General features: G+C 31.6%; 47 protein-coding genes, 9 tRNA genes and 1 riboswitch (2 of these 57 cut by a window edge). Of the genes, 31 read left to right on the top strand and 25 right to left on the bottom strand.

Features of this window, described 5'->3' with window-relative positions; all coding sequences use genetic code 11:
* Positions 1 to 252, top strand: the final stretch of a protein-coding gene (locus B3792_RS04345; protein WP_221854161.1) for a tetratricopeptide repeat protein. The gene continues 945 nt to the left of window position 1, outside the view; only the last 252 of its 1197 coding nucleotides appear in the window; its start codon lies beyond the left edge, outside the window; the stop codon is at positions 250 to 252.
* An 82-nt stretch (positions 253 to 334) separates the two neighbouring features.
* Here B3792_RS04345 and surE read toward each other — a convergent pair whose 3' ends face one another.
* A complete protein-coding gene (surE, locus tag B3792_RS04340) occupies positions 335 to 1102 on the bottom strand; it encodes a 5'/3'-nucleotidase SurE (RefSeq protein ID WP_219033704.1) in 768 nt (255 codons plus the stop codon).
* A 193-nt stretch (positions 1103 to 1295) separates the two neighbouring features.
* Here surE and B3792_RS04335 point away from each other — a divergent pair, with 193 nt between their 5' ends.
* Together B3792_RS04335 and B3792_RS04330 are read left to right on the top strand one after the other, a co-directional pair.
* The gene (locus B3792_RS04335; RefSeq protein WP_291068975.1) at positions 1296 to 3368 is read left to right on the top strand and encodes a carboxy terminal-processing peptidase; all 2073 of its coding nucleotides are present in this window, start codon (positions 1296 to 1298) and stop codon (positions 3366 to 3368) included.
* Entirely contained in the window at positions 3368 to 4480 is a 1113-nt protein-coding gene (locus tag B3792_RS04330; RefSeq protein WP_291068973.1) for an ABC transporter permease, read from the top strand. Before B3792_RS04335 ends, B3792_RS04330 begins: the two co-directional genes overlap by 1 nt.
* A 470-nt stretch (positions 4481 to 4950) precedes the next feature.
* On the opposite strand, the gene B3792_RS04325 is transcribed toward B3792_RS04330, so the two are convergent.
* The 4 genes from B3792_RS04325 to B3792_RS04310 all read right to left on the bottom strand — a co-directional run bounded on the left by B3792_RS04325 (position 4951) and on the right by B3792_RS04310 (position 8175).
* Complete coding sequence (locus B3792_RS04325; protein ID WP_291068971.1) at positions 4951 to 5364, bottom strand: GxxExxY protein; 414 nt, start codon at positions 5362 to 5364, stop codon at positions 4951 to 4953.
* A 180-nt stretch (positions 5365 to 5544) separates the two neighbouring features.
* A complete protein-coding gene (locus B3792_RS04320; protein ID WP_291068969.1) occupies positions 5545 to 5928 on the bottom strand; it encodes an HU family DNA-binding protein in 384 nt (127 codons plus the stop codon).
* Positions 5929 to 6073: 145 nt separating this feature from the next.
* Entirely contained in the window at positions 6074 to 7342 is a 1269-nt protein-coding gene (locus B3792_RS04315; protein ID WP_291068966.1) for a serine hydrolase domain-containing protein, read from the bottom strand.
* 89 nt (positions 7343 to 7431) lie between these two features.
* The gene (locus B3792_RS04310) at positions 7432 to 8175 is read right to left on the bottom strand and encodes a TrmH family RNA methyltransferase (protein WP_286500195.1); all 744 of its coding nucleotides are present in this window, start codon (positions 8173 to 8175) and stop codon (positions 7432 to 7434) included.
* Between the two features lie 4 nt (positions 8176 to 8179).
* On the opposite strand from B3792_RS04310, the gene B3792_RS04305 reads away from it, so the two are divergent.
* The 8 genes from B3792_RS04305 (at position 8180) to B3792_RS04270 (ending at position 14607) form a co-directional block, all read left to right on the top strand.
* On the top strand, positions 8180 to 10783 hold the full coding sequence (locus tag B3792_RS04305) for a BamA/TamA family outer membrane protein (protein ID WP_291068964.1): 2604 nt from the start codon (positions 8180 to 8182) through the stop codon (positions 10781 to 10783).
* Positions 10784 to 10820: 37 nt separating this feature from the next.
* Positions 10821 to 11888, top strand: coding sequence for a class II fructose-bisphosphate aldolase (gene fbaA / locus B3792_RS04300; RefSeq protein ID WP_219033712.1), 1068 nt, complete (start codon positions 10821 to 10823; stop codon positions 11886 to 11888).
* Between the two features lie 43 nt (positions 11889 to 11931).
* A complete protein-coding gene (gene accD, locus B3792_RS04295) occupies positions 11932 to 12780 on the top strand; it encodes an acetyl-CoA carboxylase, carboxyltransferase subunit beta (RefSeq protein WP_115001651.1) in 849 nt (282 codons plus the stop codon).
* An 88-nt stretch (positions 12781 to 12868) separates the two neighbouring features.
* Positions 12869 to 12941, top strand: a tRNA-Gly gene (locus tag B3792_RS04290).
* A 35-nt stretch (positions 12942 to 12976) separates the two neighbouring features.
* Positions 12977 to 13060, top strand: a tRNA-Leu gene (locus tag B3792_RS04285).
* A 29-nt stretch (positions 13061 to 13089) separates the two neighbouring features.
* Positions 13090 to 13162 (top strand) — tRNA-Gly (locus B3792_RS04280).
* 24 nt (positions 13163 to 13186) lie between these two features.
* Positions 13187 to 13270 (top strand) — tRNA-Leu (locus B3792_RS04275).
* 89 nt (positions 13271 to 13359) lie between these two features.
* A complete protein-coding gene (locus B3792_RS04270) occupies positions 13360 to 14607 on the top strand; it encodes a YaiO family outer membrane beta-barrel protein (protein WP_291068962.1) in 1248 nt (415 codons plus the stop codon).
* Here B3792_RS04270 and B3792_RS04265 read toward each other — a convergent pair.
* Genes B3792_RS04265 through B3792_RS04250 form a run of 4 tightly spaced genes read right to left on the bottom strand, consistent with a single transcriptional unit; the run spans position 14604 to position 23395 of the window.
* Positions 14604 to 18032 (bottom strand): sulfatase-like hydrolase/transferase, encoded by a 3429-nt coding sequence (locus B3792_RS04265; RefSeq protein ID WP_291068960.1) that lies wholly within the window; start codon positions 18030 to 18032, stop codon positions 14604 to 14606. The two genes, B3792_RS04270 and B3792_RS04265, sit on opposite strands and share 4 nt — an antisense overlap.
* A gap of 2 nt (positions 18033 to 18034) precedes the next feature.
* Positions 18035 to 19099, bottom strand: coding sequence for a HEAT repeat domain-containing protein (locus tag B3792_RS04260; protein WP_291052899.1), 1065 nt, complete (start codon positions 19097 to 19099; stop codon positions 18035 to 18037).
* A gap of 4 nt (positions 19100 to 19103) precedes the next feature.
* The gene (locus B3792_RS04255) at positions 19104 to 19460 is read right to left on the bottom strand and encodes a response regulator transcription factor (RefSeq protein WP_221854151.1); all 357 of its coding nucleotides are present in this window, start codon (positions 19458 to 19460) and stop codon (positions 19104 to 19106) included.
* Between the two features lie 11 nt (positions 19461 to 19471).
* Positions 19472 to 23395, bottom strand: coding sequence for a response regulator (locus tag B3792_RS04250; protein ID WP_291068958.1), 3924 nt, complete (start codon positions 23393 to 23395; stop codon positions 19472 to 19474).
* Between the two features lie 539 nt (positions 23396 to 23934).
* On the opposite strand from B3792_RS04250, the gene B3792_RS04245 reads away from it, so the two are divergent.
* From B3792_RS04245 to cobC, 4 genes are all read left to right on the top strand, one after another.
* The gene (locus B3792_RS04245; RefSeq protein WP_291068956.1) at positions 23935 to 24180 is read left to right on the top strand and encodes a hypothetical protein; all 246 of its coding nucleotides are present in this window, start codon (positions 23935 to 23937) and stop codon (positions 24178 to 24180) included.
* Positions 24181 to 24190: 10 nt separating this feature from the next.
* Positions 24191 to 24311, top strand: a riboswitch (cobalamin riboswitch).
* A gap of 100 nt (positions 24312 to 24411) precedes the next feature.
* The gene (gene cobT, locus B3792_RS04240) at positions 24412 to 25431 is read left to right on the top strand and encodes a nicotinate-nucleotide--dimethylbenzimidazole phosphoribosyltransferase (protein WP_291047138.1); all 1020 of its coding nucleotides are present in this window, start codon (positions 24412 to 24414) and stop codon (positions 25429 to 25431) included.
* On the top strand, positions 25425 to 26201 hold the full coding sequence (locus B3792_RS04235; protein WP_221854148.1) for an adenosylcobinamide-GDP ribazoletransferase: 777 nt from the start codon (positions 25425 to 25427) through the stop codon (positions 26199 to 26201). Before cobT ends, B3792_RS04235 begins: the two co-directional genes overlap by 7 nt.
* Positions 26186 to 26746 carry an alpha-ribazole phosphatase gene (cobC, locus tag B3792_RS04230; protein ID WP_221854147.1) on the top strand — a complete coding sequence of 187 codons (561 nt, stop codon included), beginning with the start codon at positions 26186 to 26188 and terminating at the stop codon, positions 26744 to 26746. Before B3792_RS04235 ends, cobC begins: the two co-directional genes overlap by 16 nt.
* A gap of 1 nt (position 26747) precedes the next feature.
* Here the strand turns inward: cobC and B3792_RS04225 are convergent, their stop codons facing one another.
* Positions 26748 to 27464: a DUF2071 domain-containing protein gene (locus tag B3792_RS04225; RefSeq protein WP_280036699.1), complete on the bottom strand. Its 717-nt coding sequence runs from the start codon at positions 27462 to 27464 to the stop codon at positions 26748 to 26750.
* A 3-nt stretch (positions 27465 to 27467) separates the two neighbouring features.
* Complete coding sequence (locus tag B3792_RS04220) at positions 27468 to 27842, bottom strand: hypothetical protein (protein WP_125350484.1); 375 nt, start codon at positions 27840 to 27842, stop codon at positions 27468 to 27470.
* Between the two features lie 142 nt (positions 27843 to 27984).
* Between B3792_RS04220 and B3792_RS04215 the strand changes: the two genes are divergently transcribed.
* The 3 genes from B3792_RS04215 to B3792_RS04205 all read left to right on the top strand — a co-directional run bounded on the left by B3792_RS04215 (position 27985) and on the right by B3792_RS04205 (position 28272).
* A tRNA-Gly gene (locus tag B3792_RS04215) sits at positions 27985 to 28057 on the top strand.
* A 32-nt stretch (positions 28058 to 28089) separates the two neighbouring features.
* Positions 28090 to 28173, top strand: a tRNA-Leu gene (locus tag B3792_RS04210).
* A gap of 26 nt (positions 28174 to 28199) precedes the next feature.
* Positions 28200 to 28272 (top strand) — tRNA-Gly (locus tag B3792_RS04205).
* Positions 28273 to 28390: 118 nt separating this feature from the next.
* Here the strand turns inward: B3792_RS04205 and B3792_RS04200 are convergent.
* Positions 28391 to 28702 (bottom strand): DUF3817 domain-containing protein, encoded by a 312-nt coding sequence (locus B3792_RS04200; RefSeq protein ID WP_219033722.1) that lies wholly within the window; start codon positions 28700 to 28702, stop codon positions 28391 to 28393.
* Between the two features lie 138 nt (positions 28703 to 28840).
* On the opposite strand from B3792_RS04200, the gene B3792_RS04195 reads away from it, so the two are divergent.
* The 6 genes from B3792_RS04195 to B3792_RS04170 all read left to right on the top strand — a co-directional run bounded on the left by B3792_RS04195 (position 28841) and on the right by B3792_RS04170 (position 37187).
* Entirely contained in the window at positions 28841 to 30439 is a 1599-nt protein-coding gene (locus B3792_RS04195) for a hypothetical protein (RefSeq protein ID WP_291068954.1), read from the top strand.
* A 234-nt stretch (positions 30440 to 30673) separates the two neighbouring features.
* Complete coding sequence (locus tag B3792_RS04190) at positions 30674 to 31867, top strand: aminopeptidase C (protein ID WP_221854144.1); 1194 nt, start codon at positions 30674 to 30676, stop codon at positions 31865 to 31867.
* Positions 31868 to 31980: 113 nt separating this feature from the next.
* A complete protein-coding gene (locus B3792_RS04185) occupies positions 31981 to 33549 on the top strand; it encodes an NAD(P)/FAD-dependent oxidoreductase (protein ID WP_219033725.1) in 1569 nt (522 codons plus the stop codon).
* A gap of 70 nt (positions 33550 to 33619) precedes the next feature.
* On the top strand, positions 33620 to 33826 hold the full coding sequence (locus B3792_RS04180; protein WP_125349604.1) for a hypothetical protein: 207 nt from the start codon (positions 33620 to 33622) through the stop codon (positions 33824 to 33826).
* Positions 33826 to 34203, top strand: a complete 378-nt coding sequence (gene crcB, locus B3792_RS04175; protein WP_125349605.1) for a fluoride efflux transporter CrcB — start codon at positions 33826 to 33828, stop codon at positions 34201 to 34203. Before B3792_RS04180 ends, crcB begins: the two co-directional genes overlap by 1 nt.
* Before the next feature lie 71 nt (positions 34204 to 34274).
* Positions 34275 to 37187: a M16 family metallopeptidase gene (locus B3792_RS04170; RefSeq protein WP_291047143.1), complete on the top strand. Its 2913-nt coding sequence runs from the start codon at positions 34275 to 34277 to the stop codon at positions 37185 to 37187.
* 84 nt (positions 37188 to 37271) lie between these two features.
* Here the strand turns inward: B3792_RS04170 and B3792_RS04165 are convergent, their stop codons facing one another.
* The 3 genes from B3792_RS04165 to B3792_RS04155 all read right to left on the bottom strand — a co-directional run bounded on the left by B3792_RS04165 (position 37272) and on the right by B3792_RS04155 (position 40098).
* Positions 37272 to 38471 carry a helix-hairpin-helix domain-containing protein gene (locus B3792_RS04165; protein WP_291068952.1) on the bottom strand — a complete coding sequence of 400 codons (1200 nt, stop codon included), beginning with the start codon at positions 38469 to 38471 and terminating at the stop codon, positions 37272 to 37274.
* 133 nt (positions 38472 to 38604) lie between these two features.
* Positions 38605 to 38826, bottom strand: a complete 222-nt coding sequence (locus tag B3792_RS04160) for a PspC family transcriptional regulator (protein ID WP_125349608.1) — start codon at positions 38824 to 38826, stop codon at positions 38605 to 38607.
* The gene (locus B3792_RS04155) at positions 38827 to 40098 is read right to left on the bottom strand and encodes a DUF2851 family protein (RefSeq protein ID WP_125349609.1); all 1272 of its coding nucleotides are present in this window, start codon (positions 40096 to 40098) and stop codon (positions 38827 to 38829) included.
* Positions 40099 to 40203: 105 nt separating this feature from the next.
* On the opposite strand from B3792_RS04155, the gene B3792_RS04150 reads away from it, so the two are divergent.
* From B3792_RS04150 to B3792_RS04135, 4 genes are read left to right on the top strand one after another with little or no spacing between them, the layout of a single operon-like run.
* Entirely contained in the window at positions 40204 to 40833 is a 630-nt protein-coding gene (locus tag B3792_RS04150; protein WP_280062831.1) for a TetR/AcrR family transcriptional regulator, read from the top strand.
* Positions 40823 to 42118 (top strand): TolC family protein, encoded by a 1296-nt coding sequence (locus B3792_RS04145; protein WP_286494765.1) that lies wholly within the window; start codon positions 40823 to 40825, stop codon positions 42116 to 42118. Before B3792_RS04150 ends, B3792_RS04145 begins: the two co-directional genes overlap by 11 nt.
* An 11-nt stretch (positions 42119 to 42129) precedes the next feature.
* A complete protein-coding gene (locus tag B3792_RS04140) occupies positions 42130 to 43323 on the top strand; it encodes an HlyD family secretion protein (RefSeq protein WP_038332984.1) in 1194 nt (397 codons plus the stop codon).
* 21 nt (positions 43324 to 43344) lie between these two features.
* Positions 43345 to 44916, top strand: coding sequence for a DHA2 family efflux MFS transporter permease subunit (locus tag B3792_RS04135; protein ID WP_219033731.1), 1572 nt, complete (start codon positions 43345 to 43347; stop codon positions 44914 to 44916).
* A 74-nt stretch (positions 44917 to 44990) separates the two neighbouring features.
* Here B3792_RS04135 and B3792_RS04130 read toward each other — a convergent pair whose 3' ends face one another.
* On the bottom strand, positions 44991 to 46097 hold the full coding sequence (locus tag B3792_RS04130) for a TlpA disulfide reductase family protein (protein WP_180905119.1): 1107 nt from the start codon (positions 46095 to 46097) through the stop codon (positions 44991 to 44993).
* A gap of 149 nt (positions 46098 to 46246) precedes the next feature.
* Complete coding sequence (locus tag B3792_RS04125; protein WP_291068950.1) at positions 46247 to 46930, bottom strand: DUF6261 family protein; 684 nt, start codon at positions 46928 to 46930, stop codon at positions 46247 to 46249.
* Positions 46931 to 47282: 352 nt separating this feature from the next.
* Between B3792_RS04125 and B3792_RS04120 the strand changes: the two genes are divergently transcribed.
* Positions 47283 to 47762, top strand: coding sequence for a WapI family immunity protein (locus tag B3792_RS04120; protein ID WP_286494768.1), 480 nt, complete (start codon positions 47283 to 47285; stop codon positions 47760 to 47762).
* A gap of 29 nt (positions 47763 to 47791) precedes the next feature.
* The gene (locus B3792_RS04115) at positions 47792 to 48202 is read left to right on the top strand and encodes a hypothetical protein (protein WP_286494769.1); all 411 of its coding nucleotides are present in this window, start codon (positions 47792 to 47794) and stop codon (positions 48200 to 48202) included.
* Positions 48203 to 48251: 49 nt separating this feature from the next.
* On the opposite strand, the gene B3792_RS04110 is transcribed toward B3792_RS04115, so the two are convergent.
* From B3792_RS04110 to B3792_RS04095, 4 genes are all read right to left on the bottom strand, one after another.
* Entirely contained in the window at positions 48252 to 48905 is a 654-nt protein-coding gene (locus B3792_RS04110; RefSeq protein WP_291068948.1) for a phosphoribosylanthranilate isomerase, read from the bottom strand.
* Positions 48906 to 49175: 270 nt separating this feature from the next.
* A complete protein-coding gene (gene prfA, locus B3792_RS04105; RefSeq protein ID WP_115001678.1) occupies positions 49176 to 50267 on the bottom strand; it encodes a peptide chain release factor 1 in 1092 nt (363 codons plus the stop codon).
* Between the two features lie 106 nt (positions 50268 to 50373).
* Positions 50374 to 52560 carry a glutamine synthetase III gene (locus B3792_RS04100; protein WP_291047146.1) on the bottom strand — a complete coding sequence of 729 codons (2187 nt, stop codon included), beginning with the start codon at positions 52558 to 52560 and terminating at the stop codon, positions 50374 to 50376.
* A gap of 262 nt (positions 52561 to 52822) precedes the next feature.
* Positions 52823 to 53236 carry a DUF4293 domain-containing protein gene (locus B3792_RS04095; RefSeq protein WP_038332961.1) on the bottom strand — a complete coding sequence of 138 codons (414 nt, stop codon included), beginning with the start codon at positions 53234 to 53236 and terminating at the stop codon, positions 52823 to 52825.
* 175 nt (positions 53237 to 53411) lie between these two features.
* On the opposite strand from B3792_RS04095, the gene rho reads away from it, so the two are divergent.
* Entirely contained in the window at positions 53412 to 55049 is a 1638-nt protein-coding gene (rho, locus tag B3792_RS04090) for a transcription termination factor Rho (protein ID WP_115001683.1), read from the top strand.
* 123 nt (positions 55050 to 55172) lie between these two features.
* Here rho and B3792_RS04085 read toward each other — a convergent pair.
* The 4 genes from B3792_RS04085 to B3792_RS04070 all read right to left on the bottom strand — a co-directional run.
* A tRNA-Leu gene (locus tag B3792_RS04085) sits at positions 55173 to 55256 on the bottom strand.
* Between the two features lie 24 nt (positions 55257 to 55280).
* Positions 55281 to 55353 (bottom strand) — tRNA-Gly (locus tag B3792_RS04080).
* Between the two features lie 169 nt (positions 55354 to 55522).
* A complete protein-coding gene (locus B3792_RS04075; RefSeq protein WP_115001685.1) occupies positions 55523 to 56002 on the bottom strand; it encodes a DNA-deoxyinosine glycosylase in 480 nt (159 codons plus the stop codon).
* Between the two features lie 74 nt (positions 56003 to 56076).
* Positions 56077 to 57671, bottom strand: the 3' portion of a protein-coding gene (locus B3792_RS04070; RefSeq protein ID WP_180905128.1) for an ABC-F family ATP-binding cassette domain-containing protein. It continues 322 nt past the right edge of the window; 1595 of the gene's 1917 nt are visible here — the last part of the coding sequence; its start codon lies off the right edge, out of view; the stop codon is at positions 56077 to 56079.

The following is a 57671-nucleotide window of genomic DNA, read 5'->3' as shown; positions in this document are numbered from 1 at the left end:
CCAGACAAAGAAATTGTTGAAACAATGAACAACAATTTAGGAACATCTAAAAAAGAGAAAGAAATTTATAATGCAAACGAAGTAAAACGCAAAGCTTTGTTTACAGAAGCAGCTCCTTATCTTGAAAAAATGTACGAAATTCAACCAGAAAATCGTCAAGTTATTCGTAACTTAATTCAAGCTTACAAAACTTTAGGAAACGAACAAAAAGAAAATTTCTATCGTGACGCTGAGAAAAAATTAGTAAAATAATTATTTCAATATTTTAAAAAAAAGGACTTCAATTGAAGTCCTTTTTTTATGCTTTATCATTCTGAATGTAGATTTAACGAACTTAGAACAAATCCCAATTTCTTAAATCTGGTAAAAAATGATGGGCTGTCAAATCATAACGAACTGGTACAACAGAAACATAACCCTCCTCTAAAGCACGTTCGTCTGTATCTTCACCTTTGTCAAGATTTTTAAACTCTCCACTCATCCAATAATACGTTCTTCCACGAGGATCTTCACGTTTATCAAATTTTTCTTCCCATTTTGCATCAGCTTGGCGACAAACTTTTATTCCTTTTATTTCATGTTCTTTCAACTTCGGAATATTAACATTCAACACTACACCTTTTGGTAATTTATGTTTTAAAACTTGATCAATAATTGTTTTAATAAATTCTTCTCCAGCTTTAAAATCAGCATTATAAGCAAAATCACACAACGAAAAACCAATCGCAGGAATCCCTTCTATTCCAGCTTCTACAGCAGCAGACATTGTTCCCGAATAAATCACATTCACCGACGAATTCGATCCGTGATTAATTCCCGAAATACACAAATCTGGTTTACGAGGTAAAATTTGCGAAACAGCCAATTTCACACAATCCACTGGCGTTCCAGAACACGCATACTCTTTTACATCTTCATCAACTTCTATTTCATCACAAAACAATGTCGAATTTATTGTCACCGCATGCCCCATTCCACTTTGCGGACTATCTGGCGCAACAACATAAACTTCTCCAAATCCTTTTGCAATCTCTATCAACGCTCTTATTCCAGGCGCAGTTACTCCATCATCATTTGTAACTAAAATTAGCGGTCTTTCCATATTTTATTCTTACTTTTATTCATCATTTTTACAAATGTAAAAAACTTCCTTCTAATTTCTTTTTTGTTTTATATTTGAAGGAGTCTTAAATTATTAATTTATATAATACCAACGCAATATGTTAATTAAAAAAACGTATGTATTACTATCGTTTTTATCAATGAGTTTGCTTGCTTTTTGCTTTTGCAAACCCATGCTAGACACAGATGAAGAAAGAGAAAAGTTAATCGTAAAAAATACACGAAACACCCTAACTTACCTACATTACAAACCTGCTACTGTAGATGATAAATTTTCGGAAAATGTTTTCAATAAATATTTAGAATACATTGATCCAAGCAAACGTTTTTTATTGCAATCTGATTATGATCTATTCAAAAAAGATTATCACAATTTAGATGATTATTACAAATCAGAAAACTTAGGTTTCTACAATTCTACTGTTGACACAATCTACAAACGTATTGCTGACGCTGAAAAATATTCGATGGATGCCTTGTCAAAACCTTTTGATTTCAATCAAAAAGAGAATTTCAATATCGATTATAAAACATCAAAATTCGCGAAAGATAAAAACGAATCGAAAGATTTATGGCGCAAATATTTGAAATATAACGTGATGTTAGAAATCATTTCAATGCAAGACGAATTAAAAGGTCAAAAGAAAGATACATTAGACAACTCTTCTTCTATAAAACCTGTAAAAGATCCTTTGGCAGATGAGAAAAAGAAAATCACAAAAGATACTCCTTTTGCAGAAGTAGAAAAGATGGCGCGTGAAGAAGTTAAAGACTTGATTTCTGACTATTTTCGTCGTATAAAACAGACAAAACGCGAGAATTATTTTTCTATTTACATGAACTCGTTCACAGAACAATACGATCCGCACACAACATACTTCTCTCCAACAAGTAAAGAGGATTTCGAATTCGAAATGTCTGGACAAATGGAAGGAATTGGAGCCAAAATACAAGACAAAAGAGGTTACGCTACAATTGCTGAATTAATTGTTGGCGGACCAGCTTGGAAGAGCAATAAATTAGAAGTAGGTGACAAGATCATTAAAGTTGCACAAGGGAAAAATGGTGAAGCTAAAAACATCGTTGGGATGATTTTGAGCGATGCTATTCGCCTAATTAAAGGGAAGAAAGGAACAGAAGTTGTCTTGACTATTCAGAAAAAAGACGGTTCTCAACAAACAATCTCTTTGATTCGTGAGGTGATTGAATCGGAGGAAGTGTTTGCTCGCTCATCTGTTATTACGGACGAGAAAGGAGATAAATACGGAATCATCTATTTACCTGAGTTCTACACTCCAATGGGAAAAGAAGGCGGACGTTATCCTTCGGATGATATCAAGAAAGAAATTGATATATTGAAGAAAGAAAACATCAAAGGTCTTGTCTTCGATGTTAGAAACAATGGAGGAGGTTCTCTTGAAGAGGTAGTTAAAATCTCTGGATTATTCATCAATCAAGGACCAATTGTTCAGGTGAGACGTTCGGACGGAATGCTTAAAATTCACGAAGACAAAGATAATTCTATCGCATACGACGGGCCTTTAGTAGTAATGGTTAACGAGCTTTCTGCATCTGCGTCAGAAATTTTTGCAGCAGCAATGCAAGACTATGGTCGCGCTGTTATCGTGGGTTCACCGCAAACCTTTGGTAAAGGTACTGTACAAACAATCTTGCCTTTAGACCGTCAGTCGGGAAGTGATGAATTAGGAGCTATTAAGTTAACAATACAAAAATTTTACCGAGTAAACGGAGGGTCTACACAATTGAAAGGAGTTCAATCGGACATTGCATTAGTTGATCAATTCACTTACGAAGATATCAGCGAAGCTTCTCGTCCAGAAGCCTTGAATTGGGATCAAATCAAACCATTGGTTATTGCAAAATGGCCTTCTGCTTTCGATTTAGCGAAGATTAAAGCGAACAGTAAAACTCGTTTGGCAAATAATGCTCACTTAGCTTTAATGAACGAAAGTTTCAAGTTCATCAAATCAATGGAAGATGTAAAAGAGATTCCTTTGAACTTAGAAGATTACAAAACGTACCGTAAAACTCGCGAAGATAAAATCAAGAAATTTGAAGCTTTAGACAAGTATAAAAACAATTTCAAATTTACAATGAATCAAAACGATTTGGCAACTACAAAAACAGATACTGTTCTAAAAGCTAAACGTAACAATTGGTTCAAAGGAATGCAAAAAGACTTTTATTTAAACGAAGCTGTTAACGTTTTAAGAGACATTAAATAATGGAACAAGAAAACGGTTCATTTTCTCAAATCATATTCAATAAATTAAGAAAGAACACCCTTGGTGTTCTTTCTTTTAGTGTAATAGTATTAGCTGCAATCATTTCTATTTTTGCTTATGTCTTTGCATCCGACAAAACGGAAAATGCAAACAGACAAGACCTAACCATTGCATATTCACCTATAGGTTATCAGCAAAAAACAATCGAAATCCCCTTACCTAATTATTCAGGAAAAACGAATTTTTCTGATTTTATATTCGGGAAAGAGATCGATACCGAACAAATAAGTATTACATCTTACAAAAGAGATGGACAAAGCATTACCTATGTTCCATATATAGGAAACGGACTAAGTGGTGAAGCAATAAAAATAGATTTGTCAACTTGGACAAAGCATAACATCAAAAATCAAGATATAGAGAAAGATTTTATCTACACAAAAACCTATTTACTTGGAACAGATTCTTACGGAAGAGACTTTTATTCAAGGTTAATTATCGGGACAAGAATTTCTTTTCTTATCGGGTTTATCGCTGTTTTCATTTCTTTAATTGTCGGAATCTCCTTGGGCGCTCTTGCAGGTTATTACAAGGGACGAACAGATAACATAATAATGTGGTTGATAAACGTTGTGTGGTCTATCCCAACATTACTATTGGTTATTGCAATTACCTTAGCTATCGGAAAAGGTTTTTGGCAGATATTTATCGCAGTTGGACTAACGATGTGGGTAGAAGTTGCACGTGTAGTTCGTGGACAATTCCTATCGTACAGAGAAAAAGAATTCGTAGAAGCATCAAAAGCTTTAGGATTTTCGGACACAAGAATTATCTTCAACCAAATATTACCTAACGTTGTTGCACCTATTATTGTTATATCTGCTGCCAATTTTGCTTCGGCAATTTTAGTAGAAAGTGGTCTTAGTTTTCTTGGAATTGGCGCACAACCTCCTACTCCGTCTTGGGGAAACATCATCAAAGAACATTATAATCATATTATTTTAGGGAAACAACATTTAGCAATTCTACCGGGATTAGCTATTATGTTATTGGTTCTTGGGTTTAATATCTTTGGGAATGTATTGCGAGATATTATGGATATTAAGCAGTAAGAAACTTATAAAGTTTTATATTTTCTTTTTTTAAATAATTTAAAACACAAGTTATATCTTTATCTATGTCTCTATGTGATTAATATTTTATCTTTTTTAACCACATAGAGACATAGGTTAAATATTGATAAAGATTTGAATAGACTTTTAGTTTTCACAATAACTTTACTTAAGTTAACAACTGAAAGTATATAAACAAATCACAATTAATCAATTTCTATGTTTTTATGTAGTTAAGATTTTACCAAAAGAAAATTTAAAATATTTCTTTTTTATCCACATAGATACATAGGTTTAATTCTTAGAAATATTAGAATGGACTTATAGTTTTCACAGTAACTTTACTTAAGTTAATAACTGAAAGTTTATAAATAAATCACAATTAATCAATTTCTATGTTTCTATGTGGTTAATATTTTACCAAAACAAAATTTAAAACCTATCTGTTTTTACAATATAAATACATCGGTTTAATAATTTGGAAAATGAGTAAAAAACTCATTAACATACGTTTTTTGTCCTTCATTAAATATGTTAAAACAATTGAAGTTGATTAATATTCCTTTTGGACATTTTAGTAGTTTCATATAAGTTAATAATTGAGCTTCATAAGCAGGAACAATATCTTGCACAGCTTTTAACTCAACAACTATACTATTTTCTACATAGAGGTCACAACGAAAATCAAGATCAAGTAGTTTTTCTTTATAGACAACTGGAATCTTCATTTCTGTGAGAAAATTTATTTTCCTATGATTCAACTCTTCTGTTAAGCATTGATGATAAACACTTTCTAATAATCCTCTACCCATTATTTTATAAACTTCTATAGCAGAACCTATTATTTCATAAGTTAATTCATCTAAATATTTTTTAGTTTTCATAGTCTATGTTTCTATGTTGTTAATGATTATTCAATTGAGATATAAATAAACTTTTTATAAAACCTCCTTATCTTTTATATAAAACCTAAGGAGGTTTTAAACAAAACGTCAAGTGATTTTAATGAAAACCACTTGACGTTTTTTATTTACTTCAATTAGAAGTTAGAAAAATTATCTCAACTATTTCTTTTTCTCATACTTTAAAGTAGCTAAAGTATCTCGTAAATCTAGACCAGGTCTAAAAAGTATTTTAGCACTTTTTATAGAAGAAGAATTTACTTTGTTCATTGCATCCATTCCTTCGCTACTTATACTTATTTGAAAAGAACCAAAATCTCCTAAGCGAACAATCTTTCCATCAGACAAATGTTTCGATAACATTTTAGCCAAATCAATCAATGTTGCATATACATCACTCTCACTAATAGATGAGGTTTGCGCAATTTCTTTACTCAAATTTCGAAGTGATACTTCACCATCTGCAATAGAATTTGCGTAGAACTTTTTAGGCCCCGTAGGATCTCCTGGGTAAGCCTTCTGAATAACGTTGTATTTTACAGCCATAATTAAAAGTATTTATAAATTAAGAGTTAATTAACTCTAATTTAATACTTTATATTTAATTAACAAAATAAAACTATTGATTATCAATAAAATACATTATAACACAAAAATAAAAAAGGCTTCCATATATAAGGAAGCCTTGCTATTATCTTGAAACTTTGGTCGAAAGTTTTGCTGTTGTTTTTGGTACAATTGGTTGTTTATGCAACCTCATCGAGTCTTTATTAGGTGCTTTTAACGGATAAGTTCCTGTAAGTCCAGCCAATTTGAATGCACTATATATATTCTTATTCTGCTTGTTTCCTAATGCAATTACCGTAAATTGATTGTTAACATCGTGTACAAAAACGGTGTTATTCCCGTGCCACCAACCATTGTGATACAATAATTTTTTACCATTGTCATATTCTAACAAACGCATTCCAAGCCCATAATTTTTGAAACCTTTCTGCTCGTAACTATATCCTTGGAAAGCTTTTTTCTTAATATTCTTCGGTAAGAAATCATCTGAATACATGGCTACATCTAACTTGTACAAATCTCTTGGCGTTGAGTAAATATTTTTGTCTCCATACGTGCGGTCAAAATCATCCCAAGCCCACTCGTAACCATTGTATTTGTAAGAACGAGTTACTGTATCTTTATCGCGATCATACTCAAAAACAAAGGTGTTATTCATCTCAAGAGGGTCAAAAACCATGTATTTCATTGCTTTCGGATAAGGCATTTTCATAATCTTTTCAATGACAAGAGCAAGAAAAGCAAAGTTAGTATTCGAGTAATAAAACCCTTTGTCTGCGGGACGAATTTGTTTAACGTCAAATTCTCTAAAGATATCTAACACATCTTGATTAGAAATTGGTTTCTCGCGATCCATCATTACCTTCTTGTTATTCCACAAAACGTTGGCATAATTTGGCAAACCACTGCGGTGATTTAGCAAATTACGAACCGTGATATCATCGTAAGGAAAACCTTCTAATATTGTATTTACTTTTTGATCTAATTTGATTTTACCTTTTTCTACAAGCTTAAGAACCGCCATTGAGGTAAAAACTTTCGAGATAGATGCGATGTGAATAGGTGTTTCTGCAGTGATTGGACGCTTATGTCTTTCGTCTGCCATCCCTTGATATTGCTCTAAAAGTACTTGCCCATTCTTCACAACCAACAAACCTCCGCTCACTTTTCCGTCAACCCAAAAGTCTTTGTAATAAGTGTTTAGTTTATTTCTGTAATCATTAAGTTCTGCTTGTGTGTACTTCATTGGCTTGAAATCTGCTTTCCAATCCAACGAAACATAGCGCAAAGCATGCGGATCCTTCTTTCTAAGTTCTTCTTTTTGTTCGTTTTTCTTGCTACAGCTTCCCATAAACAGCATTGCAGAAGCAAGAACAACCGCTACATATTTCATGTGTTTTTTCTTAATCTTATTGTTTGTTTCTACTAAAGTATATATTTATTTGTGGAATAGTTACCCGTTTAGAAACATTAAGTTTTTTTTTATGATTTGTGCGAAAGTTGAGACTTAAACTCGCCTAAGATGACACTTGTTGCAACGGCAACGTTGAGACTTTCGGTAGAACCATTTTTACCAAAGAACGGAATGCTTAGTTTATTTGTCGTTAACCTTTCGATTTCTGGTGAAATTCCATTCGCTTCGTTCCCCATAACCAAGATACCTTCTTGTGGAAGTGTTTGTTCATAAATGGATTCTCCTTCCATAAAAGTCCCGAAAATATTTCCTTTATAGTCAGACAAGTATTTCTCTAAATCGATATAATGAACTTTGACTCTTGTAAAAGATCCCATTGTCGACATCACAACTTTTGGGTTGTACATATCCACAGATTCTTTGGTACACAAAATATCTTCTACACCAAACCAATCAGCCAAGCGGATAATTGTTCCTAAATTACCTGGATCGCGAATATCATCCAAGGCAATGCTCAAACCATTTAACTTGATATCTTCATCATAATTTGGTAATTCACAAAGTGCTAAACCTACATTCGGAGTAGTTAAGAAACTGATTTTTTTCAAATCTTTTTCTTCAATAAAAGTCTTTTTGATATGTGTAGCTTCTGGCCAAAAGTCTTCAATTATAAATAATTCTTTAATATTTATAGAACTTTTTATAACTTCCCCAATATTTTTAACACCTTCTACGACAAACAAATTATATTTTTGTCTATATTTTTTAGAACCAAGAGAAGTTATTATCTTAATAACGTTATTTGATAACATATTTATGCAAAAAAAAATTACAACAAATATAACACTTATCTCTTGTTTAGGATTACTTTTTTATAGCTGTAGTACAACTAAGAAAGTTCCTGAAGGAGAATATTTGTTTGTAAAGAACAAATTTATCTACGATAAAGAGGATCCAGATATTAAGAAGAAAAAAACTATAATCAACAAAGATTTAAGTGATTATGTGAAACAAAAGCCAGCTGGTAAGTTCCTTGGTTTTTTCCCTCTTTGGCAATGGGTTTACAATTGGTCTCCTGCGAAATTTGATGAAACTTTTCAGGAATATTATAGACAAGATGCTTCGGTTCGTAACCAGAAATTATTGGATAGTTTACTAACGAAGAATAACCTAAGCGAATATGTTGGTCACAGTTTATGGAAAGAACGTCTTTATTATAGTCAAGGTGAAGAGCCAGTTTTGTTGGATGAACAACAATCAGAATTTTCGGCAAAGAACTTAAATCGATTATTTCATGATAAAGGTTATTTCGATTCGAAAGTAGCTGTTTCCTATGATAAAGATTCTGTTGCAAAAAAAGCAGAAACAATTTATGATATTAAGTTAGGTGAACCTTCTTATATCGAAACATATGATCAAAAAATAGCTGATCAAAAAATAGAAGAATATCTTAATTCTCCTCTTGGAAAACAAACTGTTTTGCATGCTGGAGATCAATATAATTTTGACAAATTTGAAGAAGAACGTGATCGTATCATCGATTTGTTAAAGAATAGAGGTTACTATGATTTCAATGATTCGGGCGAAGATTTATATTTTGAAGCGGATACATTAAAAAGTAACAAACGCCTTGATGTAACGATGTTTATTGATAAATATATTCAAGATTCTTTGAAAACGGATAGTATTACACCTTTTACGCAATACCGTTTTGGGAAGATAAATATTTATGCAGATTCTCGCAGTTTTGTTGATGATGAAAGTAAATTAATCAAAGAAGAATATAAAGATTATAACGTTTTATATACAAAAGAACCAGAATATCGACCAAAATATTTTACAGATGCATTTGTAATTCGTCCTGGTCAACTATATCGTCAACGACAAGAACTTCAGACAAAACGTAATATTTTCAAGAAAGAAAACATTAACTTACATGGATTCAGAATTAATAAACAAGATTCTATCCTAAATGTAGACGTTTTCTTTACACCAAAAAAGAAATATGACTTGAATCTCTTTGTCGAAAGTTATGCTTCTCGCTATATGAACTTTGCAATTTCTCCCGGAATGACTTTAACTTCGAGAAATCTATTTGGAGGAGGAGAAAATTTAGAAACAACTTTGAAAGGAACTTTAGGTTCTGTCAACAAAGATTTCTCAATGAATAAAGCATTCTTAAATGCTTACGAAATCGCTATCGAAACAAAGTTGAAATTTCCTTATTTATTAACACCAATTAATCTTGATAATATTTTACCAAAACGTTTTACTGCCGAATCTGCTATTCGAATGAATGCAAGTACGCAGAAAAATGTAGGTTTAGACAAAACGACTTATGGTTTTGGTTTTGATATGGATATTTCGAGTTCGGAGTTTCAACACAAAGTTTCTTTGTTTAACACAGAATTTATTAGTAACCGAAAAAAAGATCGCTATTATGAAGTGTTTACAAAAGATAATAATACAAAAAACGAAGTAAAAGATTTATACTACGCATACAATCCTAATGCACCAATTTATCTAACGGACGATGAATTAACAGACGCAATCGAGGCTGACAAAGGATTCCAAAGTTCATTAACTGGAGAAAACGCAAAGTTGTATGTTGATTTTGAGAATATGTTATATAGAAAAGCTAATATTTCCCAAAATGTATTAATCAACTCTTTTATCTATCAATTTACATTTAATCAAGAAAATTCATTTCGACCAAAAAGTAATCCTTGGTTTATTCAAGCGAGAATTGAATTAGCCGGAAATGTATTAAGAGGTTTAGACAAAGCTTTTGGCTTTAATAAAGCTGAACCTGATCGAGACGGAAATCAAGCAGGTTTGATCTTTGGAATTCCTTATTCTCAATTCGTAAAATTTGATGTGGATGTTAGACGAAAATTCAAATTAAATTCAAATTCTAGCGTAGCGGGACGTTTCTTATTCGGAATCATTCAACCATATGGAAACTCAGATGTTGCACCCTTCGTAAGAAGTTATTCGGCTGGAGGAGCAAATGATGTTCGTGGTTGGGCACCGTTAACTTTAGGTCCTGGAAGTAAACCACGTATCGATTCTAAAAATCAAAGTTTAGAATTTGAAAGCATGAAATTGTTATTCAATGCTGAATATCGCTTCAATCTTTTTGGAAGTTTGGAAGGTGCATATTTTCTTGATGCTGGTAATATTTGGGGTGTTAATAAAAATCGTCCAGAAACATTATTTAAGTTCAAAGATTTTTACAAAGAATTCGGAATTGGTTCTGGATTAGGTTTCCGTTATCACATTGGTACGTTTGCAATTGTAAGATTTGATTTAGGTTACAAAATTTATGACCCTTCTTACGAATTGGGTGATCGCTGGCAATTTGACAATTTTAATTTGCTTAAACCAAGAATCCACTTCGGAATTAATTATCCTTTCTAAAAAAACATCTATATTTGTTTCACAAAATACTAACATAATGAGCAGAAAATTTCCTGCCGGTGTTGCTACCGGTTCATTAGTTCAAGACATTATCAATGATGCAAAAGCAAATCAATACGCTTTACCAGCGTGTAATGTCATCGGTTCAGATACTATTAACGCTGCAATGGAAGCTGCAGTTGAAGTAAACTCTCCGGTTATTATTCAATTTTCTAACGGAGGTGCTGCTTTTAATGCCGGAAAAGGATTAAAAGGAGAAAATCAACTTTCTGCTATCAAAGGTGCTATTGCGGGAGCAAAACATATTCACACTTTAGCTGAGTCTTACGGAGCTACTGTAATTTTACATACAGACCACTGTGCAAAAAAATTATTGCCTTGGATTGATGGAATTATGGACGCTAACGAAGAACATTTTAATAAATTCGGAAAGACTTTATTTAGTTCTCACATGTTAGATTTATCTGAAGAGCCTTTAGAAGAAAACGTAGAAAAGTGCAAAAGATACTTAGAAAGAATGTCTAAAGTTGGAATGACTTTGGAGATGGAATTAGGTATTACAGGTGGAGAAGAAGATGGTGTTGACAATTCTAATGTTGACAATTCTTTATTATACACTCAACCAGAAGAAGTTGCTTACGTTTACGAAAACTTAAAATCTATTTCTGATAATTTCTGGATTGCAGCAGCATTTGGTAATGTACACGGTGTTTACAAACCAGGAAATGTTGTATTGACTCCAAAAATTTTAGATAACTCTCAAAAATACATCAACGAAAAGTATGGTGTAGACAACGCTGTAAACTTCGTATTCCACGGAGGTTCTGGTTCTACGTTAGAAGAAATTAGAGAAGCAATTAGCTACGGAGTTATCAAAATGAACATTGATACAGATTTACAATATGCATTTATGGAAGGAATTCGTAAATATTTTGACGAAAATGCAGCTTATTTACAAGGACAAATTGGAAATCCTGAAGGTCCAGAATCTCCTAACAAAAAATATTATGATCCACGCGTGTGGTTAAGAGCTGGAGAAGTTACTTTCAAAGACAGATTAATTCAAGCTTTTCACGATTTAAATAATGTTAATACTTTAGGATAATCTTTTCACTAAGATTATTCTTACCCAAATAAAAACAGAGAATATGCCTTGGTTTATTAGAAGCAAGAAAAATATTACAACGCCTACAGAGTCTAAAAAAGACGTTAAAAAAGGCTTATGGTACAAAACACCATCAGGAAAAATTATTGAAACTGAAGAACTAAAAGCAAATGCGTATGTAAGTCCAGAGGATGATCATCACGTACAAATTGGTTCTCAAGAATACTTCGATATCTTATTTGATGATAGTAAATTCACAGAATTAGATACAAAAGTAGAAAGTAAAGACCCATTAAATTGGACAGATACAAAACCTTATAAAGATCGTTTAAAAGAGATTAAAAAGAAAACGGGAATGACAGATTCTATTCGCAATGCGACTGGAAAAATTCATGGACGTGACATTACAATTTCTTGTATGGATTTCAAATTTATTGGAGGTTCTTTAGGATCTGTAATGGGAGAAAAAATTGCACGTGCAATTGATTATTCTATCAAAAACAAAACTCCATTCGTAATTATTACACAATCTGGTGGTGCACGTATGATGGAAGCTGCAATTTCGTTGATGCAATTAGCTAAAGTAGAAGCTAAATTAATTCAATTAGCAGATAACAACATTCCTTATATTACAATCTTAACAAATCCATCTTTTGGAGGAATTACAGCATCTTTCGGATCAATTGGTGACGTTATCATGGCAGAGCCAGGAGCATTAATTGGATTCGCTGGACCACGTGTTATCAAAGAAACTATTGGTAGAGATTTACCAGAAGGATTCCAAACTTCTGAATTTTTATTAGAAAAAGGCTTCGTTGATATGATCGTTCATCGTAAAAAGATGAAAGATAAAATAAAAGAAGTAGCTGATATGTTAATGCCTATCAACTAATTAAAATAAGTGCAAATATATTTTTAAAATTTTATTCAAATTTGATTTGGATTATTAGAAATTGATTTTATATATTTGCACTCCAATCGCGAGAATAGCTCAGCTGGTAGAGCGCAACCTTGCCAAGGTTGAGGTCGCGGGTTCGAGCCCCGTTTCCCGCTCTTTGAAATATAAAAATTCATAAAAATCAAATTTTGCCTTGGTGGTGGAATTGGTAGACACGCAGGACTTAAAATCCTGTGTCCATTAGGACGTGCGGGTTCAAGTCCCGCCTGAGGTACTTTTTAATTTGATTTTTACAATTTACACGCGGGAATAGCTCAATTGGTAGAGCGTCAGCCTTCCAAGCTGAATGTTGCGGGTTCGAGTCCCGTTTCCCGCTCTAACTTCTTTCTTAGAAGTGGATGCCTTGGTGGTGGAATTGGTAGACACGCAGGACTTAAAATCCTGTGTCCATTAGGACGTGCGGGTTCAAGTCCCGCCTGAGGTACAACAAAGTTCAAGAATTTATTTTCTTGAGCTTTTTTTATGCTCTAAATAATCATATCTTTATACTCATAAAAAACACGTTTTTACCATATGATTCAAAAATCATTTCTAAGAAAGACACTCTTTGCTCTTACCTTTTTACCTTTATTTTCGTATAGCCAGGAATTTAAAAGTTCGGATGATTTATTTCAAGAAGCACGTCACAAAGCTTTCGAAGAAAAAGATTATGCAACTGCCAAGAAACTTGCATTACAAGCTTTAGATCAATCTCCGGAATATACAGATATCGCTGTTTTTTTGGGACGAATATATACATGGAATGATGAAACCGAAGAAGCGAGAAAAGTTTTTCAGAATGTTGAAAAAAACATGGATCCTTCTACCGATTTTTATTTAGCTTACACGTCACTTGAATATTGGAATGATAATTATACAGAAGCCGTTTCTATCATTGATCGTGGATTAATTAAATATCCTAAAAATGAAGAATTATTGTTGTTAAAAGCTAAAGTTCTTAATTCAAACAATGCTTATGAAGAAGCTTCGAAAACAATCAAAGAATTATTAGCAATTAACCCTAAAAATACGGAAGCGCGCGAATTAGCAAATCGAATCGAAATAAATAATACTAAAAATGCGATTAGTGTAAATTATAATTACTCACATTTTGACAAGCAATTTGCAGATGATTGGCATCAAGTTTCGGTTAGTTATAAAAGACAAACTTCACTTGGTTCGTTGATTTTTAAAGTAAATTACGCAAACAAATTTAAAGATAACGGAGTTCAATACGAAGTAGAAGCTTATCCAAGACTTTCTAAGACATTTTATATGTATGTTGGCGGTGGATATTCGGATAGTGATGGAATTTTTCCTAAATATCGCACAGGAGCCTCTCTTTACGCTAATTTACCTAAAAGTTTCGAAGCTGAATTAGGTTATCGTCAACTTCATTTTTCGGATGATGTTTGGATGTTCACAGGATCTATCGGTAAATATTATAAAAATTATTGGTTCAATTTACGTGCATTTGTAACGCCAAGCAACAACAATATTTCGCATTCGTATACATTCACAACTCGTTATTATACTGGCGATGCAAGCAATTATTTAAGCTTAGCTATTGGTACAGGAATTTCACCAGAAGATTTTAACAACAATCTTTTAGAAGATACAACTTACAAACTGAAGTCCTTCAAAATTGGAGCAGATTATAATTTTTCGATCAGTGAATTAAACTTAATTTCAATTGGTGCGAATTATTACAATCAAGAATATCGTCCAAATCAAAAAGGAAATCAATTTGATGTAAGCGTTTCGTACAGCCGAAAATTCTAATTGATATAACGATTAAATATAGAATCAGGAACCATTTTTTGAGTATTTTTCAAAGAATGGTTTTTTGTTTTAAAGCTTTTCAATCGATTTTTCAACTCTGTTTCCATCTTCGAATTTTGTTCAACATCTTCGGTTAAATTCTTTTCAATTCGATATAACTTCCCTCCTGACAAATGATAATTTTGAAAAACATAATCATCTAAAATATTTTTATTCTGCATTAACGGAACGCCTTGTTTTCTGAAATTCGCTTTACCGTTTTCTAAATTCTGTCCCATCCAAGTCACATAATTCGGTAATTTCAGTTTATATGAATCTCTAAAATATGTCACAAAAGTTGGTGCAACATCAAAATGCGTCACAATATTTGACATCTTTTTCGGTGACTTTAACAAAGGAGAATAAACAATAATCGGAACATGAAAACGATCAATCTTTGTTTCCATCGGTACTTCTGGCATTCGATGATCTCCAGTAATCACAAAAATAGTTTGATTAAAATCTGAACGTTTTTGATAAGCTTCGAAAAAGTTTTTTACAGCTTCATCAACACTCAAAAAAGTCACCAATTGTTGTTTATATTTTTTTACTGTCGTCAAAGTTGTCGCATCATAATTTCGAGATTTAATCAACGTTTCAAACTGTTTATTATATTTCTCAACATTGTTTATTAAGAAAGGACTATGCGTCGCTAACGTCATCAAAACATTAAAATATGGTTGATTATTTTCTTTTTGCGTTGCTAAATATTTTTTAAACACTGAATGATCGTCAAATCCCCAAGAAAATCCATTATTCGACGGAATTTTTGCATAATTATTTTCGTAATCATTTTCATCAATAATTGTTTCAACACCTGAATAATTCAAATATTTTGACATAAAATCAAAATCAGCATCACCACCATAAAAATAACCAGTTTTATAACCATTATTTTTTAACAAATTATACAAATTGAAATGTTGAGGTAAGTTTTTTTGTTCCATAAAACCATTTTCAGAAAATGGCAAAGAACCCGTCAATCCAGGTAAAACTCCATATGTTCTTCCAGTCGTGCTTAATCCATTTTCCCAATACAAACTCTTTTTCGAAAGCTTATCAATATATGGTGTAAAAGAACCTAAATATGCACTTTCGTTACTAAAAGCTCGTCCCAAACCTTCAATCACAATAAAAACAACATTCGGTTTTTCTGTTGTTAAATTAAATTGATCCGCGAAGAAATTTTTGTTCTCATCTTGATACAAAAATGGATAATTAATTTTATCAAAATAATGTCGATTATCTTCATTATTTGAACTCGAATTTGAATTTAAAAAATCAATTTCCGAAAGTTTATCTTCTGCATATTGTTCAATCGAGTTTGAGAAAAAATAAGACGATTTACTCAAAATTAGATTAGATGAAAACTCATCATTTTGAGAACTTTTTAAATCCAAATTAATTGGAACAATAAGCGATAAAAAACTCAAAATTATTAATGGTAATTGAAGAATTTTTTGGTTAATTTTTAATCTATAACTGTAAATAAATATCGTTGTTAAAATAGCAATTACAGCAATTGATAAAAGGATACTTATTGTATTGACAACACCTGATGCTCCAATAATTAATTTCAATTCTTCGAACGTATAAGAAAACAAATCTGAACCTAATAAATTGAGTGTTGTTTCAAAATATTTAATCAATAAAATATTTGAAATGATTAAAAAAGAATACGCAAAAATGATCCATTTTTTTGCCCAACTTATCGAATAAAATTGCAGTAAAAAATATGCAAAACTTACCACAAAAATACTATCTAAAGCAAAATCGATATTATGTACGAATAAATCAAAAAATAAAGTTTGATTAGAAGTTGTTGTAAGATTTTCTTGATAAAGATAAAATTCAAGAATTGATGACAATCCAAAAATTAAAAAATATATCAGTGAAATAAACGTAGTTTGCTGAACTAAATTAATAAATCCAAGTTTCAGTTTTTGCCAAATAGATAATTCTTTCGCTTGATTTCCTCCAAAACCTTGTCGCGTCATTTCTCCCCACGAATTATTTTTGAGAAAGAAATCCTTCACCCCTTTCACGCCTGCCATCACAACAAACGGATGAAATGTAAACGGCTCTATAAACGCCGTAAAAAATAATTTCGGAATATCCCCTTTTTTGTGATAAACATTGTACGTCATCAAATCAATCAGAATAGCATAAATCGAATATAAAATTCCATAAAGCAATACAAAAGCCATCAAAGGAAAGAAAATATGCCAATTAATAAATCCTAAAAAGAATAAAACTACGAAAATGATCCAACCAATATATTCGATAATCGGTCCTAAAAATTCGAAGAAAAACCAATACGGATAACTCATCATTCCAAGTTTTCCATATTTCGGATTGAAAAATAAAATACGATGCTTCCACAATGTTTCTATCGTTCCACGCATCCAACGATTACGCTGTTTGGTTAAAATTTCTTTATTTTCTGGTACTTCTGTCCAACAAAGCGGATCGGGAATATTTACTACTTTATAGGCCAATTTTTGCTCGTGCATATAACGTCGCATTCGCACAACAAGCTCCATATCTTCACCAACTGTATCGTGATCGTAACCGCCACACTGGAGTACAATTTCACGATCAAAAGCACCAAAAGCACCCGAAATCAGCATCAAACCATTGGCGCGCGACCACGCCATTCTTCCCAAAAGAAATGCACGAATATATTCTAACGCTTGTGCTCTTCCTAAACGAGTTTTAGGCAAATTAACATCGACAATTTTTCCGTCAACAATGGTACAATTATTCGCCAAACGAATTACGCCTCCACATGCAATTACTTTTGCTTTTGCTTCATCCATAAAAGGTTTCGCAAGCTTCAGAATCGCATCTTGTTCTAAAATACAATCGACATCAATACAAACAATATAATCGTTTGTTGCAATATTAATTCCGACATTTAACGCATCCGATTTTCCTCCATTTACTTTGTCAACAATAATTAATTTTTTGAAAACTGGATTGGTACTTTTATAAATTGCATTAATTGGTTTCGTTTCGATGTTTCCTTCAACGAAATAATCAATTTTAATCAAATCATACGCTTCAATTAATCGTTGCAACGAATCATCTTTGGAACCATCATTTACAATAATAATTTCGAGCTGATTGTAATACAACGACAACAACGAACGCACATTCTCCACAATCGATGCACCTTCGTTATAAGCGGGCGCAATAAGGCTAAAAGTAGGCGCATTTGGCGATGTTGCAATAAGCGAATAATCCGTAAAACTGTTTTTTCGGATATACATTTTTATCGCTCCTTTTGCATAAAAACCTATCCATCCGTAGACTAAAATTAATAGGATTGAATAAAAAAGGAAGCCGTAAATAAAAAAATCGAAAGCCGTTTCTAGCCAATTCATGATTAGTTTTCTTGGATAATTTGATTAATAATTTGTTTTAATTCAGGAGAGTTTGATTGGTGTGCAAGTTTTTGTAAATCGGTTTTTGAACAACAATTATTTAAGGCTTTTACACTTGCTTTTTTGACAGAAAATGAAGGATTTTCCTTTGCTTGAGTTTCTAAGAATGTGTTATTTTCTGGATTTGAGATTTTTTCTAAAGCTTTTAAAATTTGAATTTGAAACTTTTCGTTACACGTTTCATATTGCTCAATCAATAGCTTTGAGGTTGAGTCATCTTCGATTCTGACTAATGTTTTAATCGTTTCTTCCACAACTTTTTCATCAGAATCGTGCAAATTATCTGCAACCAAATCGTGCATTTGCAACAATTGAAACTTGCGAATTAATTTCATTGTTAGAATTTTCACACTTTGATTAGGTGATTTTAACCAATTTGAAATTATCTTATCAACCTCATCAAGATTTGGTAAAATTGTAATTGCATCCAACAATTTCAACTGTTGCCAATCCGTCAATTGCTCTTGTAAATTATCCAAAAAATATAAACCTTCGAAACCAGCAAATTTCGTTAAACCATATTGCGCTTCAGATCGTACTAAATCATTTTTATGTTGTAACATACTTTTGATTTTTGGTAAAGTTTCAACATGATTCATCGTCGTAACTTCTTGTATTGCCTCGGCTATTTCATGATTTTTTTGACTATTTAATTTCTGTAAGGATATTTTTTTTAATTCATAATGGTCAAATAAATTTTGAATACTTTCTTTTGAATTTCCAGAAAAATTTTGTTCCGCTTTTAGTAATTTTTTAATAAAATAATGTTTGAATGAACTTGATTTCAAATAATCATTAAAGTCAGTATTCGAATTGGATTGATCATCCAAAATTGTTTCATAAATTTCTTTATCAATAATCGCATTCCACTTATTTTTCTTTGTAATGATTTTATATTCAATTATACTTGTCAATAACGTATAAATAATTGTCAAAAAAAGTAAAATAAGTAGAATATAAATTCCTACGATTAACTCGGTATAGGTTATAATTTGTAGGATAATCATGCTTTTATTTTAATAATTTCTTCACGCGAACAGACAATTCAATAGGGCTAAATGGTTTCACCATAAAATCATTTGCACCCAAATTAAATGCTTCCACCACTACATCTTCTTGCCCTAAAGAAGACAAAATAATCATTGGTGTTTCGGAATTTTTACTTTTTCTAACAGCACTAATAATCTCCAAACCAGACGCAAAAGGCATCATAATATCTGTAATAATCAAATCAATATCTTCATTCTCAATCTTACTGATTGCTTCTTTTCCATTTCGTGTTAAAACAACTTTGTAACCTTCTTTTTTCAGTTTGTGTTCAATTGTTTTTAAAATCAATTCATCGTCTTCGGCAATTAAAATCTGCATAATATTGGTTTTTAAATATTTTTTAAATAGTTAATAACTAATTCTATTTCGGTTTTTACTTTAATAATCAGCTGGTTTTCTTGTAGGTAATTGATCGAAGTTGATTTTTCTATTTGTTCGGTTAAATCAGCCAAAATTGTAAGTCCTGCAGTTTTTGCTGTTCCTTTTACTTTATGACCTAATTGATTTAATCCTTCTAAATTTTGTTTGTTGAAATAAGTTTCAAATTCTTGTACAGATTTTTCTAACTCATTAATAATTATTTCTATAAACATTTTTCTAAACGATTCGTCGTCTTTCGTATAATTATTTATCATAGAAAGATCAAGGTGATTTCCAAAATCGTTGGTTTCATTCTTTTCTTTTTTAGAAAAATCTAACCATTTTTCTAGGACATCAAAAATATCTTTTTCTCGAATTGGTTTTGCTAAGAAATCATTCAATCCAGCATCAAGACATTTTTCCTTTTCGCCTTTTACATTTCCCGCTGTCACTGCTATAATCGGAGTTTCTTGAAAATTATTTAACAAACGAATAACCCTAGTTGCTTCAATCCCATTCATTTCTGGCATTTGAATATCCATCAAAATTAAATCAATCTTATTTTCTTGACAAATTGATACGGCTTCCGCTCCATTCGCAGCCGTATACAAAATAGAATTTGGTGCAATATTTTTGATAATCTGCTGATTTAAAGCCATATTAACTAAATTATCATCAGCAATTAAAATATGAAATTGTTTCGAAAAATCTTGCGAAATTTCTTCTTGATTTTCAATTTCTATGGTTTGAATTTCTTTCGAATCAATAATCGTTTTACGCAGCGTATCAAACAATTCTTCAGACTTAATTGGTTTCAATAATCGCGAAGTAATTCCCAATTCTTTTGCTTTCTGAATTAGATATTCATCCTCAGAAGAACTATGCAATAATACTAAAGGAATTTTTGTATTCTTAGTTACAAAATACTCTTTTATTTTCTGAATTGTTTCTAAACCATTTAAAACTGGCATGTGATAATCCATCAAAATAACATCGTAAACATTGCCATTCAAAACTTTCTGAAGCGCTTCCATTCCATTGTTCGCAATATCAGACGTTATATTTTTGAACTGCAACATATGCTGCAAAATCATTTGATTACTTTGATTATCATCTACAATCAACACATGATTTATTTCTTCCAAATGATCAAATTGTTGCTCAATATTATATTCGTAATCAACTTCTAAATCAAAGAAAAATGTAGAACCTTTATCTATTTCGCTTTGCAATTCTAGATGACTTCCGAAATAATTTAATAATTTATTCGAAATTGTTAAACCTAAACCTGTTCCTCCGAAACGTTTACTAACAGTACTATCCTCTTGTGTAAATGCATCAAAAATCTTGGCTTGTTTTTCTGGTTTTATACCAATTCCTGTATCACGAACAGAGAATCTCAGTTTTGCTTTTTCTCCTTTCACAATTGGTTCAACTTGACTAATTTTTAGTTCTATTTCTCCACTATCCGTAAATTTCACAGCGTTTCCAAGTAGATTAATTAGCACTTGTTTCAATCGAGCTTCATCAATCCAAATAAATTGAGGTAAATTATTATCTATATTCAACAACAATTCAATTTTTTTGTTTTCGGCTTGATAAAGAATCACATTGATTACTTGATTTCCTAACTCGAACAAATTATTTTTTTCTATCGAAACATCCATTCGACCCGATTCAATTTTAGAGAAATCTAAAATATCATTTATTATTGACAACAATGAATTTGCAGAATCATTAATAAAATTCAAATATTGTTTTTGAGTCGGATTAAGTGGCGTTTTCAACAATAAATCAGAGAAACCAATCACACCATTTAAAGGTGTTCGAATCTCGTGACTCATATTTGCTAAAAATTCAGACTTTGCCTTACTAGCGAGTTCAGCATTCTTTTTGGCTTTTTTAAGTTCTTTATTTTTCTTGACAGATTCTGTTATATTTTGCGAAAACATAATCAGACCACCAATCTGTTTTTTGTTGATATACCACGGATGAATCGCCCAGGAATAGTGTTGATCCGTATCATATTTTGGTGTGCGATAAATCATATCTTCATCCGAATAACTTTCACCTTGCAAACAAGCGTCATAAATCGCTTTTCTTTCTGCTGGAACATTGTACATTTCATAATGAGATTTTCCGATCACATTTTTCTTTTTTACAACAAATTCATCACACCATTGATTACTCAAAGTTAGATAATTCATATCCTTATCAAACATTGCAACAGATGCAGGTACATGATTAATAAATGTTTCGAAAATAGCTTTTTGTCGAGCCAACTCTAACGTATAACGTTTTCTCTCATCAATATCCTGAAAAGTTCCAAAAACGCTAACACATTTTCCATTTACGAACTCTGGAATTCCTTTACATCTTACCCAAATTGTTTTTCCTTTTTGGGTAACTATTTGCAACTCCATATCATATCCGATTCCTTTTTCTACCGCATCTCTAAAAGCTTTCTTTATTTTTGGATAACTACTTTTTGCTTCATAAAAATTGAGTGAAGTTTCTACATTTGGTTCATAATCTAGTTCAACTTCATGGATTTTTTTCGTTATATCAGTCCAAATTAATTCTTGCTTAACTAAATCGTATTTCCAACCTCCAACATTGGCAACTTCGTACGTATGATCTAGTAACTGACGAACACGATTAAGATCTCTTTCCAACAAAGTCCTTTGTGTCATATCAACTGCAGTACTCATTACAACAGGATTTCCTTCGTTATCTTTGTCCAAAATATTATTGTATAACCAATATGTTAACGAACCATCTTTCTTAATCAAGCTCATTAAACCAGAATCTTGCTTTTTACTTAAAATCGTCTCTATATAGATTTGATATTCTTTTTGATTAGATTTTGGGATTAATTTTTTAAGATCCAAATCTTTCGATTCTTCTTCAGTATAACCTATCAATTCTAAACCTTTTTTGTTAATGGATAAAATATTACCATCCAAATCGTGAATCGTCATTAAACCAAGCGAAGAATTGAAAAAATTTCTAAACTTACGTTCACTGTTTTCTAGTTCCTCCTTTTTAGAGTTTTCAAGTGTAATATCTCGTCCAAATAAGAAAATCTCGTTATCATACGAAGTGTTTAATTTAGTATACCATTCAACCATTTTTTCTTCTTTCGTTTCTATTGAACACATCAAACATTTGAAGTCAATAGAACCTGAATTAGTTTTCAAATCAGCCAAAAACATTTGAACTTTTTTCTTATCCTTTTCCGAAACAAAGTCTAAGAAATTTTTTGAACGAATTAATTGGTCATTTTTAACTTCTAAAACTTTTTTAAAAGCTGGGTTAATTGATTTCAATACACCATTAATATCAGCAACTCCAATTAAATTATTCGAAATTTTATAGATATTTTGAAAGTAAGCAGCGTCTTTTTTTCGTTTTTTACTGACCAATAATTTTGTAATATTTTTCCCTAATTGAATCAATAAATTGCGTTGTTTTTCGTCTAACGTTCTTGGATAATGATCGTTTACACATAATGTCCCCAAAACATTTCCATTGTCATCAATCAACGGAACACCAGCATAAAACTTAATATTTGCAGCTTTTACTCCAGCAATATTTTTTGCAGGTTCAAATTTCGTCACATCATCAATCACCAAAATTTCTTCTTCCATTAAAGAAAATTGACAAATAGTTTGTTGACGTGGAACAATATCTACATCTATTCCACAATTTGCTTTAATCACTTGATAATTTTCATCAAAAATAGAAATTAACGCAATTGGCGCATTACAAATCAAACTCGCAGCATTTGCAAAAACCTCCAACTCTTCGTCTTTATCATGTCCTTGCAAATTATAATCGTAAACGGCTTGCAATCTTTGCTTTTCGTTCGTTGGGATGTGAAAATTTTCCATTAAAAATTGATCTTATTTAAAAGGTAAGTAGAGGTGGTTAAAGATATTACATAAATCCAAATATTCTAAATCTATTATTTCTAAAAATAAAATCAACCTTTTTATTCATAAAATCATCTCTATTATAACTCTAAACATTAAAAAATATGAAAAATCCAATTCCTTCCAAAAAGAAATTAACAAACAATAATTTCTGTACAAAATGTCAACATAAAATCACTGACTTTTCTAATTTGACAAATGACGAAATTTAGAATGAATTTCAGAAAAGCAACGTTCATTGTGGTATTTTTCATCCAAGTCAATTAGGTCTAAATCTTTTTAAGAAAACGATTTATAATGTCATGATTTTTTCTGATTTTGAATTAATTAGTACTTTAAAAAAAAGATCAAAAACCTAATACAGCTTGCTATATCTATCCATTACCGATCTATAATTCTATAGAAAATGAATCGATTGAATTTAAAATAATTGTTACTTAAAGTTCGAACACAAGAATTCAAAGTTTTCCAATTTACAATTATTAATTAATGGTGAATTGATAGAACGAACTGTAAAAATTGGTAAAGAATACACCATAAAATCCCATGTTCTAAAAGGTTTGCCAATTGATATTCGACTAGCTTCAATCGAAAAAAACATAGAAAATAATAAAAATTATACAAGCAAAAATCTACCAAAAAAACTAAAATTGAATGGAGCAGATTTCGTAGCGGAAGAAATTATTATGGGAGATATTTCAATAGAACCAACAATACAAGGAATAATGGCTATTAAAAAATAGTTTTTTTGCTTTTATGATTATTTTCTTACCTTGCTAACACAAAAGGGAATCGAGTGCAAATCTCGAGCTGTCGCGCAACTGTAAGTAGAGAAAAACTATAAGCCAGACCACTTTTTAGATGATGCTTTCGCGATTGAAGCTCAATCAAAACTACATATATTTTATTATTTGTTGAATTGATTGCACTTGATTTCGAAAGCATTTTTTTATTAAAATTTAGTTTAGTATAAAATGCAAAAAGAAGAAATTCAACACATTATTGATCTTAAAACAAAACCGCTTGGAGCTTTAGGTTTATTAGAAAAAATCGCACTTAAAATTGGTTTGGTTCAGCAAAAAAATCATTTAGAATTAATAAAACCTCATCTGATTGTTTTCGCTAGCGATCACGGAATTGCACAATCTGGTGTTAGTGCGTATCCAGCAGAAGTTACGCCTCAAATGGTTTTAAATTTCCTAAATAATGGAGCAGCTATTAATGTTTTTTGTAATCAAAATGAGATTAATTTAACGATTGTTGACGCTGGTGTAAATTATGATTTCGAGGATTATTCGGTTTTGAAAAATTGTAAAGTAGCCAAATCAACCAAAAATTTCTTGCACGAACCTGCAATGACCTTAGATCAATTGGAACAATGTTTTGATTATTCGAAGACAATTGTGAACGAAATCGCTCAAAATGGAACAAATATTATTGGTTTTGGCGAAATGGGAATTGGGAACACTTCTTCTGCATCGATGCTTGTACACTATTTAACCGATTTACCGCTTGAACAATGTGTAGGACGTGGAACAGGTTTGAATGATGAGCAATTACAAAATAAAATCAATATTCTAAATGAAGCGAAGAATACACATGGGAAAATTACTGATCCAAAAGAAATTTTAGCCACTTTTGGAGGTTTTGAAGTTGCTCAAATGACAGCTGCAATGTTATCTGCTTATGAACATAATATGTTGTTGATGATTGATGGATATATTGCTTCGTCTGCGATTTTGGTTGCGTCTAAATTAAATCCAGAAATTTTAAACAATACAATTTTCTGTCATCAAAGTGATGAATCTGGACATCAATATTTATTAAATTATTTCAACGAAGAACCAATTCTGAACATCAATTTGCGAGTTGGTGAAGGAACGGGGTGTGCGTTGGCTTATCCAATTATCAAAAGTGCGGTAAATTTCTACAATGATATGGCGAGTTTCGACTCTGCAGGCGTGAGTAACAAAGAAACTAAAGTGAAATGCTAAAAAAAGAAATCACTTATTTTTTAACCGCATTGATGTTTTTTACGCGAATTCCGATTCCGTTCAAAATTCCATATAGCAACGAAATCATGAATCAATCACAGAAATACTATGCAGCGATTGGTTTATTGGTTGGCGCTTTTAATGCATTGATTTATATGATTTGTCAATTTATTTTACCTATTGATATCGCCATTATTATCACAATGATTACAAGCGTTTTGTTGACTGGAGCCTTTCACGAAGATGGTTTCACCGATGTTTGCGATAGTTTTGGAGGTGGTTATGGCAAAGAAAAAATCTTGACAATTATGAAAGATAGCCGAATTGGAGCTTATGGTGTAATTGGTGTTATCTTATTGTTGTTATTGAAATTCACATCACTTCAACATATTGCAGAAAATAATTTTTGGTTGATAATTTTCAGCTTGATTGCAGCACATTCGGTTAGTCGCTTTTTTTCTGGAATGATGATTTATACACACGAATATGTGACAGATATCGACAAAAGTAAATCAAAACCGATGGCAAATAAAGCACTTCCAATAAAAAATCTTATCATTAGTTTTCTTTTCTGTCTTGTGCCTTTTATTGTTTTTGGCGAATGGAAATTCTTGTTGATATTACCACTTTGTTACATAGGAAAAGTTTATTTGGGCTGGTATTTCAAAAAATATATTGGTGGATATACAGGCGATTGCTTGGGAACTGTGCAACAAGTTACCGAAGTTTTGTTTTATCTTGGCGTTTTAATTCTATGCAAGTTTCTGTAATTCGACATACAAAAGTTAATGTTCCTTCATCGGTTTGTTACGGACAAACTGATGTGGAATTAGCTGATACTTTTCATCAAGAAGTAGTACAAATTCATACTAAGATCGAAAACGACTTTGAGATAATTTTTTCAAGTCCACTGAGTCGCTGTCAACGATTAGCAGAAACTTTCTCGAATGAAATTATTTTTGATGAACGATTAAAAGAATTCAATTTTGGAGATTGGGAAATGAAATCGTGGAACGAAATTCCTTCGGAAGAAATAGAACCTTGGTACGCCGATTTTGTCGAAACTAAAACACCAAACGGCGAATCAATGCAAGATATTTCTACGCGACTTTTTGATTTTATGGACGAGTTACGAAATGCTCAACACGAAAAAGTGCTGATTGTTGCACATGGTGGAATCATCCGTTTGATGTGGTGTTATTTGTTGCAAATACCAATCAAAAATGCATTCAAAATACCTATAAATTATGGTGAAATGTTTCAGTTTAATTTAGGAAAAACAAATGAGGAAGATTTTATTTTGAGCAAAGAATAAACTACAAACATTTTATCTTTTCTAACGACTTCCATTCATGTTCGATATTGGTCATCAGAATTGCGTTATCAAACTGAACAGAACCTTTTAGAAAGATTGTTTCATTTTCAAAAAAACTTGATTTCACATGTAAAACTTCCAAAGGTTCTACTCCCCAATTATAGGTTTCGAGTTTTAGACCTTCAAAATTATTTCCATTTGGAGAATAACCGACAGAACCATTCTCGAAGAATTTTGAAACTTCATTCAACGTTTCGAAAATCGAATTCGAATTAAATTCAACAGATTTTTTTGCATCAATTTCAATTCGTGTATCGTCAGAACTCGTGAAATCTAAATGATAATTATCGTTTTCTTCTATAACATTAAACTTCGCAAAATAATGTTTCCCAGGAAAAACTCGACCACCAACAAGCGTATTCAATTTTAGAGAAGTATCTCTCATCGGGATATATACACCTTCTTTTGTCACACCATTTTCTTCCCATTCAACCGCGATTCGATGCGCTGCATTTTCAGAATTCACTCCTACAAAATCAGGTAAACCTTTTGGTTTTATATCTTTTAATCGAATCAAACAGATTCCAGCAATTGCTTTTCCTTTGTACAATTTTGGACGAAAAGGTTGAGGTAAAATCGTCTCAATATAGTGTGATTCTACACAAAAATTGATTAACATTCTACGTTCTATAATACCATAAATTGTAGGGATTTTCATAATTTATTCTTTGTAAGTTGTTTCTTGTATTTTCCAATAATTCAACGTCAAATTATCACTATATTTTAAATAAAGTTTAATTTCTCCATTTTGATCAATTTTACCAATTTTTTCTTGAATTAAATAAACCTCCATTTTATCTAAAATTTCATCAGGCTTACCAATCAATTTATAAACCTCATTTTTTGAAGTTCCATTTGAATTATATGAATCAAATTTTAAAACATTATTAACCAAATCATCCAACATCTTATAACGATAATTTTGTCCGTAAACTCCTTCCTCAAAAGGAATCCATTTATCTGATTCAAACTTTTTCTTAGAATTACAACTCATCACAAGAAGAAAAACACCACAAAAAATAAATAATTTCTCCATAAAATAATTCAATTCCCTAATTTCTCAAAAAAAATCAACAAGTCAAATATTTCAAAATTAATTTATTAGAAAAAAGTTGTAAAATTTATTCGAAAAACACTTGCAAAAGTAATATTAATGACCTTATATTTGCACTCACAACGCGGGAATAGCTCAATTGGTAGAGCGTCAGCCTTCCAAGCTGAATGTTGCGAGTTCGAGTCTCGTTTCCCGCTCTTTGAAATATTAAATTCAAAAATCAAATTTTGCCTTGGTGGTGGAATTGGTAGACACGCAGGACTTAAAATCCTGTGTCCATTAGGACGTGCGGGTTCAAGTCCCGCCTGAGGTACTTTTTAATTTGATTTGAAAATTTACGCGGGAATAGCTCAATTGGTAGAGCGTCAGCCTTCCAAGCTGAATGTTGCGAGTTCGAGTCTCGTTTCCCGCTCTGTAAAAGCCGAAGATTAATCTTCGGCTTTTTTTATTTAGAAAAATTTGATTCCTAAAACATAAAAAAACCTCAAACAATCACGTTTAAGGTTTTACTTTTTTATCTAATCGTTGTCTTATTTCGCTTCTTCAGCCAACATTTGTTTATATTTTTTGCCTTCGATTAATCTTTTTTCTGCCCAAATTGTTCCTCCAGGAATAACTGCTGCGATAAAAAAGATCATAAAAATTTTCCAAGACCAATTGTATTTTTCTTTCAATAAATAAACCAATATAATATAAGCTATAAACAATCCTCCGTGTACGCGTCCTGCGTATGTTACCCATGTCGGATCTTCCCAAATATATTTCATTGGCATTGCGATAAAAAACAAAACTATCGCAGAAATAGCTTCTAAATATCCAGTAATTTTAAATAATTTCAACATTCATCTTAAATTTGAAGTCAAAAATAATTTTTAATTTCCACATGAACACTAATAGATATCAGTAAAACAAATACTTAACATCTATTTTATACGTTATTATAAGCAACAATGCGATTTTTAGGCTACATATTCTTCTTTTTGATCCAAACTATTTTACTTTTTGGACAAGAAAAAACATATCATTTTTTACGATATAATGATGATACAAAATCGTATACAAAAGATTTCGAAAGCAAAAATCTTGATTCATCTTTAGATTCGCTTCAAAAAACAGGTTATTATACTTTGACGATTGATTCGATAAAAAATGAAAAAGTTTATCTAAATAAAGGAAAATTGTACCAAACAATTTGGGTGAAAAACAATGAATTGTTCGAAAATAAAAATAATTATTTCCCAACAAATAATTTAGATTCTATTCTAAATAAAATAGCAACAACCAACACTAATCAAGGTTATCCGTTTGCGCAAATAAAACTTGTTCCAAATGGTTTTGAACAAAATGAACAGAAAATTGAATTGGTTTTAGACAAAGGAAATCTGCGAACAATAGATGGTGTAAAATTGGTTGGTTACGAAAAATTATCCAAAGGTTATTTGCGTCATGGACTCAATATAAAAACTAGCGAAGTATACAATGAACAGAAGTTGGCAACAATTTCGACATTAATGCAACAAACCAATTATATTGCAGAAGCGCAATTACCACAAACTTTATTTAAGCCTGATTCTACGATTTTATATTTGTATCCTCGCAAAGTAAATTCAAATTATTTTGATGGTGTTTTAGGTTTTGGAACAGATGATAACGGCGATTTTAGATTGAACGGAAATGTACAACTTTCGTTGAACAACGTGTTCAATAGTTTGGAAGAAATCAGGTTAAATTGGATTGGAACAGCAAATAAAAATACGTCGTTGAATATTGGTGTTAAAGTACCTTATTTGTTCAAATCTGCGATTGGTTCGGAAACGAATTTCAAGCTTTTCAAACAAGATTCTGTTTTTGTGAATTTAGATTTTTCGGAGCGATTATTTTATCAACTCAACCTCAACTCGAATATTGGTGTAAGCGGAATTATACAATCGTCTAACTTTTTGTTGGAAGATGATTCCTATCTAAAATCGAGCTACGACGATTATTCGAAAATTGGTTTTGGTTTGAGTTATCACTATTTCCTGAAACATCCTTTTCGTTTGATGGAAGGAAAATCTATGTTGAATGTTGTGGTAAATTCGATTCGTAAAAAGGAAAAGAATTTTTCGTGGACAGAAGATTTGGAAAATAAAACCGTCAATCAAATTGAAGTTGGTCTAAAAACATTTCGTTTATTCGAATTGTCCAAAAAACATTTCTTAAAAGCTGGTGCAGAATTTAGAGGTTTGCTCACGAAAGACGATGATTTCTCCGAAAACGAATTGTACAGAATTGGTGGTTTCGGAAGTTTTAGAGGTTTTAACGAAGAAAGTATTACAACAAATATGTACGGATTTTTGAGTGCAGATTATCGTTTTGTTCCAAGCGAAGCATTCTATATTGGACTTTTCGCCGATTATGGTTTTATAGATAACAAACGCGCAAATCTGAATACGTCTTTGTTAAGTTTAGGAACTGGAATTTCTTTTTTAACTAAAATGGGAATTTTCAATTTGAGTTATGCAGTTGGTAAAACAGACGAAACTTCATTCGATTTTAAAGAATCTAAAATCCACTTTGGGATATTAAGCCAGTTTTAAAAAAACATTACAAAGTTTATTTATCTGTAACCTACATTTATTTAAATCATATCTGTTTGTAATGTCCGTAAAGAAACTTTTATCACAAACAAGTCTGTTTTAATTTACCAAACGTACTGTGTGAATGAATACTAAGAATTTTTATTAAAAAAACTTTAAATTTTTATAGGTTTATTGTTAACATTTTCGTGAAATTAGCTACTTATAAAATACTCACACAAAATAAATTTAAAAATGCGTAAAATTTTTTATCCAGTTTTAGCTTCAGCTTTATTTTTAGCTTCAGCTCAATTGGTGTCTGCACAAGACAATTTAGTTAATTCTTTGAACAAAAATGTTAGTGAAAATAGTAAAGAAGCTTTCAAATTTACTGACGTTATCAATTTAGCTAAAACTCCAGTAGAAAACCAAGGTTCATCAGGAACTTGTTGGTCATATTCAGGAAATTCTTTCTTCGAATCAGAAATGTTAAGAATGGGAAAACAACCTATTCAATTGTCTCCAATTTTCAATGCGAGAAATACATATGTTGAGAAAGGAAAACAATATGTTCGCATGCACGGTGCAACAACTTTAGGTGACGGAGGTTCTTTCTATGATGTTTTGAATACAATCAAAAAATACGGAGCTGTTCCAACTGAAACTTACACAGGTTTGAATTACGGAACAAAAACAAATCAATTTGGTGAAATGGCTGCAATTCAAGAAGGAGTTTTGAAAGCGGTTGTTGCAAATCCAAATGGTAAATTAACTCCAAACTGGGAGAAAGCCTATACAGCTGTTTTGGATAGCTATTTAGGAGAATATCCAAAAGAATTCACATACAACGGAAAAAAATACACACCACGTACATTTGCTGATCAAGTGGTAGGAATTAATCCAAACGATTATGTTGCGATTACATCTTTTAAAGATCACGACTATTACAAACCGTTTGTATTAGCGATTCCTGATAACTGGGCGTACGAATCTTTCTACAATGTTCCGATGACAGAGATGACTGATAACATTGATTATGCTTTGAAAAACGGATTTACAGTTGCTTGGGCAACAGACGTTTCTGAAAAAGGATTTAGCTGGAAAAATGGTGTAGCGTATGTACCAGAAGTTGATTTTGCAGATATGAATGCGCAACAAAAAGCAGATATGTTCAAAGGTCCAAAACCAGAAAAAGTAATTACAGAAGATATGCGTCAGGCTGCTTTTGATGATTACCAAACGACTGATGACCACGGAATGCACATTGTTGGTATTGCAAAAGATCAAAACGGAAAAGATTACTACATCGTGAAAAACTCTTGGGGTTTAACTAACGATTACGAAGGATATCTTTATGTAACAAAAGCTTTTGTTCAGTACAAAACAACAAATATTTTAGTTCATAAAAACGGTGTTCAAAAACAAACGTTGAAAAAATTAGGATTATAATCTTAATTTATATAATAATGAAAAGCTGTCTTATGAGACAGCTTTTTTTGTTTAAAAACGAATATTTCAAATGGTTTGATGTACTTTTGCAGTCTAATTTTTAGTCAATAAATATGCCTCAAAATGTAACAATACGCATATCTCCTACAGAAGCTGCAAACGAGAAACTTCTGAAACAACGTTTAGCATCTGCTGTTAAAACAAAACCAGAGAATATCAATGCTTACCAAATTATTCGTCGCTCTTTAGATGCACGAAGCCGAAATATTATTTCCCAATTACAAGTCAATGTTTTTGTAAATGAAGAATTCTCTGATGCTTTCGAGTTTCATCCAAATCTTCAAAATGTAGAAAACAAACACGAAGTTTATATTGCTGGTGCTGGTCCTGCTGGATTATTTGCTGCGTTAGAATTAATAGAACAAGGTCTAAAACCAATTATCATCGAGCGTGGTAAAAATGTTCGTGATCGTCGTCGTGATTTAGCAGCAATGAATAAAGAAGGAAAAGTAAATCCTGAATCAAACTATTGTTATGGCGAAGGTGGCGCTGGAACTTATTCGGACGGAAAATTATATACGCGTTCTACAAAACGTGGAAACATTCTGAAATCATTGCAATGGTTTGTCCATTTCGGTGCAACAGAGCGTATTTTACAAGAAGCGCATCCACATATCGGAACAAATAAGTTACCTGGGATTATCGCCAACATGCGCGAAGCAATTATCGAATGTGGTGGTGAAGTTTGGTTTGATACAAAACTAACGGATATTATCATCGAGAATAATCAAATCAAAGGAATTGAAATTAATCATGATAAAAAAATTAAAACTTCTTCTTTGATCTTAGCAACGGGACATTCGGCTCGTGATATTTTCAGAATGTTAGATGAAAAGAAAGTTTTAATCGAAGCAAAACCTTTTGCATTAGGCGTTCGTGTAGAACATCACCAAAGTTTGATTGATTCTGCTCAATATCATTGTCCAATCGGAACAGAACGCAACGAATTTCTTCCGCCAGCCTCGTATTCATTAGTTTCTCAAGAAGCAGGTCGCGGCGTTTTCTCTTTTTGTATGTGTCCCGGTGGAATTATCGCGCCCGCATCTACAGACGAAGGAGAATTGGTAGTAAATGGTTGGTCACCTTCTAAACGTGACGGATTCTTTGCAAACTCGGGAATGGTTGTAACAGTTGATGAAAAAGATTTTGCTAAATATGGTTTTACTGGACCTTTGGGTGGAATGAAGTTTCAACAAATGGTCGAGCAAAAAGCGTGGCAAGTTGGTGAAGGTAAATTAAAAGCTCCCGCACAACGAATGACTGATTTTGTTTCAGGGAAATTATCCAATTCATTAAATGATTGCTCGTATTTACCAGGTTTAACATCAGGTTTATTGAGCGAAGTTTTACCAAAAGAAGTTCATCAATCTTTGAAATTAGGTTTCCAAACATTTGGTAAAAAAATGAATGGTTACTATACCGAAAATGCAAATATTGTGGCAACAGAATCAAGAACTTCTTCGCCTGTTCGTATTCCGAGAAATGAAGAAACCTTAGAACATACGCAAGTTGCTGGTTTATTTCCTTGCGCTGAAGGAGCTGGTTACGCTGGTGGAATTATTTCTGCCGCAATGGACGGAGCAAAAGTTGCAATTGCTGTGAAGAATTTTATCGGAAAATAGTTTTATATTTAATACTCAAAATAAAATACAGATGTCAAGCTGAACTTGTTTTAGCTTCACATCTTTAGGAATGATGAATTTAGAAAAAGTAAATAATTTCAAATTTTTATTGATTTCAGTAGTACTGATTTTGATAGGTTATTCAATCAACTTAATCGGTTGGAATATTGGAACAATTACAATTGCTTATTTTGGATTAGGTTTATTCTTTTTAGGAATTATTTCATTCATCATTTTACTATTTTTAGCTTTAATTAAAATTGTTAATAGAATTTAATGAATCTCTTAAAATCTATACTATTTGTCGGTTTAGGTGGCGCTTTTGGTAGTGTTGCAAGATTTTTAATTTCGTACGGAATCGGAAAATATTATTCACAACCTTTTCCATTTGCTACGTTTTTGACAAATATTATCGGTTGTTTTTTGATTGGCACTTTATATGGATATTCAATCAAAAATGGTTTAGGAAATACCTATTTCAATTTTTTACTGATAACTGGATTTTGTGGAGGTTTCACGACATTTTCAAGTTTTTCGTATGAAAATTTCAACTTAATTCAACAACAAAATTACATCACACCAATTATTTATATTTTTTTGAGTGTACTCATTGGTTTACTCTTTACAATGATTGGTTTTAGATTAACAAAATAACTCTATATCGAAAATAGTTTTCTCTTATTCGTTTTAATGTATTACTTTTAAGCAACTTAAAAAATTAATACATGAGGAAATCTATTTTGATCTGCGGAATCATTTTTGGTTCTGTATTTACTCACGCACAATTAAAAACAGTGAAAAAAACTGACAATAAAGGATATACCTACGAAATGGTAGAAAATGATCCTTCGAATACAAGAATTTATACGCTAAAAAATGGTTTGAAAATCTATTTGGCTCAAATAAAAGACGAACCAAGAATCCAAACTCATATAGCTGTAAAAACAGGTTCTAACAACGATCCAGAAGACAATACTGGTTTGGCTCACTACTTAGAGCATATGGTTTTTAAAGGAACTTCTAAAATTGGAACACAAAATTGGGCTGTTGAAAAACCTTTGATCCAACAAATTTCAGATTTATACGAACAGCACAAAGCAGAAAAAGATCCTGCAAAAAAAGTAGAAATCTATAAAAAAATTGATCAAGTTTCGCAAGAAGCATCCAAATATGCTGTGGCAAACGAATACGATAAATTAATTTCATCTTTGGGAGCATCAGGAACTAATGCACATACATCTTTAGAAGAAACAATTTATCATAATAATATTCCGAATAATGAATTAGAGAAATGGTTAACAGTAGAATCTGAGCGCTTTAGTGAATTAACTTTACGTCTTTTTCATACTGAATTAGAAGCCGTTTACGAAGAATTTAATCGTTCACAAGACAATGATGGACGTTTAGTTTTTTATAAAATGATGGAAACATTGTTTCCAAAATCGCATTACGGAACACAAACAACTATTGGAACTTCAGAACATTTAAAAAATCCATCAATGGTTGCAATTCATAATTATTTCGATAAATATTATGTAGCGAGCAATATGGCTGTGATGTTGATTGGTGATTTCGATTTTGATACGGCTGTTCCAATGATTGACAAATATTTTGGAAATTATGCTACAAAAGCAGCTCCTGCACAATATGTTGCAAAAGAAGAGCCGATTAAAACAATTGTAACAAGCGAAGTTTTTAGTCCATCTTCGGAACGTGTTCAGTTTGCTTACCGTTTTAACGGAGCAAAAAGTTCTGATGCAAAATATGTAACATTAATTGATTATATTTTAAGTAATTCTACAGCTGGATTAATCGACTTAAATATCAATCAACAGCAAAAAACATTAGGAGCAGGAAGCTCTTCTTCTTTCTTTAGAGATTATGGTATGCATTCTTTTTCTGGATCTCCAAAACAGGGACAAAGTTTAGAAGAAGTACGTGATTTATTAATTGCTCAGATTGAAAAAATCAAAAAAGGGGAATTTGATGATTGGATGATAGAAGCAGTTGTAAATGATTTAAGAAAATCTCGTATGAAAAGCTGGGAAAATACTCGTTCTTTAGCAGCAAGTTTGTACAAATCATATATCAATGATGTTCCTTGGGCAGAAGTTGTCGATCAATACGATGATATGGGTCGTGTAACAAAGCAAGAACTAATGGACTTTGCAAAGAATAATTATACGAATAATTATGTAATTGTTTACAAACGTCAAGGTGAAAACAAGGATTTGGTACGTGTTTCGAATCCTGGAATTACGCCAATTCAATTGAATCGTGATGCTGAATCTACTTGGTACAAAGATTTCATGAAGATTAAATCAAGTGAGATTAAACCAGTTTTTGTTGACTTCAAAAAAGAATTGAACGAAAGTAAAATCAAGAATGCAAAATTCACTTCGATTCAGAACAAGACAAACGATATTAGCTCTGTTTACTATATCGCGGATATGGGATCAGACAATAACAAAAAGCTTGGTTTAGCGATTAATTACTTAAATTATTTAGGAACGTCCAAATATTCGCCAGAAAACTTGAAAAAAGAGTTTTATAAAATTGGTGTTGATTATGGAGTTAATCCTGGTACAGAAAGAACTTCTGTTTATATCACAGGTTTACAAAAGAACTTAACAAGCGGAATCAAATTATTTGAACATCTTTTAAGTGATGCCGTTGCAAATAATGAATCTTACCAAGAATATGTGAAAACAATCTTGAAATCAAGAGAAAATTCAAAAAAGAACAAAAACGTGATTTCTTCTTTGTTGAACACTTATGCGCAATATGGACCAAATAATCGCTCGAGAGATATTATTTCTGAAGCTGATTTGAAAGCTATTGATCCAAAAGAATTAACGCAAATCATCAAAGATTTCTTTAATTACAAGCACCAAATTTTCTATTACGGAAATAATGAAGCGGAAACGAAAAAAGCAATTGAACAAAATCATAATTTCGGGAAAAATTTAGATTATCCTAAGAAAAAAGAATATCCACAACCAGCTACAGATGGCAAAGTATATTTTGCTCCTTACGATATGGTACAAGCGGAAATTAATTTCTTTGCTCGTGATACTAAATATGATCCAACTTTGTTGACATCTACAGGAATTTTCAATGAGTATTTTGGTGGAGGTTTGTCATCTATCGTTTTCCAAGAAATTCGCGAGTCTAAATCATTGGCTTATTCTGCTGGTTCTTATTACATTAATGCAAATAAAAAAGATAATTACAATTATGTAAGAGCTGTAATTGGAACACAAGCAAACAAATTGCCACAAGCTGTTGACGCAATGAAAGAATTAATGAATAATATGCCAAAAGCAGAAAATCAATTCAATAATTCTAAACAAGCAGCACTTAAGCAAATCGCTACAAGTCGTTATACAAAAGCAAATGTGTTCTTTTATTGGTTATCATTACAAGATAAAGGTCTAAATTATGATATCAATAAAGATATTTACGATCAAACATCTAAATTAACATTAGAACAATTGGATCAATTTTTCCAAAAACATATCAAAGGTCAAAACTTCAATGTTGGTTTAATTGGTAAGAAAGAAAACTTAGATTGGCCATCTGTTGAAAAACTTGGACAAGTAAAAGAATTAACGTTAGAAGAGCTGTTTAACTACTAATAATCAGAAATTATAAAAACCAATAAACGCGTTTAGGAAATCCTATAACGCGTTTATTTTAAAAACTAACCTATGAATGAATAATCACTCAAAAACCAAATAAGGCTCAATTTCCCTAAACTTTTCTTCACTTATCGCATAACATCTTTTCAATGTTTTTGCATCTTTAAAACTCCCACCTAACGAACGTTTAAAATTAAGAATCGTATTTACTTGTTTCTCTGTGAAACCACGTTTCATCCAATCCTCATGACTCAAATTATTTGGATTAAACTTACCTTTTATTTCTATTTTTTCTGCTACTTTATCTTCACTTTTTGACTGTTCAACTTTTGGCTGCTCAGCTTTATAAATTACATTTTCAGGTAAATCAATATAAGATTCCATTTCTGCATATTTTTCGTCCGAAATCATATAACATTTTTTCAATTGTTCTTTCGATTTAAACTGACCTCCCAAAATATTTTTATATTTCATAATTGAAGCAGCTTGTTTAGACGAAAAACCTATTTTTTGCCAATCATTTTCAGAATAACTATTTGGATTAAATTTTACATATTGAATCTTTTTACCACTTTGTTTTTTCTCATTTTTTTCATCTTCCTTTGATTTTTCTGGTAACAAAATATACGTTTTCATCTCTGCATATTTCGCATCATCAATCACAAAACATTTCCTCAATTGCTCTTTCGAGGTAAACTTTCCTCCAACAATCTGTTTATATTTCATGATTATTTCTGCCTGTTTTGGCGAAAAACCAAGTTTTTCCCAGCCTTGTTGTGGCAAATCATTTGGATTGAAATTTTTGTAAACTATTTTAGTTTTTGGTGATGAATAATCTATAAAACTCGATTTAGATTGTTCTGGTAAAAGAACAAAAGGAGCTAATTCATTATACTTTCCTTCATCGATAACATAACATTTCTTAAGCTGTTCTTTCGATGTAAATTCTCCACCAACAATTCCTTTATATTTCAAAATGACTTCGGCTTGACGTTCCGAAAACCCTAAATTCATCCAATCTTCTAAAGATAATTCGTTTGGGTTAAAGGGTTTGATTGAATCTTTTACTTGTTTATTTGAAGTAGAATTAAATGTATAATTTTTCGGAGTTTTTTGATAATTTGCTAGCAAAGCTTTATCTGCTTCTGATAATTGATATGTTTCTTTTTCAACTGAAATATGTTGAAAAATCTCAAATAACAAAATCAAAACAAATAATAAATACAAGCCAAATCTTTGCGATTTATTCAGGTAAAAAGTAGATTTTTTTAAATATTTCATCTTGGTTGGAAAAGAAGTGAAAATAATATCCTTATCAAACACTCACGATATCGAAAACGACATAACCATCAAATATTTAACAAATTAAGAAATCTAAAATTAATAAAAGGTTTTAAGTATTTGTAAATATTTTTTACAAATCAAAAACCGATTTTCGTTTGATAACAAAACAATCTTTTACCCAAAAAAAGAATAACATAATAAAATAACCAATAAAGGTTAAACCGAAAGTTGCAAAGGTTAAATAAATGAAAATCAAACGTAATTTTGCAACGCGAATTCCCAATTTGTCTGCAAATCGCGAAATCACATTAAACCATTCTGTTTCAGTAAAATTCCTAATTTGATCTTTCATTTAACGTAAAATTTGTTGTCCGATAGCGCAATTTAAACATTTTTTTTCGGAGCAATATCTTTTTTTAAGTTGAATTAATTGTTGAGAATCTTTTGCGGTTTTATTTTCAAAACCAATTCGTTCAAATTCATCTAAAATCGAGTTATTTTCCGCTTCCATTTCATTTAATAAATCCAAATAAAAATCAATTTCTACCTCATCTTTTTGTCGCTCAAAAGCATAACGAATCGGAATAATAGAATTGATGAGCAAATTATTTATTTTATCTTTTGAAAGATTTTTGAGTTGAAATTTTGATTCGTTCTTAAATGTATAATGCGTTTCCCAAAAAGAATTTAATTCCAAATTTTCGAAGATTTTATAAAATTCTTTCAAATTTTTTGGCTGAATAATTTCAGAAAACAAACTTTGATAATTCACATAAATCGATGCTAATTGCGCCAAACGAATCGTCGGAAAACCAATTGGTCGCATTTTCGAAAATCGGAACAAACTATTTTCAATTGATTCTAATTGATATTTATTTTTCAGGAATTGATATTCGTTTTTTAATTGCTTAGAATAATCATTCTCATAGTTTTCTTCTAAAAAACTGGCTTGTCCAAAAAACAAGGCTTCAACTTTTTGGGCATTAAATTGTATTTTTTGCAAAACTTTGAACGGAAAAGAATTTGCCCAAATCTCAAAAGTTTCTACATTAACTTTTAATCCAAAATTCTTTGCCAAACTTTTGAACAATGTTTCTTCCCAATTGGAATTATTGTGTTCTAAAATTTGTACAATATCGTTTGTTTTTTCTTCGAAACGTTCGATTAAAATTCGTTCAAACCAAAAAGAAAATTGCTTCAAATCAATTGAATCTAAAAATTCTTCACAATAAATTTTATCCAACTTAGAATTAATAATATTTTGATAATTAAAAACAATTTCCGGTTTTACAAAATCTTGTAAAATCAAAGTTTGTACATTACGTTGACGCAAAATATCAACTTCACAATCGTGATTCCATACAACATGCAAAATCACATTTTGATACGATAAATCATTCGAATGTTGATGAAAATTCCAATCCGAAGAATTGACATGCATTTCGACACTTCCAATCCACAATTTATCGCCAATGATGATTTCTGCTTCCAAAAAATCTGGCCCAGCATGATGGTTTAACTTTCCAACTTTCACAATTTCAATGAAATCTCCATGAAAAGTTTGTAAGCTTTGATGTGAAAATTGATTCAATTTCCAAATATGATGTAGAAAAATTTCTTTCATAGACAAAAGTTAATCAATGAATTATAAAAAATCATTAAAATAAATACTTATTTTTTTTAAATTAATTAAACGTTTGTTTAACTTTGCGCGTTCAATTTTTATAAGATGAAATTAAGTGAGAAGCAAATAGAAATTTTGGGCGCGGCTGAACGAGTTTTTGGAAGACGAGGAATTGATGCTGCAAGTGTTCGAGAAATTGCAAAAGAAGCAAACATTAATATTGCGATGATTAGCTATTATTTTGGATCAAAAGATAAATTGGTCGAGAATTTATTTAGTTGGCGTATCACAACTTTCAATGAATCATTGGCCTCAATTTCACAAAATTCTACACTTTCTCCATTTGAAAAGTTACAGTCAATCCTAAAAGCTTATTTGAATAGAATTTTGGATAAACCTGAATTTCATCGAATTATGGCAAGAGAATATTCGAAAAGAGATTCAATTTTAGAAATTGATTGTAAAGTCAATGACTTAAAAACAAAAAATTTAGAATATATCACAAATATTATTAGTGAAGGATATTCTGAAGGCGTTTTTAAAAGAAAAGCTCCTGCCGAAGCTGTTGTAATGGTAGTTATTGGTGGAACATCTTATTTGATTTTGAACGAAAAAACATATATGAAACAATGGGGATTATCTTCTCATGAAGAGTTTACAGAACATATTCACGAAGAATATTACCCTTATTTAATAGATTCTTTAAAAGCAATTTTACTATACGATGAAAAATAAAATTTTCTTACCGATTTGTTTAGTTGTTGCTACTTTCGCTCATGCGCAGGAAACCAACGTTTCTTTGCAGGAAGTTATTCAACAAAGTTTGCAGAACAACAAATCTGTGAAAGTTGCCGAAGCTGCTAAAAATACAAGTGAGTATAAAGTACAAAGCGCGAAAAACAATCGTTTACCAGACATTTCGTTGAGTGGACAATACATGCATTTGTTTACGACAACAAATGTAGACATCAAACTTCCGATGCAATCTTCTGGTGGAGGAATGGGAGTTGAACCGAGCCAATTATTATTAGGACAAGCAAGTGCTTCTGTCCCTGTTTTTGCTGGATTTAAAATTAAAAATGCAATCAAAAGCAGTGAATTGATGGTTGATTTATCAAACTTACAAATCGAAGCAACAAAAGAAAATGTGGTTTGGCAAGCTATTAATTTATATTTTGGATTGTACAAAACGCAACGTTCTATCGATGTTTTGAATGAAAACTTAGTGAGAGCAAATCAACGTGTGAAAGATTTTCAAAACTTTTTGGATAACGGAATCATCGCGAGAAATGATTTGTTGAGAGCAAAATTACAAGCATCGAATGTGCAAGTTGCAATTGATGAAGCCGAAACGCAATACAAAAACATTAATTACCGATTGAATTTATTGACTGGACAAGACGAAAGTAAAATCGTTCATGTTGATAATGTAGAAACCTTGAAAACCATCAATCAAAATTCTCAAGATTACGTCAATCGTACAGATGTTAAATCATATGATGTAAAAAATCAGATTGCTGATAGTCAAATCAAAATTGCGAAAGCAGCTTATTACCCTCAATTAGCGGTTTCAGCTGGATATATTGCGATGGATATTGATAAAGTTGCTTCGGTTACAAATGCAACAAATGTTGGTGTTGGATTGAAATATGATTTATCTTCTTTGTATAAAAATAAAGCAGAAGTTGAAATTGCAAAAGCTCAGAAATTAGAAAATGAGATGCAAAAAGAAACGACAATTGATAAAGCTAAAGTTGAAATGAACGAAGCTTTTCAAAAGTATGATTTAGCAAAAAAGAAAAATAATGTTTACAAAGAAGCTGTAGAACAAGCGAACGAAAACTACAGAATTGTAAAAGATAAAAATGACAACGGATTGGCTGATACAGACGATTTATTAGAAGCAGATGTACAACAATTGCAAGCAAAAATCAATCAAGTTGTCGGAGATGCTGACGAACAATTAGCGATCTACGAATATTACTATACTACAGGAATTTTATTAGAAAACGTACAATAACACCTCTCGATATGGAAGAAAATAATCAAGAAAAGAAAAAAATAAATTCAAAATTTATCATCGTTTTAGGAGCATTAATCATCCTTGGAGGTGGATATGGAGTTTATAAATATTTACACGGACAAGCGCACGAAATTACTGATGATGCACAAATTGAATCAAAAATAACACCTGTTATACCTAAAGTTTCAGGATACATTCAGAAGATTTTAGTAGAAGATAACCAAATGGTTCACAAAGGTGATACATTAGTTGTTTTGGACGGATCTGAATTTGCCTTGAAATTGCAACAATCGCAAGATGCTTTATTACAAGCAGAAGGTCAATTAGGAGTTGCTCACGCAGGTGTTTCTCAAGCTGGTGCAGCAATTGGAGTGACAGAAGCTGGTGCTGTTGCAGCAAATACAACAATCGAAACAGCTCAAGCAAGTGTTAATACAGCTCAAGCAAATGTAGAAGCAGCAAAAGTACAAGTTTGGAGAACGAAAAATGATTTTGATCGTTACAATAAATTATACCAAAATCAATCGATCACAAAACAACAATACGAGCAAGCTTTAGCAGCAAAAGAAACAGCTGAAAAGCAATTGCGAATTGTACAAGAACAATTAGGTGTTTCTCGTGCTCAATTAGCTTCTACAGCAAAACAAGCGCAAGCTACAGCAAAACAAGTGAACACTTCGAAAGCGCAAGCTGATGCTTCAAAAGCACAAATAAAAGTAGCGGAAGCAGCAATAGGTCAAAGCAAAACAAACATCGATAATGCAAAATTATATTTGTCTTATACGTATGTAATTGCAGCTGAAGATGGACAAGTTTCTAAAATTAATTTACAACCAGGACAATTGGTTCAAGCTGGTCAATCTTTGTTTAATATTGTGACTACAAATAATATTTGGGTTGTGGCAAATTACAAAGAAACTCAATTAGAAAAAATTAGAGTTGGACAAGAAGCCATCATCAAAGTAGATGCATATCCAAACCACGAATTCAAAGCGAAAGTAACGTCTTTATCTCCTGCAACTGGTGCTAAATTTGCGTTATTACCTCCAGATAATGCGTCTGGTAACTTCGTAAAAACAGTTCAACGTCTTCCTATTAAAATCGAATTTATCGATCAAAAAGACGAAATGTTGAAAATGATTCGTCCAGGTATGAACGTGGAAGCTGATATTCTTTTAAAATCGAATACTTCTGCAAAGTAATAACACCTATTCAGAAAAATTATGGAAGAAAATAATTTAGTTGAATATGGTGCAAGACGTGTAATCATCACCATTACCGCCATCATGTGTGCATTGTTAGAGATTGTTGACACAACAATTGTTAACGTTGCGATGAATGACATGAAAGGTAGTTTGGGTGTCTCTTTAACTGATATTGCGTGGGTGGTTACCGCTTACGCAATTGCCAATGTAATTGTAGTACCGATGACCAGCTGGTTGTCGCAACAATTTGGACGACGCAATTATTTTGCGGCTTCGATTATCATTTTTACAGTTGCCTCATTTCTTTGTGGAAATGCAACAACGTTGTGGGAAATTATCTTGTTCCGATTTATTCAAGGACTTGGTGGTGGAGCACTGTTGGTAACTTCGCAAACCATCATTACCGAAAGTTATCCACCCGAAAAGCGTGGTTTAGCGCAGGCAATTTATGGAATGGGAGTTATTGTTGGTCCTACGCTTGGTCCGCCTTTAGGAGGTTATATTATTGATAATTGGTCTTGGCCATATATATTTTACATCAATATTCCGATCGGGATTATTGCCGTATTGTTAACGATATCATTTGTTCGTAGCCCAAAATATGCAGAGAAATCAAAACTAAGTCAAGTCGATTTCTTGGGAATTATTTTGTTAGCCATTGCAGTTGGATCGTTACAATATGTATTAGAACACGGACAACAAGACGACTGGTTCTCAGATTCGACAATTGTAACCTTGAGTATCGCAAGTTTCTTCGGATTCATTTTATTTGTTTGGCGAGAATTAGTTTTCAAACATCCAATTGTAAATTTACGTGTACTGAAAGATAGCAACTTAGCAGTTGGTACTATTTTATCCTTCATCTTAGGATTTGGATTATATGGATCGACATTCATTATTCCAATTTATACACAATCAATCTTAGGATGGACTGCAACTGATGCAGGTTTATTATTAATTCCTTCGTCGTTGATGACTGCATTCATGATGCCAATCATCGCAACAATGTTACAAAAAGGTGTACCACCAAAATACATGGTTGCAGGAGGATTCTTTATCTTTTTCTGTTACAGTTTTTGGTCATACAAAATCTTAACACCAGACACAGGTTCCGAGCATTTCTTTTGGCCATTAATTGTTCGTGGAGTTGGATTGGGATTATTATTTGTACCTGTTACCACACTTTCACTTTCAAGTTTGAGAGGGCAACAAATTGGTGAAGGAGCTGCCTTTACAGGAATGATGCGTCAGTTAGGAGGATCTTTTGGTATCGCGATTATTACAACATTTATTTCTCGTTGGACAGTTGGACACCGAACAAATTTAGTTTCGCATCTTGATACATCCGATTTTGATGTACAAAAACATATTCAGAATTTACAAATGAGCTTCATTAGTAAAGGTTTTGCCCCAAATGAAGCATTAAATAAAGCCTATAACCTACTCGATTTACAAGTTACCAAACAAGCAACTGTGTTAACTTATATGGATGTTTTCTTGTATTTGGGTGTAGTTTTCCTAATCTGTATTCCATTTATTCTGTTCTTTATCAAAAAAGGAGCAGGTAAAGTAATCAGTGCAGGACATTAAAAAAGAATAATTATTTTAATTTTCAGTTTTTTATAAATGTAAAATCTATCTCAATTTATTGGGATGGATTTTTTTTATTTGATTGATTCTGTAATTTTCTTTTCATCTAATCCAAAATCTGCTAGAATAAGTTTTCCTTCTGGATTAAAAAGATAAAAAGTTGGTGTACCGATAATCTTGTATTTTGTATAAGTACCTCCTGTTCTACCTTCTTTATCCCAAAGCGAAATCCAATCTTCTGCATGTTTTAAAAGAAAGTTTTTATAACCAATTTCTTCTTTATCTACATAGAAACTTACAATTTCTAACTTATCAAGATTATTAGTCTTTATTTGATCTAAAACAGGAATAGATTCTAAAGAGAATCCACAATAAAAAGTTGTAAAATCTAATAACACATATTTTCCTTTGAAATAATCTGAAAAATTAACTTTTTTATTTGATTGATTATACGCCATAAAATCTATATAACTGTCGCCAATATTTAACTTTTCTGTATTAATATCTGTCATGATAGATTTGTAATAGGCTGATTTTTTATATTTAGATTCTAACTTATTCATCAAATCAATTAAAACTTCTTTTGACAATTCTGTCTTGTATGAATTAACTAATGAAAGTGTATAGTATGAATTTATATTATCTTGATAAAATTGAAGACTATTCTTTGCAAATTCATTATCTAATGCAGTTATTTTACCATAAGGTTCTACTTTACCCCAGTATGCTTTTTGTAAACTATCATTCCATTTATTTTGTTCACGAAGCGACATCATATCAGTTAAAAATTCTCGTCGTTTTATCGTATAATCTTTATCAAACTGAGCATATTTATACCTCATCTCGTCATACTCAGATCCAGAAGTTTTTACATCATAAGGAAAATCTTTTTTTGTGGCATTTAGTGTAATTTTTTCATTACCAATAAAAAGAAGTGCAGAATGATAATCTTTTCCATTTTTGACTGTAATATAAACCGAAGATGGAACCTCTTTTAATTTTCCTTCTAATTTATAACCCCCTTTAACTAATACGACACTATCAATAGGAGCATTATTAATACTTATTTTGACCAATGCATTTTCATCAAATCCATCAAGTTTTCCAGAAATAGTAAATTGTTTTTGAGCAAATAAGTTTGTAAAAACAAATAAGATAATTAGTGTTAATAGTTTAGTCATTATTATGTAGTTAATTATTTATAAATCTAATTAAATATTTCGAAAAATCATCTCAAAAAAACCTCCACCCAAGCAATTTGGGTGGAGGTTTTATTATTCAATAATTAACGTTTAGTATTTTTACAATTTCGGCTCGTTTGTTTACTTGTTCAACTTGCAGGCAACACACTATTTCTTGCTGCTTTCACAATCTCATTCAAATCGTGGTACAAATTAGACCAATCCGGTACATCTTTCATTGCTGTAATTAGATTGAGGTAAGATCGCAGTACTTGTTCCAATTCTTTTCGAGAAGATGACGCACTCGATATTTGACGAAGATCTGCATTAGCCTCTGCTTGTTGCGCAAATAACATCTCAAAATCGGTATGTTTTGTTTTCAAATCATCAAAAGCTGATACAAGCGATAAGTTAATAATACGCAATGTATTATCTGGCTTTTCTAATTCTTCGATAAGCTTCTTCAATTGAGCTGTTTCGGCAGAATAACTCAATCTGTCTAAATCCAGTCCAAACATTTGGAAAACTTTGTACAAAGCTTCCGCATCTTGATAGTTCGCGACAGAAGTCAATTTACGATAACCATTCAAGAAAGCCTTCATGTTACTAAATGCAACATCTCTCTCTTTATCCGCTGTCGCCACCTCTTTTCCTTTTCCGCTATAGGTCAACTTTGTGTATACCGTGTCGTAGTTTTGATAACTCGCAATAAGCGACAGCAACAAAGGGTGGTTCTCTACAATGGTGTAATTTCCGGCTTGAGAAGAGTTGATAGTTCGCTGCGCTAATGTCGCCAGATTTTTTGTCGATAATTTTTGTAAATTAATTTTCATAACAGGTTAATTAAGTGTTTATAATTCATTTATTTTTAATGTTTTATAAATATAGTCAATATATTATTAATCAATATAACCTTACAGATATTACAAACAAACTTGTTTTAGATGAATGTAATCTTACATTTATTACAAACAGACTTGTTTTAGATGAATGTAACCTTACATTTATTACAAACAGACTTGTTTTAGATGAATGTAACCTTACATTTATTATAAACAGACTTGTTTTAGATGAATGTAATCTTACGTTTATTACAAACAGACTTGTTTTAGACGAATGTAATTTTAGAAACAATTATATTTACAAGAAATTAGTTATATACAAGCTTTCCAAACATTACACTGAATGAACTCAACAGAAAATCTATTTTTTGAAATAAAAAGTCAAGGAAATTTTATAAGAATTTCGACAAAAAATCTAATAAACTATAACTCAGAAATTGATTATGATAATAATTGGATTAATTGTTATATTGAGGTTAAAGGAGGAGCATTTCAAGGTAAATATTCAGCTGAAATTCTAACAATAACTTTTGAAGATTTTAAACAAAAGCTCGCAATTTTATATAATAAATTAGATGGAAAAGTAATATTTTCTGATTTAGAAAAATATTGTAAAATTGATATTTCAGGAGATGGTTCTGGTAAATTAAGAGCAAGTATTGAGTGTAATGATAAATCGGGTATATATTCTGCGAATCTAACTTTTGATATTGATTTTGACCAAACTTTTCTTAAAGATATAATTAACCAACTCAATCAAATTACCAAAGCATTTCCAATAATTGGTGATTTTAATATATCTAATAAATACGATGTATTATAATAAAAAATAAGACTAAACAGTATTCTAATATGAAAATATTCAATTTTCTTTTCTTTATTTTAATTATTTTAACTTTAAACTCTTGCTTTTTAGCAATTACAGGAGCTCCACATTCTCACTCATATAAAGAAATTTCTGACAAAAATGATTTAAAATTAAATGTATTTTGTACGTACTTAATCAAACAGATTAAAATAGGAAATGTAAATCCAAATGATTCAATTTATATTCAATCATCGAGCTTAAAAAAATTAAATGAAAGAAAATTATTAAATCATAATGATTTATCCGATTCAATGAGATTTTACAATTTGAGAATTGGAGATATTAAATTCCATAGTAAAAAAAGAAAAGATACTATCAATATTATAAGAATAACTAGTAATGGAGATAAAACGGTTTACAAATTCCTTTTAGACTCAAGCGACAAAGAAAATTAGAAAAAAAATCCTTGTCAAGATTCAAAACTTTGACAAGGATTTTATTTTTCTAACCATTAACCGCTCTAAAAAAAGCGTCTAATTTCTTTTCGTCTAATTTTCCATCAGTTCTTACACCGCTACAAATATCTACGCCAAAAGGCTGAACAACATCAATCGCTTCACGAATATTATCAGGATGAAGACCGCCAGCCAAAAATAGAGGAATGTTAATTTCTTCTCTAATTTTTTTGGTAATCGCCCAATTGTGCGTGCGCCCTGTCCCTCCCAGTTCTTTTACTTGTAAGTTAGGATTTCCGCTATCCAACAAAATAGCGTCTACAAACTGAGATTTCTCTACCGCTTCCGTTACCGAATTTTCATCAATCACATGAATCACTTGTACCAACTTTACCCAAGGTAATTCGTTTCTCAAAATTTGATATTCTTCGTTTTTCAGCTCATCTACTAACTGAATTGTATTTGTATAAACTTTTTTATAATGGTGAATAATTGTTTCTGCTGTTGTTTCACTTGTTAATAAAAACGAAGCTAATGTTGGTGGAATAATTTTAGTAATATCTTTGATTAAATCATCACCAATTACTCCAGGTCCGCTTGGCATATTACCCACCAAACCCAATCCATTTGCTCCATATTTTATTGCTTGTTGTGCTTCTTCTTTGCTACTAATACAACAAATCTTAACTCTTGTTTTCATCATATTATTGATTTTACTTTTAAATATACCTATTATTCATTTTAATTAAAAATTCGTCAATTCGAGTGATTTTTAGAAACAGAGTGAATAAAAATTGTATCGAGAATAGAATTTTATCATTAAAAAACTATTCTCGATACAAAATTCTTACAGAATTCCACTCGAACAGACGTTTTTTTTTGATAAAATTATCAAAATGAACAACGAATTAAATATAAAAAAACACCTCAATTTCTTGAAGTGTTTTGTATGATCTAAGATTTAGAATTGATTTTAGAAATCTTCTTCCGAACCTTTTAATTTTTCTGCATTTTCTGCCATTTTCAATGCATCAATCATTTCTTGAATATCTCCATTCATAAAGTTATCCAAATTATAAATTGATTTGTTGATACGGTGATCTGTTACACGTCCTTGCGGATAGTTGTATGTACGAATTTTAGCAGAACGGTCACCAGTCGAAACTAATGATTTACGTTGAGCAGAACGTTCTGAATGTTTTTTCTCGAACTCGATTTCATACAATTTTGTACGTAATAATTGTAAGGCTTTTTCACGGTTCTTATGTTGAGAACGCGCTTCTTGACAAACAATTACAATTCCAGAAGGTTTGTGCGTTAATTGAACTTTCGTTTCAACTTTATTTACATTTTGTCCTCCCGCACCAGATGAACGAGCTGTTTGATACTCCAAATCTGCTGGATTAATCACTACATCAACCTCCTCTGCTTCTGGTAAAACCGCAACCGTAATCGCCGATGTATGCACACGTCCTTGCGATTCTGTTTCAGGAACACGTTGTACACGGTGAACACCTGATTCGTATTTCATTGTTCCGTACACTGCATTTCCTTCTACTTGCATTACCAACTCTTTGTATCCTTTTCCAGATGCTTCAGAAGTATTTAATACTTCGTGTTTCCATCCTTTTTCTTTGAAATACATCGAATACATACGGTAAATATCTTCTACGAAAATCGCTGCCTCATCTCCTCCTGTTCCAGAACGTAACTCGACAATGATGTTTTTCTCATCTTCTGGATCTTTTGGAATCAACATCATTTTGATTTCTTCCTCTAAAGGTGGAATCGCATTGATTGCTTCGTCTTTTTCTATTTTAGCTAACTCAACCATTTCAGCATCAGAACCATCTTGAATAATTTCGTCTGCTTCCTCAATTACATTGATTAAGTTTTCGTATTGTTTTTGCATTTCAACAAAGTCTTTCAAATCAGAATATTCTTTGTTTAATTTCGCATAACGAGTTTGATCTGTTACGATATCTGGTTGGATGATTAAATCTGCCACCTCATCGAAACGTTGTTTGATTGCTCTTAATTTATCTAATAGACCTAAATCTGCCATATACTTTTATTGGATTGCAAAGATACAATAACTCAAGGGATTCAGAAAATTTGAATAAAAAAAACCGATGATTTCTCATCGGTTTTGTAATTTATTGTTAAAAATATTATCTCGTAAATAATAATTCTCTGTATTTTGTTAAAACCCAGAATTCGTTATCGACCATTAATTCTAACTTATCAGCATGGTAACGAATTTCATCATAATATGGTTTTACTTTGTTACAATAAGCATGTGCTCTTTCTTCTAAAGATTCAACCACATTTGCTTCTTTACGTGCATCCATCATTAAGTGCAATTTTGCGTTTAATTCGTTTACATGCATCGAAATTTTCTTCAAAATAATTAATTGCTCGCCTGCATATTCTTCATAATCATCTCCAAAAATATCTTTGAATCCTTTAATGTTTTTGATCAATATGTTTTGATATTTGAAAGCTGTCGGAATAATATGATTTCTCACAATATCACCTAAAACACGACCTTCAATCTGAATTTTCTTGATGTAATCTTCTAATTCGATTTCGTAACGCGCTTCAACTTCTGTGTTGTTCATTACATTAAGTTCCGAGAATAAATCCAATGATTTTTGAGAAACTTTTGCTTTTAAAGCAGATGGAGTTGTTTTGTGATTTGACAATCCTCTACGAGCCGCTTCTTCTTCCCATTCTTTGCTGTATCCGTCACCTTCGAATAATATATTCTTTGTTTCTTTAATATATTCACGTAAAACATTGAAAATTGCTTCATCTTTTTTCAAACCTGTTTCAATCAACGCATCAACTTCTTTTTTGAAATCGATCAATTGTTTTGCTACAATTGCATTCAACGTTGTCATTGCATTTGCACAGTTTGCAGTCGATCCTACAGCACGGAACTCGAATTTATTTCCTGTAAAAGCAAATGGAGAAGTTCTGTTTCTATCTGTATTGTCTAATAAAACATCTGGAATTTTTCCAACAACGTTTAATTTTAAATCAGTTTTTTCTTCAGGAGATAATTTCCCTGTCGAAACACCTTCTAATTCTTCCAATACTTTTGTCAATTGTTGACCAATAAAGATCGAAATAATTGCTGGTGGCGCTTCATTCGCTCCTAAACGGTGGTCATTAGAAGCAGAAGCGATAGAAGCACGTAACAATTCCTCATAAATTGAAACTGCTTTGATGGTATTAATAAAGAACGTTAAAAACTGTAAATTGCTGTTTGGTGTTTTTCCTGGCGCTAATAAATTAACTCCAGTATCTGTTGCTAACGACCAGTTATTGTGTTTTCCAGATCCGTTAACTCCTTTGAATGGTTTTTCGTGGAATAATACTTTAAAATGATGACGCTCACCAACTTTTTGCATCACATCCATTAACAATGAGTTGTGGTCAACTGCTAAATTCGTTTCCTCGAAAATTGGCGCTAACTCAAATTGATTAGGTGCTACTTCGTTGTGACGAGTTTTTACAGGAATTCCCAACAACATACATTCGTTTTCTAAATCGCGCATATAATTTAAAACACGCGTAGGAATCGAACCAAAATAATGATCTTCTAATTGTTGACCTTTTGCAGAAACATGTCCTAACAACGTTCTACCAGTTTGTAAAATATCTGGACGAGAAGCCGCTAAAGCATCATCAATTAAAAAATATTCTTGTTCCCAACCTAAAGTCGGAGTTACTTTCTTCACATTTTTATCGAAGAACTTCGCTACTTCTGTAGCTGCTTCATCAATTGATAAAAGCGCTCTTAACAAAGGTGTTTTATTATCTAGAGCTTCTCCTGTGTACGAAACAAATACTGTCGGAATGCATAAAGTTGTTCCAAAAATAAATGCTGGTGAGGTTGGATCCCAAGCTGTATATCCACGTGCTTCGAATGTATTACGAATTCCTCCATTTGGAAAAGAAGATGCATCTGGCTCTTGTTGAACTAATAATGATCCACTAAATTTTTCTACAGGATCTGCTCCATCAAATGAAGTTTCGAAAAAAGCATCATGTTTTTCTGCTGTTGTTCCTGTTAATGGCTGAAACCAGTGTGTATAATGTGTTACACCTTTGCTCATCGCCCATTCTTTCATTCCTAAAGCAACAAAATCTGCCATTTTACGGTCGATTTTAGTACCATAATCCATTGCAGAACGAACGGCTTTATAAGCTTCTGAAGTTAAATGTTGACGCATTGCTTTGTCATTGAAAACATTGCTTCCAAAAATTTCTGATTTTTTCCCTAATTCAGGAACAGCTACCGGTTTGCGATTGCTTGCGGCTTTTAGTGCTTCAAAACGAAATGATGTCATAAGAAAATTACTTTGTGTTGTTTTATGATGCAAAAATAAATAAAAATTAAACATAAAATAAAAACACCCCTATTTTTTTAGGGGTTAAATTATAATTTCATTACAAATAAATTCAATACCCCTTTATTTTAGTTTAGATTTTCAAAACATCAGTGTAAAATTAATTTTTATTTAACATTCGAATAAACTTATTTAAACGAAAAAAGCAGTTTCAATTGCTTGAAACTGCTTTTAGACACTCATAATATAAAAAGTTTTTGGTCTATCTGAAACGGTCTACTGATTTTACAAGATCATCATCCTTCTTAATCAAACGATTGGCAATTGACAGAAGCACAATCGAAGCTAAAGGAACTAATGCCCAAATACCTTTCTCAGAATTTCCTTCTCCAGGTAATGTTAATAGACAATATACAAAAGAACCAATTAATAAAACATTCAAAATAATGTTTAACCATCCTAAGCTAATCTGTAACTTACGTTTTTTGAAAAACATAATGGTTAAAAATGAAATTAAAGCTGATGAGAAAAAGGCTAACGAAAAAATGTAATCTCCTTTCTCCGGATTTTGTAACCAATTTAATGGAATATCAAACAGCTTATCAAAATTCATGGCGAATATACTCGAAATTATTCCACTTAAGAATAAATATATACTTTGCTTTCTTTGAATCATTTCTTAAATTTCGAATACAAATGTAAAAAAACTTTTTGAGTTTTTATAATTATTCGTACTATTGCATTAATAAATCTCAAATTTATACGCTTTATAACAATTCTATTGTTATGATTCCCAATTACTTTATTGAATAAAAAAAATATAAACACATTAATACCTTCATTATAGGATTATGTTTGATATCGAAGAATTAAAATCATTCAAATTACCAGATTTACAACAAGTTGCAGAGCAACTGAAAATCGATGGGTATAAGAAATTAAAAAAAGGCGAATTGTTAGACGCAGTTTTAGGTTTTATCAACAGCCAACCAAAGGTTGAAGAAAAAGCTGAAACAAAACCTGCTAAAAAAGATAAAGCTGAAAATCTACCTACAGAAGATAAGAAACCGAAACGCAAACGAGTTCAAAATTCGGAAGGAGAAGTTCAACAAAAAGAGGCTGTTGCAGAAGAAGTAAAAACTGAAAAAGTTGAAAATACTTCTACCGAAACAGAAAAAAAGGAAGAAAATAATCCTCGCGTTAATAAATTTCAGGAACGAGCGAACAAAAGCCAAGATCTGAAAAAGAATAATCAAAATAATCAGAAGAAAAATAATCAATCTGATAATCGTAATCAAAACGATCAATCTCAACAAAATAATCACCACAATAATCAAAATCAAAAAAATAAATATCGCGCTGCGAATTATGAATTTGACGGAATTATTGAAACTGAAGGTGTTTTAGAGATTTTACCAGATAATAATTATGGTTTTTTACGTTCTTCTGATTTTAATTATTTGTCTTCGCCTGATGATGTGTATGTTTCTCAATCTCAAATTAGATTATTTGGATTAAAAACGGGAGATACAATTACAGGAGAGGTTCGTCCTCCAAAAGAAGGTGAAAAATATTTTCCTTTAATCAAAATTAAAGAAATCAACGGTCGTACGCCAGATTATGTACGTGATCGTATCGCTTTTGAGCATTTAACTCCACTTTTCCCTAACGAGAAATTCAATTTAAGTAATTCTAAATCTTTATCAAATCGCGTAATTGACTTATTTACACCAATAGGTAAAGGTCAACGTGGGATGATTGTGGCGCCACCAAAAACGGGTAAAACAACGTTATTGAAAGATATTGCGAATGGAATTGCGCAAAATCATCCAGAAGTTTATTTGATTGTTTTATTAATCGATGAGCGTCCGGAAGAGGTAACAGATATGAAACGTTCGGTAAACGGAGAGGTTATTGCATCTACGTTTGATGAGGAAGCAAATCGCCATGTAAAAGTTGCAAATATCGTTTTAGAGAAGGCAAAACGTATGGTAGAATGTGGACACGATGTTGTGATTCTTTTAGATTCTATTACGCGTTTGGCTCGTGCTTACAATACAGTTTCGCCAGCTTCTGGTAAAGTGTTATCGGGTGGTGTTGATGCAAATGCATTACACAAACCAAAACGTTTCTTTGGAGCTGCTCGTAACATCGAAAATGGAGGTTCTTTAACAATTATTGCAACTGCATTGATTGATACAGGTTCTAAAATGGATGAAGTTATTTTCGAAGAATTTAAAGGAACAGGTAATATGGAGTTACAATTGGATCGTAAGATTTCGAACAAACGTATTTTCCCTGCAATTGACTTAGTAAGTTCTTCTACGCGTAAAGACGATTTGTTATTAGACGACAAAACACAACAATTAATGTGGGTTCTTCGCAACCATTTATCGGATATGAATCCTGTAGAAGCGATGGAATTCTTACACGATCGTATCAAACATACACGCTCTAACGAAGAGTTTTTAATCTCAATGAATAAGTAATTTATTACAACTTATAATTTTAAAAACCATCTAAAGTTGTTTAGGTGGTTTTTTTTAAATCTATTTTATGAAAAAAATATATAACAAAAAAAGCTCAAGAAAATAAATTCTTGAGCTTTGTTGTACCTCAGGCGGGACTTGAACCCGCACGTCCTAATGGACACAGGATTTTAAGTCCTGCGTGTCTACCAATTCCACCACCAAGGCATCCACTTCTAAGAAAGAAGTTAGAGCGGGAAACGGGACTCGAACCCGCAACATTCAGCTTGGAAGGCTGACGCTCTACCAATTGAGCTATTCCCGCGATTGTGAGTGCAAATATAGAACAGCTTTTTTAATTACAAAACTTTTAGGAAACATTTTTTTCATAATTATTTTACATTAAAAGCTAAGTTTCTCATCATAATATTTTTAAGTACTAAAATAATTTTACTTTTTTTTGATTAAATTATTTTGAACATTAAAAATTCATCTTAAATAATTGCATTTTTCCAGATTTTAAGCAATCGTTCGTAAGAAAATTGAGCATTAGCTGGACTTGTACTTGGCAAAGAAATATACTCAATAGATGTTTTTTCATCAAAATATTTCCAAAATAATTGTTCTGATTTCTTTCCATTGAAAATTATTTTATCAATTGTAGGATATTCATTCAACAATTCATCAATCTGATTTGGCAAAACATTTTTCATATCCACATCCATGCTTCCCTTTCTGTCAGCAGAATGTGCAACATCCCAAAGCGCAAACTTATTCTGTAAAATAAGTTGTTTTCTTATTTCATAATCTTCTGAAAATTCTGTCTCAAAAATCTCAAACATCATTTTCCAAAATCGATTACGCGGATGTCCATAATATTGATTGACTTCTAACGATAAATCACCAGGTAAAGAGCCAAGAATTAATGTTTTTGGTAGTTCTGATATAATTGCAGCAAATGATTGTTTATGCATTTTGTTTTATTCTAAAAATATAATGTACAAAAAAAGTGCTACAGTTTGTAGCACTTTTTTTTCTATTTCTATCATTAGATAATTTGTTCAGAAACCTCCTCCCACTCTAACATTTTTTTGTCTAAATCATTTTTCAGATTCGAGTATTTATCTAATTCTTGTTGCGTTTGCGAACCTGCATGCAACTTATTTTCTAAATCGGCAATCTTCGTCTCTAAATCAGAAATCTCCGTTTCTATTCTTGACAATCTATTTTTAAGACGTTTTTGCTCTTTCTCTTCCTCAAAAGATAAAACTCTTTTCGCTTGTTCTATTTTAACCTCAATCGGTTTCTCTTCTTTTCGTGCAGCCAAACTATTTCCTTTCTCCACTTCACGGAAACTTCCCGCTTTTATTTGCGCCAAATAATCATCAATTCCAGAAAGATATTCTTTCACTTGACCATTACGGAAATCGAACACTTTATCTACTAAACCTTCTAAAAATTCACGGTCATGAGATACTAAAATCAAAGTTCCAGAATATTTTTGTAAAGCTTTTTTCAACAATTCTTTTGATACAATATCCAAGTGGTTCGTTGGCTCATCCATGATTAATACATTGAATGGACGTAACAATAATTTACACAACGCCAAACGATTTCGCTCACCTCCCGAAAGAACCGAAACTTTTTTCTCAACAGCATCACCACCAAACATAAATGCACCTAAATAATCGCGAACATGTTTACGTGTTTCTTCTGTTGCAGAATTTTCTGCTTCTTCTAAAACCGTTAATTTATCATTCAAAACATGTGCTTGATTTTGGGCAAAATATCCGATTTCTACATTATGTCCATGTTTTATTTTGCCTGAATGCTCTTGTTCGTTGATAATCGCACGCGATAAAGTCGTTTTTCCTTGACCATTTTGACCAACAAAAGCTACTTTTTCTCCTCGATTAACATAAAAAGAAACATGATCAAAAACTTGATGATCACCAAAAGCAACACCTACATCATCTAACTCGAAAATAATTTTACCTGGCTGAACAGCATCCACAAAACGGATATTCATTTTCGTTACATCATCATTTTCAATTTCGATGCGTTCTATTTTATCTAATTTTTTGATTAATGATTGCGCCATCGAAGCTTTATTAGCTTTTGCACGGAATTTTGAAATTAAATCTTCCGTGTGCTTAATCATTTGCTCTTGATTCTTCTGTGCTTGCTCTAATTTTTCGCGACGATCTTCACGCAATTCTAAATAACGCGTATAATTCGCTTTAAAATCAGAAATGTGGCGATTTGCAATTTCGATTGTACGATTAGTTACGTTATCCAAAAATTGACGGTCGTGCGAAACCAACACAACAGCTCCAGGATAATCTTTCAAGAAATCTTCTAACCAAACAATCGAATCGATATCCAAATGGTTGGTAGGCTCATCTAAAAGCATTACATCATGTTTTTGCAACAATAGTTTTGCCAATTCAATTCGCATTCTCCAACCTCCAGAAAATTCTTCTGTTGGGCGATGAAAATCTGAATTTTTGAATCCTAAACCAATTAAAATTTGTTCGATTTCAGCATCTTTTGTGTAACCACCTAAAAGTCCGAAACGTTCTGTTAAATGAGAAATATCTTCAATTAATTTTCCATATTCGTCCGATTCGTAATCTGTTCTTT

The organism is Empedobacter sp. UBA5924 (assembly GCF_002431085.1).
GTDB classification, from domain to species: domain Bacteria; phylum Bacteroidota; class Bacteroidia; order Flavobacteriales; family Weeksellaceae; genus Empedobacter; species Empedobacter falsenii_B.
This window is presented reverse-complemented; position numbering and strand designations above follow the sequence as displayed.

Coding starts and splice junctions, on each gene's coding strand:
- B3792_RS04120 (WP_286494768.1), top strand. CDS start 47,283: ATGAACTCAACAGAAAATCTATTTTTTGAAATAAAAAGTCAAGGAAAT.
- B3792_RS04315 (WP_291068966.1), bottom strand. CDS start 7,342: ATGAAATATGTAGCGGTTGTTCTTGCTTCTGCAATGCTGTTTATGGGA.
- B3792_RS04185 (WP_219033725.1), top strand. CDS start 31,981: ATGCCTCAAAATGTAACAATACGCATATCTCCTACAGAAGCTGCAAAC.
- B3792_RS04320 (WP_291068969.1), bottom strand. CDS start 5,928: ATGGCTGTAAAATACAACGTTATTCAGAAGGCTTACCCAGGAGATCCT.
- B3792_RS04335 (WP_291068975.1), top strand. CDS start 1,296: ATGCTAGACACAGATGAAGAAAGAGAAAAGTTAATCGTAAAAAATACA.
- B3792_RS04330 (WP_291068973.1), top strand. CDS start 3,368: ATGGAACAAGAAAACGGTTCATTTTCTCAAATCATATTCAATAAATTA.
- B3792_RS04125 (WP_291068950.1), bottom strand. CDS start 46,930: ATGAAAATTAATTTACAAAAATTATCGACAAAAAATCTGGCGACATTA.
- B3792_RS04140 (WP_038332984.1), top strand. CDS start 42,130: ATGGAAGAAAATAATCAAGAAAAGAAAAAAATAAATTCAAAATTTATC.
- B3792_RS04170 (WP_291047143.1), top strand. CDS start 34,275: ATGAGGAAATCTATTTTGATCTGCGGAATCATTTTTGGTTCTGTATTT.
- B3792_RS04270 (WP_291068962.1), top strand. CDS start 13,360: ATGATTCAAAAATCATTTCTAAGAAAGACACTCTTTGCTCTTACCTTT.
- B3792_RS04235 (WP_221854148.1), top strand. CDS start 25,425: ATGCTAAAAAAAGAAATCACTTATTTTTTAACCGCATTGATGTTTTTT.
- cobT (WP_291047138.1), top strand. CDS start 24,412: ATGCAAAAAGAAGAAATTCAACACATTATTGATCTTAAAACAAAACCG.
- B3792_RS04305 (WP_291068964.1), top strand. CDS start 8,180: ATGCAAAAAAAAATTACAACAAATATAACACTTATCTCTTGTTTAGGA.
- B3792_RS04190 (WP_221854144.1), top strand. CDS start 30,674: ATGCGTAAAATTTTTTATCCAGTTTTAGCTTCAGCTTTATTTTTAGCT.
- B3792_RS04075 (WP_115001685.1), bottom strand. CDS start 56,002: ATGCATAAACAATCATTTGCTGCAATTATATCAGAACTACCAAAAACA.
- fbaA (WP_219033712.1), top strand. CDS start 10,821: ATGAGCAGAAAATTTCCTGCCGGTGTTGCTACCGGTTCATTAGTTCAA.
- B3792_RS04310 (WP_286500195.1), bottom strand. CDS start 8,175: ATGTTATCAAATAACGTTATTAAGATAATAACTTCTCTTGGTTCTAAA.
- B3792_RS04180 (WP_125349604.1), top strand. CDS start 33,620: ATGATGAATTTAGAAAAAGTAAATAATTTCAAATTTTTATTGATTTCA.
- rho (WP_115001683.1), top strand. CDS start 53,412: ATGTTTGATATCGAAGAATTAAAATCATTCAAATTACCAGATTTACAA.
- B3792_RS04110 (WP_291068948.1), bottom strand. CDS start 48,905: ATGATGAAAACAAGAGTTAAGATTTGTTGTATTAGTAGCAAAGAAGAA.
- B3792_RS04265 (WP_291068960.1), bottom strand. CDS start 18,032: ATGAATTGGCTAGAAACGGCTTTCGATTTTTTTATTTACGGCTTCCTT.
- B3792_RS04325 (WP_291068971.1), bottom strand. CDS start 5,364: ATGAAAACTAAAAAATATTTAGATGAATTAACTTATGAAATAATAGGT.
- B3792_RS04100 (WP_291047146.1), bottom strand. CDS start 52,560: ATGACATCATTTCGTTTTGAAGCACTAAAAGCCGCAAGCAATCGCAAA.
- B3792_RS04200 (WP_219033722.1), bottom strand. CDS start 28,702: ATGTTGAAATTATTTAAAATTACTGGATATTTAGAAGCTATTTCTGCG.
- accD (WP_115001651.1), top strand. CDS start 11,932: ATGCCTTGGTTTATTAGAAGCAAGAAAAATATTACAACGCCTACAGAG.
- B3792_RS04135 (WP_219033731.1), top strand. CDS start 43,345: ATGGAAGAAAATAATTTAGTTGAATATGGTGCAAGACGTGTAATCATC.
- cobC (WP_221854147.1), top strand. CDS start 26,186: ATGCAAGTTTCTGTAATTCGACATACAAAAGTTAATGTTCCTTCATCG.
- B3792_RS04150 (WP_280062831.1), top strand. CDS start 40,204: ATGAAATTAAGTGAGAAGCAAATAGAAATTTTGGGCGCGGCTGAACGA.
- B3792_RS04155 (WP_125349609.1), bottom strand. CDS start 40,098: ATGAAAGAAATTTTTCTACATCATATTTGGAAATTGAATCAATTTTCA.
- crcB (WP_125349605.1), top strand. CDS start 33,826: ATGAATCTCTTAAAATCTATACTATTTGTCGGTTTAGGTGGCGCTTTT.
- B3792_RS04260 (WP_291052899.1), bottom strand. CDS start 19,099: ATGATTATCCTACAAATTATAACCTATACCGAGTTAATCGTAGGAATT.
- B3792_RS04095 (WP_038332961.1), bottom strand. CDS start 53,236: ATGATTCAAAGAAAGCAAAGTATATATTTATTCTTAAGTGGAATAATT.
- B3792_RS04220 (WP_125350484.1), bottom strand. CDS start 27,842: ATGGAGAAATTATTTATTTTTTGTGGTGTTTTTCTTCTTGTGATGAGT.
- prfA (WP_115001678.1), bottom strand. CDS start 50,267: ATGGCAGATTTAGGTCTATTAGATAAATTAAGAGCAATCAAACAACGT.
- B3792_RS04225 (WP_280036699.1), bottom strand. CDS start 27,464: ATGAAAATCCCTACAATTTATGGTATTATAGAACGTAGAATGTTAATC.
- B3792_RS04130 (WP_180905119.1), bottom strand. CDS start 46,097: ATGACTAAACTATTAACACTAATTATCTTATTTGTTTTTACAAACTTA.
- surE (WP_219033704.1), bottom strand. CDS start 1,102: ATGGAAAGACCGCTAATTTTAGTTACAAATGATGATGGAGTAACTGCG.
- B3792_RS04165 (WP_291068952.1), bottom strand. CDS start 38,471: ATGAAATATTTAAAAAAATCTACTTTTTACCTGAATAAATCGCAAAGA.
- B3792_RS04115 (WP_286494769.1), top strand. CDS start 47,792: ATGAAAATATTCAATTTTCTTTTCTTTATTTTAATTATTTTAACTTTA.
- B3792_RS04255 (WP_221854151.1), bottom strand. CDS start 19,460: ATGCAGATTTTAATTGCCGAAGACGATGAATTGATTTTAAAAACAATT.
- B3792_RS04250 (WP_291068958.1), bottom strand. CDS start 23,395: ATGGAAAATTTTCACATCCCAACGAACGAAAAGCAAAGATTGCAAGCC.
- B3792_RS04160 (WP_125349608.1), bottom strand. CDS start 38,826: ATGAAAGATCAAATTAGGAATTTTACTGAAACAGAATGGTTTAATGTG.
- B3792_RS04145 (WP_286494765.1), top strand. CDS start 40,823: ATGAAAAATAAAATTTTCTTACCGATTTGTTTAGTTGTTGCTACTTTC.